This window comes from Dyadobacter tibetensis Y620-1, assembly GCF_000566685.1.
Taxonomy (GTDB): Bacteria; Bacteroidota; Bacteroidia; order Cytophagales; family Spirosomataceae; genus Dyadobacter; species Dyadobacter tibetensis.
The window spans coordinates 634386-692056 of sequence record NZ_AZQN01000001.1; the positions used below are offsets into that span (position 1 = coordinate 634386).

50 protein-coding genes (2 of these 50 cut by a window edge) are annotated in these 57671 nt (G+C 42.4%); 27 read left to right on the plus strand and 23 right to left on the minus strand.

What is annotated here, in order from left to right; genetic code table 11:
- On the minus strand, nt 1–668 hold the 5' portion of the coding sequence (locus X939_RS0102680; protein WP_044198225.1) for a sugar MFS transporter. 580 nt of this gene lie to the left of the window's left edge; the window shows 668 of its 1248 coding nt (coding positions 1–668); its start codon is at nt 666–668; the stop codon falls past the left edge of the window.
- Nucleotides 669–960: 292 nt separating this feature from the next.
- Here X939_RS0102680 and X939_RS23560 point away from each other — a divergent pair, with 292 nt between their 5' ends.
- A complete protein-coding gene (locus tag X939_RS23560; RefSeq protein WP_131694672.1) occupies nt 961–1125 on the plus strand; it encodes a lmo0937 family membrane protein in 165 nt (54 codons plus the stop codon).
- A 176-nt stretch (nt 1126–1301) separates the two neighbouring features.
- Nucleotides 1302–1574 carry a hypothetical protein gene (locus X939_RS0102690; protein ID WP_025761738.1) on the plus strand — a complete coding sequence of 91 codons (273 nt, stop codon included), beginning with the start codon at nt 1302–1304 and terminating at the stop codon, nt 1572–1574.
- 50 nt (nt 1575–1624) lie between these two features.
- Here X939_RS0102690 and X939_RS0102695 read toward each other — a convergent pair whose 3' ends face one another.
- The gene (locus tag X939_RS0102695; protein WP_044198376.1) at nt 1625–2320 is read right to left on the minus strand and encodes an arylesterase; all 696 of its coding nucleotides are present in this window, start codon (nt 2318–2320) and stop codon (nt 1625–1627) included.
- Between the two features lie 158 nt (nt 2321–2478).
- On the opposite strand from X939_RS0102695, the gene X939_RS0102700 reads away from it, so the two are divergent.
- The 4 genes from X939_RS0102700 to X939_RS0102715 all read left to right on the plus strand — a co-directional run bounded on the left by X939_RS0102700 (nt 2479) and on the right by X939_RS0102715 (nt 10966).
- Complete coding sequence (locus X939_RS0102700; RefSeq protein ID WP_025761740.1) at nt 2479–3159, plus strand: ABC transporter ATP-binding protein; 681 nt, start codon at nt 2479–2481, stop codon at nt 3157–3159.
- A 67-nt stretch (nt 3160–3226) separates the two neighbouring features.
- Nucleotides 3227–5776, plus strand: a complete 2550-nt coding sequence (locus X939_RS0102705; protein WP_025761741.1) for an ABC transporter permease — start codon at nt 3227–3229, stop codon at nt 5774–5776.
- Between the two features lie 412 nt (nt 5777–6188).
- Nucleotides 6189–9260, plus strand: coding sequence for a SusC/RagA family TonB-linked outer membrane protein (locus X939_RS0102710; RefSeq protein ID WP_025761742.1), 3072 nt, complete (start codon nt 6189–6191; stop codon nt 9258–9260).
- Between the two features lie 14 nt (nt 9261–9274).
- Nucleotides 9275–10966 (plus strand): RagB/SusD family nutrient uptake outer membrane protein, encoded by a 1692-nt coding sequence (locus tag X939_RS0102715; protein ID WP_025761743.1) that lies wholly within the window; start codon nt 9275–9277, stop codon nt 10964–10966.
- Nucleotides 10967–11055: 89 nt separating this feature from the next.
- Here the strand turns inward: X939_RS0102715 and X939_RS0102720 are convergent, their stop codons facing one another.
- Nucleotides 11056–11829, minus strand: a complete 774-nt coding sequence (locus X939_RS0102720) for an AMP nucleosidase (protein WP_025761744.1) — start codon at nt 11827–11829, stop codon at nt 11056–11058.
- A gap of 48 nt (nt 11830–11877) precedes the next feature.
- Here X939_RS0102720 and X939_RS0102725 point away from each other — a divergent pair, with 48 nt between their 5' ends.
- Nucleotides 11878–12339 carry a type I restriction enzyme HsdR N-terminal domain-containing protein gene (locus tag X939_RS0102725; RefSeq protein WP_025761745.1) on the plus strand — a complete coding sequence of 154 codons (462 nt, stop codon included), beginning with the start codon at nt 11878–11880 and terminating at the stop codon, nt 12337–12339.
- Nucleotides 12340–12391: 52 nt separating this feature from the next.
- On the opposite strand, the gene X939_RS0102730 is transcribed toward X939_RS0102725, so the two are convergent.
- Nucleotides 12392–13000 (minus strand): YceI family protein, encoded by a 609-nt coding sequence (locus X939_RS0102730; protein ID WP_025761746.1) that lies wholly within the window; start codon nt 12998–13000, stop codon nt 12392–12394.
- 57 nt (nt 13001–13057) lie between these two features.
- Entirely contained in the window at nt 13058–13519 is a 462-nt protein-coding gene (locus X939_RS0102735) for a MarR family winged helix-turn-helix transcriptional regulator (RefSeq protein ID WP_025761747.1), read from the minus strand.
- A gap of 220 nt (nt 13520–13739) precedes the next feature.
- Here X939_RS0102735 and X939_RS21985 point away from each other — a divergent pair, with 220 nt between their 5' ends.
- The 3 genes from X939_RS21985 (at nt 13740) to X939_RS0102750 (ending at nt 16930) form a co-directional block, all read left to right on the plus strand.
- Complete coding sequence (locus tag X939_RS21985; RefSeq protein WP_229235956.1) at nt 13740–14321, plus strand: Maf family protein; 582 nt, start codon at nt 13740–13742, stop codon at nt 14319–14321.
- Nucleotides 14322–14327: 6 nt separating this feature from the next.
- Nucleotides 14328–15821 carry an alpha-amylase family glycosyl hydrolase gene (locus X939_RS21990; protein ID WP_044198232.1) on the plus strand — a complete coding sequence of 498 codons (1494 nt, stop codon included), beginning with the start codon at nt 14328–14330 and terminating at the stop codon, nt 15819–15821.
- Between the two features lie 101 nt (nt 15822–15922).
- Nucleotides 15923–16930 (plus strand): SMP-30/gluconolactonase/LRE family protein, encoded by a 1008-nt coding sequence (locus tag X939_RS0102750; RefSeq protein WP_025761748.1) that lies wholly within the window; start codon nt 15923–15925, stop codon nt 16928–16930.
- A gap of 84 nt (nt 16931–17014) precedes the next feature.
- Here X939_RS0102750 and X939_RS21995 read toward each other — a convergent pair whose 3' ends face one another.
- Nucleotides 17015–17665 carry a hypothetical protein gene (locus tag X939_RS21995; protein ID WP_025761749.1) on the minus strand — a complete coding sequence of 217 codons (651 nt, stop codon included), beginning with the start codon at nt 17663–17665 and terminating at the stop codon, nt 17015–17017.
- An 11-nt stretch (nt 17666–17676) separates the two neighbouring features.
- The gene (locus X939_RS0102760) at nt 17677–18195 is read right to left on the minus strand and encodes a hypothetical protein (RefSeq protein WP_025761750.1); all 519 of its coding nucleotides are present in this window, start codon (nt 18193–18195) and stop codon (nt 17677–17679) included.
- Nucleotides 18196–18731: 536 nt separating this feature from the next.
- On the opposite strand from X939_RS0102760, the gene X939_RS0102765 reads away from it, so the two are divergent.
- On the plus strand, nt 18732–19151 hold the full coding sequence (locus X939_RS0102765; RefSeq protein ID WP_229235979.1) for a GtrA family protein: 420 nt from the start codon (nt 18732–18734) through the stop codon (nt 19149–19151).
- 44 nt (nt 19152–19195) lie between these two features.
- Here X939_RS0102765 and X939_RS0102770 read toward each other — a convergent pair whose 3' ends face one another.
- The 3 genes from X939_RS0102770 to X939_RS0102780 all read right to left on the minus strand — a co-directional run bounded on the left by X939_RS0102770 (nt 19196) and on the right by X939_RS0102780 (nt 22395).
- Nucleotides 19196–20386 (minus strand): thiolase family protein, encoded by a 1191-nt coding sequence (locus tag X939_RS0102770; RefSeq protein WP_025761752.1) that lies wholly within the window; start codon nt 20384–20386, stop codon nt 19196–19198.
- Nucleotides 20387–20574: 188 nt separating this feature from the next.
- Entirely contained in the window at nt 20575–20808 is a 234-nt protein-coding gene (locus X939_RS22000) for a DUF6814 family protein (protein WP_044198381.1), read from the minus strand.
- 51 nt (nt 20809–20859) lie between these two features.
- Entirely contained in the window at nt 20860–22395 is a 1536-nt protein-coding gene (locus X939_RS0102780) for an MFS transporter (RefSeq protein ID WP_025761753.1), read from the minus strand.
- A 290-nt stretch (nt 22396–22685) separates the two neighbouring features.
- Between X939_RS0102780 and X939_RS0102785 the strand changes: the two genes are divergently transcribed.
- Nucleotides 22686–23441 (plus strand): carbohydrate-binding family 9-like protein, encoded by a 756-nt coding sequence (locus X939_RS0102785; protein WP_229235958.1) that lies wholly within the window; start codon nt 22686–22688, stop codon nt 23439–23441.
- A 94-nt stretch (nt 23442–23535) separates the two neighbouring features.
- On the plus strand, nt 23536–24570 hold the full coding sequence (locus X939_RS0102790; protein WP_044198236.1) for a lactonase family protein: 1035 nt from the start codon (nt 23536–23538) through the stop codon (nt 24568–24570).
- Between the two features lie 54 nt (nt 24571–24624).
- Here X939_RS0102790 and X939_RS0102795 read toward each other — a convergent pair whose 3' ends face one another.
- A complete protein-coding gene (locus tag X939_RS0102795; RefSeq protein WP_025761756.1) occupies nt 24625–25056 on the minus strand; it encodes a hypothetical protein in 432 nt (143 codons plus the stop codon).
- A 225-nt stretch (nt 25057–25281) separates the two neighbouring features.
- Between X939_RS0102795 and X939_RS0102800 the strand changes: the two genes are divergently transcribed.
- Nucleotides 25282–26538 (plus strand): Hsp70 family protein, encoded by a 1257-nt coding sequence (locus tag X939_RS0102800; protein ID WP_025761757.1) that lies wholly within the window; start codon nt 25282–25284, stop codon nt 26536–26538.
- A 44-nt stretch (nt 26539–26582) separates the two neighbouring features.
- On the opposite strand, the gene X939_RS0102805 is transcribed toward X939_RS0102800, so the two are convergent.
- From X939_RS0102805 to X939_RS0102830, 5 genes are all read right to left on the minus strand, one after another.
- A complete protein-coding gene (locus X939_RS0102805; RefSeq protein ID WP_131694671.1) occupies nt 26583–26885 on the minus strand; it encodes a hypothetical protein in 303 nt (100 codons plus the stop codon).
- 97 nt (nt 26886–26982) lie between these two features.
- Complete coding sequence (locus tag X939_RS0102810) at nt 26983–29163, minus strand: xanthine dehydrogenase family protein molybdopterin-binding subunit (protein ID WP_374754293.1); 2181 nt, start codon at nt 29161–29163, stop codon at nt 26983–26985.
- 362 nt (nt 29164–29525) lie between these two features.
- On the minus strand, nt 29526–29759 hold the full coding sequence (locus tag X939_RS0102815; protein WP_198034352.1) for a hypothetical protein: 234 nt from the start codon (nt 29757–29759) through the stop codon (nt 29526–29528).
- A gap of 92 nt (nt 29760–29851) precedes the next feature.
- Nucleotides 29852–30331, minus strand: a complete 480-nt coding sequence (locus X939_RS0102820; RefSeq protein ID WP_044198239.1) for a (2Fe-2S)-binding protein — start codon at nt 30329–30331, stop codon at nt 29852–29854.
- A 559-nt stretch (nt 30332–30890) separates the two neighbouring features.
- Nucleotides 30891–31376, minus strand: a complete 486-nt coding sequence (locus tag X939_RS0102830) for a nuclear transport factor 2 family protein (RefSeq protein WP_131694670.1) — start codon at nt 31374–31376, stop codon at nt 30891–30893.
- A 159-nt stretch (nt 31377–31535) separates the two neighbouring features.
- Here X939_RS0102830 and X939_RS0102835 point away from each other — a divergent pair, with 159 nt between their 5' ends.
- Both X939_RS0102835 and X939_RS0102840 read left to right on the plus strand, forming a co-directional pair.
- The gene (locus X939_RS0102835; RefSeq protein WP_025761763.1) at nt 31536–32441 is read left to right on the plus strand and encodes a helix-turn-helix domain-containing protein; all 906 of its coding nucleotides are present in this window, start codon (nt 31536–31538) and stop codon (nt 32439–32441) included.
- A 19-nt stretch (nt 32442–32460) separates the two neighbouring features.
- Nucleotides 32461–32967 (plus strand): cupin domain-containing protein, encoded by a 507-nt coding sequence (locus tag X939_RS0102840; protein WP_025761764.1) that lies wholly within the window; start codon nt 32461–32463, stop codon nt 32965–32967.
- Between the two features lie 279 nt (nt 32968–33246).
- Here X939_RS0102840 and X939_RS0102845 read toward each other — a convergent pair whose 3' ends face one another.
- Together X939_RS0102845 and X939_RS22005 are read right to left on the minus strand one after the other, a co-directional pair.
- Nucleotides 33247–35079 carry a hypothetical protein gene (locus X939_RS0102845; RefSeq protein WP_025761765.1) on the minus strand — a complete coding sequence of 611 codons (1833 nt, stop codon included), beginning with the start codon at nt 35077–35079 and terminating at the stop codon, nt 33247–33249.
- A gap of 163 nt (nt 35080–35242) precedes the next feature.
- Nucleotides 35243–35512: a GNAT family N-acetyltransferase gene (locus X939_RS22005; RefSeq protein ID WP_052353394.1), complete on the minus strand. Its 270-nt coding sequence runs from the start codon at nt 35510–35512 to the stop codon at nt 35243–35245.
- A 132-nt stretch (nt 35513–35644) separates the two neighbouring features.
- Here X939_RS22005 and X939_RS0102855 point away from each other — a divergent pair, with 132 nt between their 5' ends.
- From X939_RS0102855 to X939_RS0102870, 3 genes are all read left to right on the plus strand, one after another.
- Nucleotides 35645–36460: an AraC family transcriptional regulator gene (locus tag X939_RS0102855; protein ID WP_025761766.1), complete on the plus strand. Its 816-nt coding sequence runs from the start codon at nt 35645–35647 to the stop codon at nt 36458–36460.
- Between the two features lie 121 nt (nt 36461–36581).
- Entirely contained in the window at nt 36582–39056 is a 2475-nt protein-coding gene (locus tag X939_RS0102860) for a TonB-dependent receptor (RefSeq protein ID WP_025761767.1), read from the plus strand.
- Between the two features lie 601 nt (nt 39057–39657).
- The gene (locus tag X939_RS0102870) at nt 39658–41256 is read left to right on the plus strand and encodes a L,D-transpeptidase family protein (RefSeq protein ID WP_025761769.1); all 1599 of its coding nucleotides are present in this window, start codon (nt 39658–39660) and stop codon (nt 41254–41256) included.
- 19 nt (nt 41257–41275) lie between these two features.
- On the opposite strand, the gene X939_RS0102875 is transcribed toward X939_RS0102870, so the two are convergent.
- Entirely contained in the window at nt 41276–41857 is a 582-nt protein-coding gene (locus X939_RS0102875; RefSeq protein WP_025761770.1) for a DUF4202 domain-containing protein, read from the minus strand.
- Between the two features lie 227 nt (nt 41858–42084).
- Here X939_RS0102875 and X939_RS0102880 point away from each other — a divergent pair, with 227 nt between their 5' ends.
- A complete protein-coding gene (locus X939_RS0102880) occupies nt 42085–44190 on the plus strand; it encodes a type IA DNA topoisomerase (protein ID WP_025761771.1) in 2106 nt (701 codons plus the stop codon).
- A 57-nt stretch (nt 44191–44247) separates the two neighbouring features.
- On the opposite strand, the gene X939_RS0102885 is transcribed toward X939_RS0102880, so the two are convergent.
- The 3 genes from X939_RS0102885 to X939_RS0102895 form a co-directional block, all read right to left on the minus strand.
- Nucleotides 44248–45405, minus strand: a complete 1158-nt coding sequence (locus tag X939_RS0102885) for a Gfo/Idh/MocA family protein (RefSeq protein ID WP_025761772.1) — start codon at nt 45403–45405, stop codon at nt 44248–44250.
- Between the two features lie 244 nt (nt 45406–45649).
- Nucleotides 45650–46141, minus strand: a complete 492-nt coding sequence (locus X939_RS0102890; protein WP_025761773.1) for a hypothetical protein — start codon at nt 46139–46141, stop codon at nt 45650–45652.
- Between the two features lie 56 nt (nt 46142–46197).
- Complete coding sequence (locus X939_RS0102895; RefSeq protein ID WP_025761774.1) at nt 46198–46974, minus strand: TspO-related membrane protein; 777 nt, start codon at nt 46972–46974, stop codon at nt 46198–46200.
- A gap of 214 nt (nt 46975–47188) precedes the next feature.
- Here X939_RS0102895 and X939_RS0102900 point away from each other — a divergent pair, with 214 nt between their 5' ends.
- The 7 genes from X939_RS0102900 (at nt 47189) to X939_RS0102930 (ending at nt 57095) form a co-directional block, all read left to right on the plus strand.
- Nucleotides 47189–50530 carry a DEAD/DEAH box helicase gene (locus X939_RS0102900; protein WP_025761775.1) on the plus strand — a complete coding sequence of 1114 codons (3342 nt, stop codon included), beginning with the start codon at nt 47189–47191 and terminating at the stop codon, nt 50528–50530.
- 159 nt (nt 50531–50689) lie between these two features.
- Nucleotides 50690–50971, plus strand: a complete 282-nt coding sequence (locus X939_RS0102905) for a DUF427 domain-containing protein (RefSeq protein WP_025761776.1) — start codon at nt 50690–50692, stop codon at nt 50969–50971.
- 1 nt (nt 50972) lies between these two features.
- Nucleotides 50973–52364 carry a mercuric reductase gene (locus tag X939_RS0102910; RefSeq protein ID WP_229235960.1) on the plus strand — a complete coding sequence of 464 codons (1392 nt, stop codon included), beginning with the start codon at nt 50973–50975 and terminating at the stop codon, nt 52362–52364.
- 7 nt (nt 52365–52371) lie between these two features.
- A complete protein-coding gene (locus tag X939_RS0102915; RefSeq protein ID WP_025761778.1) occupies nt 52372–53337 on the plus strand; it encodes an ATP-binding cassette domain-containing protein in 966 nt (321 codons plus the stop codon).
- Complete coding sequence (locus tag X939_RS0102920; protein ID WP_025761779.1) at nt 53324–54895, plus strand: ABC transporter permease/substrate-binding protein; 1572 nt, start codon at nt 53324–53326, stop codon at nt 54893–54895. Before X939_RS0102915 ends, X939_RS0102920 begins: the two co-directional genes overlap by 14 nt.
- Complete coding sequence (gene egtB / locus X939_RS0102925; RefSeq protein ID WP_025761780.1) at nt 54879–56063, plus strand: ergothioneine biosynthesis protein EgtB; 1185 nt, start codon at nt 54879–54881, stop codon at nt 56061–56063. The genes X939_RS0102920 and egtB overlap by 17 nt, the downstream gene beginning before the upstream one ends.
- Nucleotides 56064–56099: 36 nt before the next feature.
- Nucleotides 56100–57095 carry an L-histidine N(alpha)-methyltransferase gene (locus X939_RS0102930; protein WP_025761781.1) on the plus strand — a complete coding sequence of 332 codons (996 nt, stop codon included), beginning with the start codon at nt 56100–56102 and terminating at the stop codon, nt 57093–57095.
- Nucleotides 57096–57145: 50 nt separating this feature from the next.
- Here X939_RS0102930 and X939_RS0102935 read toward each other — a convergent pair whose 3' ends face one another.
- Nucleotides 57146–57671: the 3' portion of a ThuA domain-containing protein gene (locus X939_RS0102935; RefSeq protein WP_229235962.1), read on the minus strand. It continues 575 nt past the right edge of the window; only the last 526 of its 1101 coding nucleotides appear in the window; the start codon falls outside the window, past its right edge; its stop codon occupies nt 57146–57148.

Sequence of the window (57671 nt, forward strand, 5' to 3'; positions counted from 1 at the left end):
GCTTCTGAGGCCTCTTCCTGGTGAGGGTCGGTAAGTTCGGGAACCTTGACAAAAGCAAAACAAAAGGCAATAAATGCAATTACGCTACCTATAGCGATATATAAAACCTTCACCGAAGTAAGGTCTGTACTCCCTGGAACGTTGGTTCTCAAAAGAAAATATGATCCGATGGCTGGTCCCAGAATAGCCCCTAACGCATTAAAAGCCTGAGCAAAATTGATTCGTTGGTCACTGGTACGCTGATCGCCTAAAGCCGCAACGAAAGGATGTGCCACCGTTTCCAATGTAGACAGTCCGCAGCCCAATATGAATAAAGCTACCCCAAAATAAGGAAAAGATGCCGTGGCCGCCGCAGGAACGAATAGAAAAGACCCGGTAGCAAACAGGGACAAACCTAAAAGAACCCCGTTTTTATAACCAAATCGCTTCATAAATAAGCCTGCAGGGATACCCATCACAAAATAAGCGCCAAATATGGCGAATTGTACAAAGGCAGATTGGGTCTTCGATAAACTCAAAACCAATTGGAAATGCTTATTTAAGACATCACCCATGGTGATAGCAATGCCCCAAAACATAAAAAGAGAGGTGACGAATATTAAAGTCACAAGGTACTTCCGATCCGTAAATCGAGCCGGAGCAACAATAGGTTTTGAAGTTTCTAACATGGAAATGGTTTGTAATTGCGGTTAAAAAAATGGTGAAATTTGATTTAATACCCGGTTTCGGGTCAATTATGCTACAGTTGTGGTTTTAAAATTCCCAATACCGTTATTCAAGATAAGTGTCAACAAAAAACGTTTTAGCAAAGCAATAAACTATTATTTAGAGGTCATTCAGGGTTAATCTTAATGTAAAAAAGATAGAAAATAGGTTGTTTAGAAAGCACGAAATGGATCTGGCACCCATTTTGTAAAAGGCAAAAATATCACATTTTACTTATACTAAACATAATATATCATGGGAAATCTTCTTTATACTGTCGCCGTTATTTTGGTGATACTATGGCTAATTGGTTATTTCGGATTTGCCAGCTTTGGAATGGGCAACATCATTCATATCCTATTGGTAATTGCCGTAGTTGCGGTAATTCTAAGATTAATTAGAGGGGATCGGGTTGTTTAGATAACCTATTTCAATATTATTTGAAGAGCCGATTGCCTTGACCTCTAAAAATACTACAGCGCCACGGATAAAAGTAAAGCGAACCTCAATTATTTGATTTCGACTTTAGCTTTTGTCCGTGGCCTGATATATTAAAGAATCGGCATTTAATCTAGAATCATGTTCTTCTAGCTATTATGACGCATGAAAAAATACTGAAACGTAAAGATAATACCAGCGTAAAAATATCGGTATGGCTTTACGTGTATCAGAATGAATCGCGATGGGGCTATCTTGTTTTCATTAAGGAACCTGGAACAGATATCTGGCTGGATCCATTTGCCTATCAGCGTTACAAAGCGTTGAGTGAAGGAAAACCTATGGATGATCTAGCCGTACATCAGTTTGCTTCCGAAGAGGAGATTTACCGGACAAAAATGGAGCTGTGGAGAAAGATTCAACCCGTTTAGGTTTTATTTTCAAAGATTCCATTAATTAAAAGGGCGTGCCTTTCCTGAGTTTATAGTATAGGCTGTAAAGTTTTCCAGACATTTTCGGCTACAATCCGATGGCCATCAGCATTCGGATGTATACCATCTGGCAAATTTAATGATGCCTCACCACCTACTCCTTCCAGAAGAAAAGGAATGAGGGGGATATCGTTTTCAGTGGCTAAATCAGGATAGATCCTTTTAAATTCGGATGTATAGTCCTGCCCCATATTTGGGGGTATTTGCATACCTGCTAAAACCCGGTCGGCCTGCGGATATTTTGCATGGACTTTTTCTAATATAGCCTGAAGATTTCTTCTTGTTTCCGATACCGGAATGCCTCGAAGCCCATCATTACCCCCTAATTCTAATACAAAAATATCTAATGGCTGTTTCAGAAGCCAATCTATGCGGCTCTTACCCCCTGCAGTAGTCTCACCACTAACTCCGGCATTTACCACCTTATACTCAAGCCCCAGGGAATCTATTCTTTTTTGAATTAAGGCTGTAAATGCTTGTGAAGGATCATCCAGTCCATATCCAGCAGTAAGACTGTTCCCAAAAAATACAATAATTTTTTTGCCCTTCTGACCGATGGTATCAAGATTTTCTTTATCTGAATGTTTTTCACTTTCATCCGTCTTAGCTGACGGATTACAAGAAGCCAATATGAGACTGGCAATGATTATAGACAAAAAGAGATAAAGCGATTTCAGATTCTTCATGGGCATTCAAGTAATCAATAACTTAAGTGTATAGCATTGATGGAGGCTAGTAAAGGCTTCGAGTAAAAGGTCTTAGATCCCAAGCGGCCGAACCAAAATGCGTAAAATGGAGTTGCAATTTAAATTCATACAAATATACCAACAAAACTTAAAACGGAATGAGTGCTATTTTGAATCTAAAAAATGTCGGCAAATCTTATAAAAGTGGTAATTCAACTTTATCCGTGCTGCAAGACATAAATTTCGAAGTGCACCCCGGTTCTACCTTAAGTATTGTGGGGCCATCGGGCAGTGGCAAAACCACTTTGTTAGGCTTATGTGCCGGACTGGACCGGGCTAGTACCGGACAAGTTACCTTGCATGGAACCCAGCTCAATGGATTGAGCGAGGATGCACTCGCCGCTCTACGAAATCAATATATTGGCTTTATATTTCAAAATTTTCAGTTATTGCCAACCCTAACTGCTCTGGAAAACGTAATGGTTCCAATGGAACTACGAGGAGAAAAAAATATAAAGGCACGTTCCATCGAATTACTTGATAAAGTTGGCCTTGCTGACCGTAGTCACCACTACCCTACCCAGCTCAGTGGAGGTGAACAGCAAAGGGTATCCTTGGCCCGTGCATTTTCAAACCGACCAAGTATCCTCTTCGCCGACGAACCCACAGGAAATTTAGATGCAGAAACCAGTGAAAAAGTTGTAAAACTTCTTTTTGAGCTTAACCGGGAGGCCGGCACAACGTTGGTGCTCGTTACTCACGACCCTGAGCTCGCAGCCAAAACGCAGCGAATAATAAGCATAAAAGGTGGAAAACTTGTTTCCGATGTCCTACAATAATTAATGACAGTCGACACTATATTCATAAGCCGGGTTCCCCAGCTTTTATTTACAGCATTAATATTTCATGAAAAAATCTGGTAAGTTAAAATGGCTTTTTCGAATGGCCTGGCGCGATAGCCGAAGAAATAGATCCCGACTGCTTTTATTTATTTCATCTATTATTTTAGGAATAGCCGCCCTGGTAGCCATATATTCTTTAGGCGACAATTTGAATAGTAATATTGATCAGCAAGCAGCAACCCTACTGGGGGCCGATTTGGCATTAACAGGCAACCAGGAGTCGAAAGGAGACACGAGAACTTTGCTGGATTCTATCAGTGCTTTGGCCCTGCAAAGTAGCGAAGAAAGGAGTTTTGCCTCGATGGTCTATTTCGTTAATTCTGACGACAGCCGCCTGGCGCAAGTCAAGGCCTTGTCGGGGACCTACCCTTATTATGGCAGTCTGGAAACAATGCCGGTGGCTGCGGGTCAAACCTTCCGAAATCATCAACAGGCATTGGTCGACCATACTTTGATGCTGCAATATGGAGCAGAGGTTGGCGACTCCATTAAGATAGGAGATGTTACCTTCGTCATCGCGGGAGCACTTGAAAAAGCACCGGGGCAAAATGGGCTTACAAGCACAGTAGCACCTGCTGTGTATATTCCCATGCAATATCTGCAGCAAACGGGGCTCATGCAGAAAGGAAGCAGAATTGCATACCGCTATTATTTTCAGATGCCTGAAAAGATAAACAGTGACCTGATGGTTGCATCCCTTGAAAAGCGTTTGGAACTGGCCGACCTGGACTATAAGACCATTCAGACCCAAAAGGAGGATACCGGTCGATCCTTTAGAGATTTAACACGATTCCTAGGGTTGATAGGATTCGTAGCCTTATTACTTGGATGCATTGGTGTAGCCAGTGCAATACATATATATATCAAAGAAAAACTGCGGAGCATAGCCATTCTGAGATGCTTAGGAGTAAAACCTAGGGAAGCTTTTTTAATTTATCTGATACAGATACTCCTCATAGGAATATTGGGTTCCATGGCTGGGGCGCTCCTGGGAACCATCATTCAACAGTTTCTTCCTTTGATCATTATTGATATCTTACCTTTTGAGTTAGAAACCTCTTTGTCTTGGTTGTCTATTTCACAGGGAATCATCGTTGGTAGCATCATTAGCCTCTTATTTGCCCTACCACCGCTTTTATCAATACGATCTATTTCCCCATTAAACGTACTTCGACAGGTCGATAAGGCCGACTCCGGCTTCCGCGACCCTCTATTATGGATCGTATATTTGCTTATTCTAATATTCGTATACGGTTTTTCCTTTTATCAGATGAAAAACTGGATTACAGCCTTAACTTTTACAGTAAGTGTTGCCGGATCCTTCCTCTTCCTTTATGGAATAGCCATATCTTTGATGTGGGCTGTTCGTCGATATTTTCCATCTTCCTGGGGGTATTTGCCACGCCAGGGTTTGGCCAACCTCTTCAGACCCAATAATCAAACAGCTATCTTAATTGTATCAATTGGACTAGCGACAAGCCTGATGGCGACCCTTTTCTTAGTTCAAAATATATTGATGGCCCGAGTTCAGCTTTCCACCAGACCGGACCAACCCAATATTGTTCTTTTCGATATACAGACAGAACAGAAAGAGGGTATTTTATCCTTAGCGGCAAAGAATAACATCCCAGTCAATCAAAGTGTACCCATCGTGAATATGCGACTTGAAGAAATCAACGGTAAAGATGCTTCGCATTATCAGGCAGATACGATCCATAGAAGAGTTGGCCGACTATTTGGTAGAGAATACAGGGTTACATTCCGGGACTCCCTCACAAGCTCCGAAAGCATTCTGGACGGAGAATGGAAGGGGAAATACGATCCAACCTCCGATCTGGTACCGATTTCGGTTGAAAAAGGATTTGCAGACCGGGGCAAAATGGCTCTGGGCGACACCCTGACGTTCAATGTTCAGGGTACTCTCATGCAAACGCGTATTACAAGCTTAAGAGACGTCAACTGGGCGGAAGTTCAAACCAACTTTTTAGTTCTATTTCCCACGGGCGTTCTGGAAGATGCCCCTCAGTTCCATGTAGTACTCACTCATGTGCCGAATGCAGAAATGTCAGCCCGGTTTCAGCAGGAAATCGTGGAAGCCTACCCAAATGTCTCCGTGATTGACCTAGCATTGATTATAAAGGTTCTGGATGAAATTTTCACTAAAATTGGATTTGTTATTCGATTTATGGCCGGCTTTAGTATCCTCACCGGAATTATTGTCCTCATTGCCTCTGTGCTGATTAGCAAATACCAAAGATTACAGGAAAGTGTTTTGCTCCGTACTTTGGGTGCCAGCAGGAAACAGATTTTAACCATTACCGCACTTGAATATGTATTTCTGGGAGGATTGGCCTCTCTAACCGGCATAGTAATTTCTACTCTAGCCAGTTGGGCTTTAGCGCGGTTTAGTTTCGACGCTCCATTTACTCTGCCGATCTGGCCACTTTTGGGAATTGCACTATTGGTCACTGTACTGACGGTCGTGATAGGTCTGGCGAACAGCAGGGGTATATTAAGCCGCTCCCCACTAGAGGTTCTGCGCCGGGACGCTTAAGAAACGCTTACCAACTACTATTTCTCAATCTAACATAGGCTAACATTCATCGTTTTAACCTCTTATTATTTATACTAAAGGTCCGTCATATAGCGGAACTTTGGTATGAATAATAAAAAATAAAATTCACACTGGCTTCATCATAAGGTAATAACGGAAGCAGATCTTTGCGGCCCAGAAACGTATGTCTGGGCCGTTCTTGTTTTGTACTTTATCTATAATTAGTATTTAAGATTTGAAGATTTCGATAGTTAAATTTTTGCAAACGTTTGCATTTGAATTTCAAACGTTTGCATCAGAATCTATCTTAATTATATTTTTTATTTTAATAATACAATTATAAAATTGTCAAAATTTCTTCCGTTCCAGAACCTTGTTCAACCAACCATTTCACCAAAACATAACCAAAATGATGAACCTCTTCACTCCTATTAACAGGAATCGAGGCAGGAGCTATAGCCTGATGACTATCGGTGCTTTAGCGATCTGCAGTGTCCTATCTCTGGGGGCCAGCCACTCCTACGCGCATAATTTGAAAACAGTCCAGCATGCTTACACGCAAGATGGAGAAATCAGAGGGACGGTAACGAGCACTACAGGCGAGTCATTACCGGGTGTAACAGTGATGTTGACAGATGCCAATGGGACGACCCCAGAAGGCACAACGACAGATGTGAAGGGAAATTTTAGCTTTACAGGCCTCTCACAGACGAAGACCTACAGGATAACCTTCAGCTTTGTGGGTTATGAAAAACAAGTAATTGAAAACTTCGTGGTTCAGAATTCTGGTGTACCTCTGAATATAGTATTGAAGGAATCATCTTCCGATCTGATGGAGGTTGTGGTAATCGGATATGGTAGTACCGCCAAAAAAGATATTACCGGGTCGGTCAAGTCACTAAAAAACACTGAATTTAATGCCGGTATCATTAACTCCCCGGAACAACTATTCCAGGGAAAGGTGGCCGGGGTAAATGTAACCTCTGCTACCGGAGAGCCGGGAGGTAATATTAACATTACGGTTCGTGGACCAGGAGGAGTTCGTACCGGCAGTACACCCTTATTCGTTGTAGATGGTCTGGCTCTGGACAACAGCGGAACTGGTGGAGCGAGTAATCCACTTAACTTTCTAAACCCTCAGGATATAGAGTCCATTGATATCTTGAAGGATGCATCAGCTACGGCTATTTATGGGTCCAGGGGGGCCAATGGCGTTATTCTGATTACAACGAAAAAAGGAAAGGCCGGGGCTGCCAGCGTTAATTATTCTGGTAGCTTAGGAATCTCTAAAATGGCGCGCCCTCTGAATCTTTTCTCAGCCGATGAATTCCGGCGCGAGGTACCAAACGTTGGCGGAGTTTTGATAGACGGTGGTGCCGATACCGATTGGCAAAAAGAAATTAGCCGGACAGCCCAAACCCATAATCATAATATTGCCATTAACGGAGGTACTGAGAATATGACTTATTACAGCTCCTTGGGACTACAAAAACAACAGGGCATATTAAAAGGTAATCAACTGGATCGGTATAATGGTCGCATTAATATCACCCAACGCCTACTAAATGACAAGGTTAATGTTGAAATCAATCTTAATGCTAATAACACTAAGAATCTTCGACCTTCAACAGCCGGACTAATAGGTTCTGCCATAGCAGCGAACCCAACTTTTCCGGCTTACGATGACCAAGGGAACCCATTCCAATATCCGGATGGGACCAATCCACTCATTACATTACAATTGGAAAAAGACGTAACGACCACCAATCGGGTGATTGGAAATATATCTCCATCCGTTACCTTGATGAAGGGACTGGTTTATAAATTGAATTTCGGAATAGATAATTCTACCTCCACGCGCGACATACAATCCTTACCCAATGAAGTACCTTTCCAGGAAGGGCGCCTAGAAACAATTGAACAAACCAATACCAATAAGCTTTTAGAAAATTTTATTACTTATAGTTTAACAAATGAGCTGCACAATTTTTCGGTACTTGCAGGACACTCCTACCAGAGAATCTTCCTACAGGGCAGAAGTCATAGCATCAATAAGTTTCCAATTTCGGACATCGAACCTATCTATAATCCTGGGTTAGGGCAAGACCTAAGCATGATCAACAACCGTCCGAGTGGATTTGCTACAGTAAACGAACTTCAGTCATTTTTCTCCCGCGTTAACTATTCCTTCCGGGACAAATACCTGATGACGGCGACCGTTCGTGTCGATGGCTCATCAAAATTTGGAGCCAATAACAAATATGGTACATTTCCCTCCTTTTCACTGGGATGGAGACTCTCCGAGGAAAATTTCCTTAAATCGACCGCCGTTAATGACTTAAAATTGCGGGCTGGATGGGGACAAACAGGAAATCAGGAAATTCCGCCTAAAATCACCCAGGCTCTATTTACTTCAATCGTGTCGGGCAGTACGAGTTATCCATTATTCGGCGACGATAACTATCCAGCAGGTACCACCTATTCCCGTTTGGCCAATCCAAATATTCAATGGGAAGTCTCCTCTCAGACCGACTTAGGACTGGATTTTGCTCTTTGGAACGGGGCACTTAGTGGTGCTGTTGACTATTTCAGCAAAACTTCGGAAAAAATCCTTTTGGAAGTTATTCCTGCCGATCCTGTGCAGCCCGCTGGTACTTTCTGGTCGAACGTCGATAATATGAAAATTATTAACCAGGGTCTAGAGTTTGAATTAAATTATCGTCAAGCCTTTAAAAACGGTCTCTATTATGGGTTAGGAGGTAATATGACTTTCATTAAAAATAACGTAAAAAACTCGCCCTATTCTGTTATACCATCTGGTGCCGCTCAGGGATCCGGACTCACTTCCGCCACAATCAATGGTTATATCAATGATCAACCAATTGGGACCTTCTATTTAAAGGAGTTCATAGGTTTCGACGAAAAGGGCATGAATTTATTTAAGGACATTGATGGAGACGGGATTGTCAACGACAAGGATCGTGTAGCAATGGGCACCGCACTACCCACCAAGATGTATAATATGAGTGCCAATATTGGCTATAAAGGACTTGAACTAACTGCCAATTTCAATGGGGTTTCGGGCAATAAGCTTTATGACAATACCGCGACCTCGGCACTTTACAAATTACGGTTATCCAAAGGACTGAATGTAACGCCTGAGGCCGTAGAAAATGAAGCCGAATCATCAAATAACTCAGCGCCTATATCTTCGCGCTATCTGAAAAGTGGAGCTTATTTCCGACTGAATAATTTGGCTCTTTCTTATGCTATCAACACCAACAATCTTGGAATAAGTGACTGGATTAAATCCGCCAGAATTTCAGTTACAGGACAAAATCTTTTTGTGATTACCAAATACAATGGTTACGACCCCGAGGTTAATAACGATCGGTCTATCAATGGTATCACCTCATATGGGATAGACTATATGAGCTATCCCAAGGCAAAAACCATTACCATTGGACTTAATATTGGATTTTAAAATATTAACTTACTATGAAAAAGAAATTATCTATCCTTATAACCTGTGCAGGAATGCTGATATTTAGCAATGCCTGCACCGATTTGAATGAGCAAGTACTCGACGAAACCTTAAGTGCTTCCCTAAACGAGGGACAAATAGCATCGGGAGCCCTGGCCCCAGTATATGCCGTACTCCCTTCTTTATTCCTACATACCACCTATTTTGCCTTGCAAGAGATCAGTACCGATGAGGCGATACTACCCTATCGGGGAGGAACCGACTGGGGCGATAATGGTATCTACCTGGCTATGCATGCCCATAATTACACGAGCACCGATCCGAATATACGCAACACCTGGAATGCACTGGTGCAGGGTATAAGCCGCGCCATTACGGCCATGGCTACCCTGAAGGACTCCAAAGATGCCAGTGCGGCAGGGTTCTATGCAGAGGCTCGGGCCATGCGTGCCTATTATTCAATGGTTACCCTAGATTTATTTGGACTCGTATTTGTTAAGGAAGATGCTGGAAATACTTCTAAAATAATTAGAGGAGCTGAAGCGGTTTCCTATCTGGAAAATGAATTTCTGGCTGTTGAGCCTTCCCTGCCCACCAAATCAAGTGTAGGCTCGGGACGTATTACAAAGGAAGGGTTGCAAGGCTTGTTGGCCAGATTATACCTGAATGCAGCCGTATATCGTAATATTTATGCCAACTCTTTTTCCTTTCCTGATTCGGATATGGACAAGGTGATTGCTTTAAGCGATAAAATCATTAATTCGGGACAGTCTCAATTATCACCTGACTATTTCGCCATTTTTGGCAATAACAACCACGCCAATAGCGAGCTTCTTTTCGCTGTAGACCAACGTCCCGACCTGAACGGACATAATCGCTTTGCTTATTTCTCACTTTCCGGCGATCAGTTCCCTCTGGCAGCTTTTCCTAGTGCCAATGGTACCGATGGCCCCGGAATCACATCAGATTTCTACCGAAGCTGGGTATCGGCCTATCCCGGAGAAGATCCCACTCGTGACCCCCGGTTTTATCAGGAAAATATGTCCGTATATTCAAACAAGGCGGATACCTGTATTTTAGACAGCGAATATAAGATCAATCGAGGAATTATGCGCGGACAGCAGTATGGAGCCATACGCGTTAACGGAGTATTTCTACGTTGTCCCGACGGAAAACTGAAAGTAGGTAAACTGACCAACCTGAGTAGGAACAGAGGCGATTTGCCCGTTAACTTTACAGAGAAAATCGATTTTACAACGGAAGGAAGCGGCTATAGCTCTGGATATAGGGTGGAAAAATACGAGTTTAGCTCTGTGTCAAACACAGGAAGAAATAGAGGAGAAGCGGATATATCGATCATCAGATTAGCTGATATTTACTTAATGCGTGCTGAAGCCAAATTGCGCAAAGGCGATATGGCAGGGGCCCTAGCCGATGTAAATAAGGTGAGGAGCGCCCGTACTAAAACGACACCCGCTCCTGCGCTCACCACAATCTCACTTGACCTCCTTTATCGGGAACGGGGCTTTGAGTTTTACTGGGAAATGTTGCGCAGAACTGATATGATTCGTTTTGGAAAATATGAGGGTACGTGGACAGAGAAAACCAATTCCGATGTGCGAAAAAGAATATTTCCTATACCACAAACAGCTATTGATGGGGCTTCTAACCTCCCGGGCTATTTGCAACAGAATGAAGGATATTAAACCATATCTTTAATAAAAAAAATATCAGCTTGGAGTTCCTGGTAAGGTCCCCGAGCTGATATTGCTTTTATTACTACTTAATTATCAAATTAATTATCAAACCTTAGATGTTTGACAGATTCTCCCGAACGTGCCAGCTCTGCAAGCGCTTCGATGCCTATATCCAAATGTTTCTGGACATAATCCGAAGTAACCTTTCTATCACTCTCCTCTGTTTTTACGCCCTCCGGAACCATTGGATTGTCCGAAACCAATAATAAGGCTCCATGAGGAATGCTGTTAGCGAAGCCGACTATGAATATGGTTGCGGTTTCCATATCGATAGCCATAGCTCTGATTTCCCTGAGATATTCCTTAAAGCTATCGTCATGTTCCCAAATCCGACGGTTAGTGGTGTAAACCGTTCCGGTCCAATAATCCATGTTATGTTTAGCAATACTGGCTGAAACGGTACTTTGTAAACGGAATGAAGGCAATGCAGGGATTTCCGATGGCATATAGTCATCGCTGGTCCCCTCTCCTCTTATGGCCGCAATCGGAAGAATCAAATCACCTACCTGCGTTTTTTTCAGCCCCCCGCATTTGCCCAAAAACAAAACAGCCTTTGGCCGAATCGCAGAAAGCAAATCCATTACGGTGGCTGCCAATGGACTTCCCATACCAAAATTAATAATGGTAATATCATTGGCTGTCGCCGTCTGCATGGCCTTACCCATTCCCTTAACCTCTACGTCAAACTTGTCGGCAAACATCTGTACGTAGTTTAAGAAATTGGTAAGCAGAATATAATTCCCAAATTCATTTACAGGAGTTCCTGTATACCGAGGTAACCAGTTTTCTACAATTTGTTCTTTTGTCGTCATAAAAAATTAGTTTATTGAAATTAATTCCTCGATCTGTATCTTCGCTGGATGGACCAACTAAATCTCCCCAGCTTTGATTACAAAGTTAAGCAGGTTAACGGAAAACCTTTTATTTTTGATATCATTCGAAAAAAATACGTATCCCTGTCCCCTGAGGAATGGGTTAGGCAGCATTTTATTCATTTGCTAATAACTTATTATAAATATCCTAAATCTTTGTTTGCGGTCGAAACGGGCATGCGTTATAATAAGATGGCCCGAAGAACCGACATCATGATTTTAGGTAGAGATGGCCTTCCCTTTCTGTTAGTAGAATGCAAGGCTCCTACCATTCGAATATCAGATGCCACCTTCGCTCAAATATCCAGGTATCACTTCACTATTCAGCCCAAATTCCTTGCCGTCACCAATGGTCTTCAGCATTTCTGTTTCCAGGCTTTAAAAGGACAGATCGCTTACCTCGACGATTTTCCTATCTATCAGCCTCAATCTGATCAGGAAGTAAAGTAAAAAAGCCCGCGAAGATCATTCGCAGGCTCTGTTTTAGATGAAGTGTAAGTTTTTATTTCCCGGCTACCAATTTAACATCGATCGTGAAATCATCGTAAATCATCTTATCTCCAAGATTCTCGAAAAATGATTTTGAATTATATTTGATATCATATTTGGAACGATCTACAACCATAGTACCGCTGGCTGAAACTCCGTTGGAAGTCGGTGTCACCGTCACGGGAAAGGTTATAGGCTTGGTAATTCCCTTAATGGTAAGGTCACCCGTTACGTTATAGGTATTCGTTTTTGTAGGTACCGCTTTGGTAACTACAAAGGTTGCTGTCGGGTGTTTCTCCACAGAAAAGAAGTCGTCCGATTTAAGATGCCCTATCAATTTGGCATTGTAATCTTTATCCGTAAGATCCGTATTGGTCATACTTCCCAAGTCGGCTACGAAATTTCCTCCTATTAGTTTATTATCCTCAAGAGTGATAACACCCTCTTTCATTTTGATTTTACCCGTATGCTCACCCGTCACTTTCTTACCGTTCCAGGTAAGCTCGCTCTTAGCAACATTGACCTTTAACGATACTTTTTTCACTACTTTATCTGCCATCACCTGTGAGGATACTACAAATGCTAAAGCTACTGCTGCTACTGAATTAATAATTGACTTCATTGGATTTTAAATTGGTAATAGTTGAATTGATTGATTTATACTTAGATATGAATATTATTACTCCTGAACCGATTCACGAAGCAAATCAAGCATATCGCTTAACATGAGTGCCTGCTCCTCGGTAATGACATTGAGTTTGTTTTCCCACTCCTCTACCCTGGGATCGATTTGCTCTAGAACTTCCATTCCTTGCTTGGTGATAATTACGTCCACGGCTCTCCGGTCATTAGCACAGAGACTTCTTTCAGCATAATTCTTCAGCAAAAGCTTGTCGACCAGTCTGGAAGTGTTCGAACTCTTATCCAGCATCCGCTCCGAAATATCACTCACCCGAATGGGCCTACCCTGTTGTCCCCTTAAAATGCGGAGAACATTGTATTGCTGTAAGGTTAAATCATACTCCTTAAACAATTCGGATTGCCTGTACAATAGCCAGTTACTCGTATAGACGAGGTTAATGGCCATTTTTTGATACGGATTACGAAACGTTTTCTGTTTTATATCGTTTTCTATGGACATGGCGTTTAATTTTCAAATGTATCTACATTTATTGTAATAACATCTATTTGTTGCAAAATGGTTCCAGTAAGGAAGGAAAAATTATAGAAACAGGTCAGATCATCAAAATCAGAGCATCATCCGCTACAAAGACTCATCAGTTATTGGTTAAGACCATAGCAGTTAACTATATTAGCAATTCACTACTTGAATATATATGTTCTCAACGACAAAACCACTCGTGTTAGCATCGAACTCACCTCGCCGTAAAGAACTACTCAGCCAGTTGGGTTATAATTTTGAATCCTGCCCAACAGATACAGACGAGTCATATCCCTTCGATCTGGAACCTCAAAAGGTAGCGGCATTTATTTGCAGAAAAAAGGCCGAAGCCATCCGTGGTAAGTATCCCCAAAGTATAGCCATAACAGCAGACACTGTTGTGGTCCGGGGAGAGACAATATTAGGCAAACCGGTTAGTTTGGATGAGGCTAAGAATATTCTTAGGAGTCTGTCAGGACAGAAACACCAGGTAGTCACGGCATTCTGTCTGGTAGAAGATCAGAAAATAAATACATTTGAAGACATAGCCACCGTTTGGTTTAGGGAGATTGACGATTCCGAAATTGACTTCTACCTAACACATGGCTCGCCTATGGACAAGGCCGGTGCTTACGGCATTCAGGAATGGATAGGGCTGATAGCTATCGAGAAAATCGAAGGATCTTATTTCACAATTATGGGTCTCCCTACCCATCAACTTTTTCAGGCGTTACAACCTTTCAGCTTTCAAGAGACTCAATCGTTCAATAGTACTATATAATTTTGTATGGGTACTACCCCGAGGCTATGTTACGAGATTTTTGTTCGGTCCTTTTGCGATTCGAATGGAGATGGAATTGGTGATTTGCAAGGTATAATTTCCAAGCTCGACTATCTGCAAGAATTTGGGGTAGAGGCTATCTGGCTTACTCCGGTTCATCCCTCACCGAGCTATCACAAATATGATGTAACAGATTATTATTCCATTGACCCTGAGTTTGGTACTCTGGCCGATTTTCAGGAATTAATACAAGAGGCTCATAAGCGAAAGATTGCCGTCCTGCTCGATCTGATTATCAATCATACCAGTACAACGCACCCCTGGTTTCTTGAAGCAGCCAAAGGAAGCCATAACGAATATCGCAATTATTATTGGTGGAAGACACAGGAGGAGATCGATCAATTGGGTATTGCAAGTAGACAAGCATCTGAAGACTCTCAGGAAGTTTATCCCTGGCACGATATCCCCGGTGACCCTGAAATGTATTATGGACTCTTCTTTTCAGGCATGCCCGACCTGAACTTCCACTCTGCAGCTCTAAGAAATGAGTTTGTTCGTATCATGACATTCTGGTTAATTGAAATGGAGGTGGATGGGTTTCGTATCGATGCCGCCCGTCATATCTATCCCACCTGGGAACAGGAACACAATCATACCTTTTGGTCTTTCTTTAAGGAAGCTGTCCAAAAGATCAAACAAGGTGCCTTTACTGTAGGTGAAATATGGGCAGGTTCAGAGGAAGTTGCTCCTTATTATCAAGGGTTACATGCCACATTCAATTTCGATCTGAGTTTTAAGATTCAGGAATTACTTGTGTCGCAAAAAAATAATGGGTTGATAGAGATGCTTTTAAGGGCACATCGACTTTATGCTAGTCATAATAGGGGGTTTATCGACGCAATAATGCTTACCAATCACGATCAGGAAAGAATTGCGAGTGTTGTAAAACAGGATATAAAAAAAGTGAAACAAGCCGCATCTATATTGCTCACACTTCCGGGACAACCCTATCTCTACTACGGAGAAGAACTGGGTATGCTGGGCACCAAACCAGACCCTCATATTAGAGAACCATTTTTATGGAGCTCGGACCCATCAGATAAGGCACGTCCCAATTGGATAGAGCCAATATTTAGTACTATGGGGAACGTTACACCATTGGCAGAACAACAAAAAGATCCAGGATCGATCTGGAATCACTACAAAAAACTGATTGATCTCAGATTGGCTCACCCTGCATTAAATTCGGTAGAAGAACCCAACATCACTCCTTACCAAATAGACCACCCTCAAGTCTTAGCATTTACACGTCAATCGTCAGAAGAGCAGTTGTTGATAATACATTATTTAGGATCTCATCCTTGTAAAATTCCTTTTACTGTTCCCTTTCAGTTTACCGTCCTCTTCAGTTTCCGATCGGGGGTTGACTGGATTGGAAAACGTTTACTGCTGAAAAGCCATAGCCTATTGGTGCTACAATTAAGGAATATTGGTGAATGATTTTAACGGCAGTAGAAACTACCTGCAAACCACTTATTGGGAGAACAGATCACGGAAGTTTAAACTTCACTTTCGGGTCTTGTACTTAATCTGTGGTGAACATGAAAAAAATATCTGTTCTTATCTTTCTTTGTACTTTTTCCTTTTCCGTAGTGGCACAAAAGATATATCCGACCCGGGGCCGTATCCTCAGTATACACCCATCTTTTAATCAGATTCTAGACAGAGATGCCGTAATTGAAGTATTGGCATCAGGCTTTAAATGGGCCGAGGGGCCGGTATGGATAAAAGAAAATAATAGCTTGCTATTTTCTGATGTACCGGCTAACACCATTTATCAATGGAATGAAAAGTCGGGTTTAAGCGTATTCCTTACTCCTTCCGGATATACAGGAAGAGGTGAGTATAGCGACGAACCAGGCAGTAATGGACTAATAATGAATCAAAAAGGAGAATTGGTCGCCTGCGAGCATGGGGATAGGCGCCTGACTTCCATGCATCTTCTGAAAGGAGGAAAGCGCACCTTAGCAGACGGTTATGAAGGTAAGAGATTTAACAGTCCAAACGATGTAGTACAGCATAATAATGCATCTTATTATTTCACTGACCCACCCTACGGTTTGGCACTTAAACATAATGATCCAAGCAGAGAACTAGAACACTTTGGAGTTTACCGCTGTTCCCCAGAGGGGCAGGTGAGTTTGCAAATAAGTGATCTATCTCGTCCTAATGGCCTGGCCTTTTCTCCGGACCAGAAAACATTATACGTAGCTGTGTCTGATCCTGAGCATGCGGTATGGATGTCATACCCCGTTTTAGAAGATGGCAGTATCGGAAAAGGGGAAACATTTTATGACGCAACGGAAGCTTTAAAGAGAGGCAAGGCTGGACTGCCCGACGGGCTAAAGGTTGATTACAAAGGGAACCTCTGGGCTAGTGGTCCGGGAGGGATTTGGATTCTAAACCCCGAAGGTAAACTCCTGGGTAGAATAGAAATGGATGAGCTGACTTCTAATTGTGCCTGGGGAGACGATGGGGCTACCTTATATATGACCGTAAATGGCTATTTATGCAGAGTAAGAACGAAGGTAAAAGGGGCCAATTGGTAAAACTGCTACTGTTAACTACCTGATCCCATCATAACAGCAAAGCCTACAGAAATCTGCAGGCTTTGCTATCTGAACTGAGATAATTCACTTAAGTCCTCTTACAGATAAAAGGTTTTTTTCTACATCCTGTTTGACAGATTCCCAATCTGTTTTCCCCTGTTTATAAATTCGCGTATAAGTCTTGTAGAGAAGTAGTTTTTGGTCATCCAGCCTGCTCAGCTCACGAGACAATTGATCCCGTTCATTGGCACTAGCCCGCTTATACTGCTGGGCATACTGACTCCAAGTCTTATCAATTACATTAATCTCATATAATACCACTTCTGCCAATTGATCCATTTCTTTGTACTGATCTACCATTTTTTGGTTGTATGCAGCCAAAGAGCCGTCTATAGGCGAAACGCTTGATGAGGACTCTCCATCCATTGAAAGATCGTAATTCCGGGCATATGACTTCTGTGGGTGCCTAACGGAATCAGACGGAACGGATGTCCTGGCAGGAGATTTGGTCGAAGGAGCAAGATCCGTTATTACTTCTGAGCTATCGGGGCTAATCCAGGTGCTGTTCCTGCTATCCATACTAACTGGTTCGTTAGCTAACTGAGTGGTCGTACCGGAGATTTCTGATTTATCCTCGGACTTAACCAAGGTTCCCTTCATTTTCTCAAAACTCTTGCAGCCAAAAGTGGCTGCAGAAAGTGAGAACATTAAAATCATTTTAGAATAGGTGTGCATATGTAAATAAATTAAAAATTGTGACGTAAACCGACGCTGAGGTTGGGGTTAAAATAAGTTAATTTTGGAAGTATCTCAAGATACCCTCCCCCTTCGATAAAGAATGAAGTCGGCTGATTAGCAAAGAAAAACTCTACTCCCACGGTTCCTGACGGGCCTGTTGAAATGGTTTTTTCGTAGATTTTTTTGTTAGATGGCTCTGGGTAATAGCGACGGGAATTAAGTTGTGCCCCTACCCCACCGTAAGCAGTCATGCGTTGATTCATCATGGGCACATACCACAGATACGTGGCATTGAGCATTAGACCGATGCTAGCATACTCTCCCTTACGATAGTCCTTTCCCTTTTTTAATAATCCTGTATAGGTTCCCAGACTCACATCGAGGGCATTCTGATCACCATATTTGCGAAGACTGATTGCATTGGGTTCTCCAATTTCAAAACCAACGGCCCATTTCTGTGTTTGTGCCTGTGCCGCCAAAGAGGTAAGAATAATTGCCAGCAGTAATAATGCGGATTTTTTTTTCATAAAACAGAATTTAGTGTGTATACCGTGTTACTGATAACGGCTATACTTGATGAAGAATTACTAAGGTTATATCCAAAACTATGCCAATATACGTGAAAGCGGAAAAAGAACCACGAAAAGATAGATTATTTGAGACAAAATCATGTGAGATATTGACAAAATAGCTCGTAGAAGTAGAATTGAAATTTTGGCTTACCTGAAAGAGCCGTTTGAGCATTTATTCCTTCTGAAAATGAATGGGGACATAGTGGCACCCTCTATTAGACAAATATGAAAGGGGTACTCGCCAGAATACCCTTTCTCTGGAATAGGCCTATTTCCTACTTTTTCCCGAAATAGGATACTCGAGGACACACAGCTGGTGCTCTTTATTCAATTTTGATTTTTTACCTTGGTGGCTTTGCAAATTCTTCCTAATATTGAACCCTAAAACTATCACTATACCAAACTAAATACTAGTGGACCAACCTAAAAAAAGTAAGATATTTAACTCCAAAGACCTAATAGCGTATTTCCTTGTAGCCGGTACAGGAGCTGTGGTTCAGCTAGTTTGCAGTAGTTTAATTCAAGATTGGTTCCATCTTACCTTCCAAGAATCTATTTGGCCATCGTATATGCTTTCATTTGTAGTTGGCTTTACTCTTACTAAACTTTTTGCCTTCGACGCACGCCGCACCAATCAAACCAGGAGGGAAATGGTAAAATTTTTAATGGTAGCCGTATTCTCAGGTTTTGTGACTGATTTGGGTACCCGGGTAGCCTACTACTTCTCCAGTTCCTACCTCCAGGTATACACGTATGTCCTCCCCGGCTCTACAAAGGAGATTAATATCAACGAAATGGGTTGTTATATTTTTGGTATGGGCTGTAGTTTTATAAGCAATTATATTCTACATAAGACTTTTACCTTTAAGAGTACCGGATTCTATGACAGGTTGAAGGTATTAATAAGGTAATATTAAGGAGTTCTCCGTGCCTTATACGCGGAGAACTTCCCCACTTATTGCCCCATAAATTCCACAATTATCGCCGAAGCTCCTCCTCCGCCATTACAAATGGCTGCCAGTCCGTACCTGCCTTTTTTATGCTGTAAGACGGACAATAGAGTGGTTACAATTCTAGCTCCAGATGCGCCAAGTGGATGCCCCAGGGAAACTGCTCCTCCAAATACATTGACTCGTTCCTGATCAACTCCCAAAGCTTTCATATAGGCAAGGGGCACCACAGAAAATGCCTCGTTGACCTCAAAAAAATCGATTTCTTCCAGTTTCATGCCGGCCTTATCCAGAACTTTCCGCGTAGCCAAAATGGGAGTCGTTGTAAACCATTGAGGCTCCTGCTCCGCATCGGCATAGGCGATAATTCTGGCACGAGGCGAAAGTTTTTTGGATGCTACCACATTAGCCGAGGCCAGAATCAGCGCTGCAGCACCATCGTTGATGGTGGAGGCATTGGCTGCCGTAACGGTACCATCCTTAGAAAACACAGGTTTCAGATTCGGAATTTTTTCGAATTTAACTCGTTTATACTCTTCATCCTCAGAAATTACGATGGTCTGCCCTTTTTGAGCAAGACTGATAGGCGTAATCTCATCACTAAAAAACCCGCTGGAGGTAGCGGCAGCGCTGCGCTGATAGGACTCAATAGCATAAGCATCCTGATCCTCTCTGCTGATTTGATGCTTTGTTGCAGTACGGTCACCACAAACACCCATCCCCATTTGGTCATACACGTCCGTTAGGCCGTCTTTTAACAACCCATCCACAATTTCTCCATTTCCATATCCGTAACCCATGCGGGCCTTGGGTAGGTAATACGGTATTTGTGACATAGATTCCATCCCACCGGCTACTACTACCGAACAATCGCCCAGGCGGATGGATTGTGCTCCTAACATGATCGCCTTCATTCCGGAGGCACAAACCTTATTGATTGTAGTACAATTGACTGAATCTGGGAGTCCGGCAAATCGGGCAGCCTGACGTGCCGGAGCCTGACCCAAATTGGCCGAAATAACATTTCCCATCATAACATCATCGACATCATCTGCCTTCAGTTGTGATTTTTCTAAAGCAGCTTTAATAGCCTCTGCACCTAAGTCAGGAGCACTAAGTGATGATAATACGCCATTGAAACTTCCTATAGGTGTTCGCGCTGCACTAAGTATGAACACGTCTTCTAAATGATTCATAAAAAAGTCCCGTTTGTTGAATAAGATAAAACCCGGTTTGCCATAATCCGCAAACCCTTAAGTTAATATTATTTAACATACAAAAGAATTATATGAATAATTCCAGTACTATTTTCAAATCAGGAGCCGTACCTTTTTCTCTATTTGAGATCTAAGGAAGCAAATCTGACACCTTATTCCTACGCGTCCTATGGTAGTTTTTCATATTCGCCTTGCCAGGCATACTTTCCAAAAATAACCAAACCAGCGCCAATAGGTATGAATATAAGAATGATGATGGCCCACTGCAACGTTGTATTGGTACGTTCTATCCCAACTGGAGAGAGACCTATTTTCTCTACGGCTTGCTGAATCAAAAAAATGATGATAGCAGGCCCTAATAGCATCCAAACCAGACCTAGCATTTTTTTTATATTGTTCATAATACTCATTTTAAAGATTAAAATCGCGAATCCAAAGTGGCTTTATAACCATCATTCCATTGCCTGTTTATGTACATCATTATTGATGTAAACTGCTCCAATCACACAGGATAGAGCAGCAATTCCTATGGGGTACCATAAACCCGAAAGCGGAGTAGACCCATTAAAAGAGGCTATTAGCGTTGCAATAAATGGCACCAGCCCTCCAAAAACTCCATTGCCTATATGATATGGCAGGGACATGGAGGTATACCGTATTTGTGTAGGGAAAAGCTCGACCAGGAATGCTGCAATGGGGCCATAGACCATTGTCACCAACAATACCTGGAAGAATACCAACAAAATAAAAATAATATACTCCTTCTGGGGTAATTTAACTTCTGAGATCAATGTTTGTACTTCTGGAACTGGTGCTAATACATCATCTGGCAATACGGTCACAGTGGCCTCTGTAAAAGTGATTCCATTGGCCAGTTCCTTATATTTCCGAACTGTAGTAATAGAATCGCGGGTACCAGACACATAGCCCCTCTCCGTATGGATCCGGGATGTCTCTACAGATACAGATTTTTGTAGCTCTGTTACGTTCGTGGTATCAAAAAAGTACTGGTAGATAGGCCGGTAACAAAACACACCCAATAGCATTCCGGTCAGCATAATCCATTTGCGTCCTACACGATCGCTCCAGGCGCCGAAAATCACAAAAAATGGAGTAGCAAACAGAATTGCCCATAACAGGATGTACCGTGACTCATTGAAATCAATCTTACATGTATTTTCCAGGAACGACTGGGCATAAAACTGACCAGTGTACCAAATTACCCCTTGGCCCATAGTGGCCCCAAACAGTGCCAAGAGTACCATTTTGAAATTAGCTTTCTTTTGAAAACTCTCCTTCAATGGGTTAGCCGAAACTTTTCCCTCAGCTTTCAACTTGGTAAAAACAGGAGACTCATGCATTTTCATTCGTATATAAATCGAAACGCCCACCAGTAAGATAGACAACAGAAATGGAACCCGCCATCCCCAGCTCGAAAAAGCATCATCACCAATGATTTGCTTGGTAAGTAGAATAACACCTAGTGATAAAAATAATCCTAAAGTGGCAGTGGTTTGGATCCAACTCGTAAAAAATCCACGGCGTCCGACAGGGGCATGCTCGGCCACATAGGTGGCCGCCCCTCCATATTCTCCTCCCAAAGCCAGGCCTTGAACGAGGCGTAAAATGAGTACTAAGATAGGGGCAGCATAACCAATACTTTCGTAGGAAGGAATAAGCCCGATCAGAAATGTCGATCCTCCCATTAATACCAATGTTAATAAAAAGGTATACTTCCGACCTATCAAATCACCCAATCGGCCGAATACAAGGGCTCCAAATGGTCGGACAATAAATCCTGCGGCAAAAATTGCTAAGGTATTAATAAGTGCCGAAGCTCCGGCATCAGAGGGGAATAATTGTTGACCAATGATAACGGCCAGGCTACCGAAAATATAAAAGTCATACCATTCGATGAGAGTACCCAAGGAAGAAGCAGCGATCACTTGTGTGATTCCCTGGGACGCATTTTTTTGATCAGTACGCATGAAAATGTTAGGGCTGATAGGTGATTTTTAAAATTAAAGAACCATTATTACCATATGGTATCCGGCTCTCCATAGGCAGAAAAGGACATTTTTAAGTCCCAATACTCATATAATATCTATTATAGCTTATATTTAATTTTCAGCGTTTGCTGGTCAAAAGACATCTAATTGCAAATTTCAGCCAACAAATGACTTAATTTCAAATACTTAAGTCGTAATCCCTGTAATCAAGGATGACAGAATTAGGCTATCATTTATTTTTTAAATCAATTATTCAAATTTCCTCCCTCATGATTATGGCCAAGAGCCCCTCTAGTAAATTTATATTAGTCATTTGTGTATTCAGCTTGTTGAGCCTGAGCCATGTGGTTCTGGCACAATTAAATGTAGAAGGTTTAAGAATCAAAAAAACGATCGATTTTACAGTTGACGGTAAAGGAACGGCGAACGCCTGGAAATCGATTCCCTGGAACTCCGTTCTGCCTCAGAAAGGACCGGGGCAACTTAGACCTGGTAAAAATTTTACTACGAAATTTAAGGTCTTATACTCCGAAAAAGGAATTTACTGTCTATTTCAAGCTTCGGACAGTCTTTTATCTGCTAGCATTACAGAAGACTTTGGACTACTCTACAAAGAAGATGTTGTAGAGGTATTCCTCTGGCCCGATGTAACACAGCCCTTATATTTCGAATATGAGCTTTCTCCATTGAACTATGAACTTGCAATTATCGTCCCTAATATCAATGGGAAGATACAAGGGTGGCGTCCTTGGATATATACCGATAAGAATCGTGTACAGCATGCCACCTCTGTTCAGGGCGGGTCTCAGAAAAGTGGAGAAGTCATTCAGGGGTGGGTGGCCGAAATCTTTATTCCTTATAGTTTGCTTCAACCGATGGTTCAGTCCGCTCCTAAAAAGGGAGACCTATGGAAAGGGAATTTTTACAGAATTGATTACGATAACGAACCAACATATTATTCCTGGAAAGCCACAGAAGGGAGTTTTCATGATATGAAGAATTTTGGAACACTTATTTTTGACTGACCTTATGCAATCCCATCTTAAACAACTAATATTCATCTGGTCGTTAGTGACGTTTCTATTTTGTGAAACGTTACAGGCCCAATCGTCAAATAATATGCAAATCTTATATGTCGGCAGTTATTCCAATAGAGGTGCCGGAATTTATGTTTATGCTTTTGAAGGAGAGCTGGATTCTCAAAAACAAATTCAAGTGATGCAGAATGAAAATAGCCCCTCATTCCTTGCCATTCATCCAAATAAAAAATATTTATATTCTGCTAACGAAGGGAATAACACGCTAACTACGTATTCCATCGATCCTTCAAACGGAAAGCTGGCTGCAGTTCAAGAGGTTTCTTCCCAAGGCCAGGGGCCTTGTCATGTTAGTACCGCTCCCGATGGCCAATTCCTATATGTATCCAATTATGGAGATGGAAGTCTTGCAGTTTACCAGCTTCAACATGACGGGCAGATAGGAAATCTTGCCGATCATATACAAAATCAGGGAAATGAGCATCAAAAACCACATATGCATTCAATAATTCCATCGGCAGATGGAAGATTCGTGTATGCGTCAGATCTGGGCCTCGATCAAATTGTTGTATTTCGTCAGGATAACAACACCGGGAAGCTCCAGTTAGGTGAAAAATCTGTAATTTCCCTCAGCAAAGGAGATGGTCCGCGACACCTATCCCTTCACCCCAATGGACGTTATGCCTATTCACTAGGCGAGCTAAATTCGGTCGTGAATGTATTTGAGATTGATAAAGATCAAGGGTACCTGTCTTCTATTCAACGAATCAGTATGCTACCTGATCATTATAAAGGGGAAAACTCGGCAGCCGATATCCATATTTCTGAAGATGGGCAGTATTTATATGCATCAAACCGAGGCCATGAAAGCATCGTTATTTATGAAATTAATCCTGACAACGGACTGCTCCAGCTATCAGGACATGTGCCCACGCAGGGCCGCCATCCCCGCAATTTTCTAATCGATTCGAAGGGGGGCTATGCCATAGTCGCTAACAGAGACGACGACAACATTGTACTTTTTGAAAGAAATCCCAAAAACGGAGAGCTGAAATATTCCGGCCAACAAATTCAAATCCCAGCTGCCGTTTTCGTTAAAATACTAGAGTTGAATTAACATAAAGGGTCTGGTGCTAAGCATACATTTTGAACCAGACCCTTTCGAATGAACCTACTGCTCAGAAATGGAAACCGAAACTTTATACTCCTCCAGAGTGGGAGTCTTGGAAGTTTCAGGATAAGGCAATACTTGGGTTACTAAAAGCTTATAAGATTTGCCGTTAAGCTTAAACCCTACCACATTCTTCGCAGATTCGACGCCACTGAATTCTAAGCTGACTTCCGTAGAAGCTGTACCGTCGGAAATCGCAAATTTCAACATGGCAGAACCGGCAATAATACAGTTGGCATTCATAGGACAACGACTATCATTTACTGATAATAACTCCACTTTTAGAGCGGTATTATGAGTAGAAACGACTGTCTTCCGAAGCGCTACAACGGCTTGCTTTTCAATCATTGTTTCAGGAATGGCTTCCTTTTCCTGCTTATCGCATGCGAAAAGCGTGATACACATAGATGCAATTAATATTATTTTTTTCATGACGTTAAGGTTTAATAGTTACCTTTCCATAAGATTCATCAACTATGAAAATGGTTGTAACTCATAACTGAAATTTTGACAGAAATTAGTCAAACCGGAAATATTTCAGGTACTTTTCGAATGGTTTATAGCAATCTTTGTGCATTATGGTAAGAGATGAAAATACTTCTTTTGAAAATCAGGCATAATTACTGAACTTAGATGCCCCATTTTTAAAAGTATACGATGAAGAGTATTTCCTGCGGCATTGATTTTGGTACTTCCAACTCCAGTATAGCCCTAGCCCTCCCCGACCAAGTGGCATTGGTTGAAACCGAAAACGGGCACATGACCATTCCCAGTGCTATGTTCTTTCTAAGGAAAGATAATACAGCCTTCTACGGAAGAGAGGCTATGGAACTGTTCCTCGATAAGCGCCCGGGCCGTTTGATGCGCAGCTTAAAACGCGTGCTGGGCACTCCTGTAATGCGGCAGGGCACGATGGTAAATGGAGAAGTGATGAAATTTGACCAAATCATTGCTGCTTTTCTCCAAAAATTAAAGGATCGGGCAGAACTTCAGGCTGGTCAAGCAATTACAGCCGTTACTATGGGACGTCCCGTACATTTTACGGACAATAACCCAGAGGCAGATAAAAGAGCTGAAGCTGAGCTCGCAGCCATTGCCCGCCAACTGGGTTTTGAACAGGTAAGTTTCCAGTTTGAGCCCATTGCCGCCGCATTTGCACATGAGCAGCACATTACAACGGAAAAATTAGCACTGGTTGTCGATCTTGGAGGGGGTACTTCTGACTTTACAGTCATAAGGCTTTCTAAAAATTACCAGAACAAAGCCGATCGTGCTCAGGATATTTTAGCGAATACAGGTGTACGCGTAGGAGGTAATGATCTGGATAAAGACCTCAGCTTGGCGGCCATCATGCCAATACTAGGCTACAGAAGCACTTATGGAGAAAAAAATCTTGAGGTGCCCTTATACCACTACCACGACCTATCGGAATGGAGTAAAGTTAACATGCTTTATACTACCCGTATTCTGTTTCAGGTAAAACAATTACTATTTGAAGCCCACGATAAGGTCAAATACAAACGACTATTGCAGGTTCTGGAGGAAGAAACGGGGCATTCTTTATTGGCCGCAACAGAAGAAACAAAGATCGCACTAACACATTCCGAAACTTATGATACCTCATTCAGGTTTTTGGAGGAAGGTTTGACATCTTCTGTGGCGCGGTCTCAATTCGAGGAAGCCATAAGTGGTAGGGTCAGCAAAATAAGCCAGACTGCACTTGCTTGTGTCGAAGCTGCCGGCATTACACCCGATGCTATTGAATTGGTAATTCTTACCGGCGGCACCACGGAGGTGCCTAAAGTTCAACAGGTATTTCACAGCCTTTTTCCTAAGGCAGAAGTTTCAGGAGAAAACAAACTTTCCAGCGTAGGTCTTGGATTGGCCTACGATAGCCGGAATAAATTCGCTTAAGATCGACCCTGGTCAAAAGTAAATATTGACCAGGGTCACTTATTTTAATGGATTGGTTGGCCTTCTTTGTCAAGTTGTAAAGTATTACGCTCTTCGTCTTTTTTGAGTTTAAGTTCATAAAACTTCGACTGGTCGTCCCGGGTTACCAAAAATGCCTCTTCTATTTCCCAACCTTCGGAAATAACCGAATTTAAAGCGTTTTTTACTGGCTCTGGAAGCTGATCCGTACGGATGGACACGCGGTCTCTCAGAATAACTGACATATTTGCAGAAGCGGCAGTCTCCACCTCTACATGCATAGCCAAGATAGTAAACATTAAGCCCGCACCTAAAATTATAGTTCTCATGAGTTTTCGTGGTATTTGGACTCCATATATACAAGAAAAAATTAGTAGTTCCAAGTTAAGTATGCCAGAGAATCCATCAGAACAGCTTTTGGTTAATCTAAATAGCCGATTCCAGTTCGTCCCTGAAGGGCTGATTATAAAAGCGTTTACCTTTCAACCTATACAGGGCGTTGGCCACTGCCCCAAAAACTGGTGGAAATGGAGGCTCACCTAATCCAGTTGGATCCAGATCGTTTTGGACAAAATGGACTTGAATACGTTTAGGAACCTCGTTCATTCGAATCATCCGGTAATTATGAAAATTACTCTGCTGAGCCGCCCCTTCTTTATGGGTTAACCGACCATAAAGTGCATTGCCGATCCCATCAACAACTGCGCCTTGTACCATGTTGGTAGCTGCGTCGGGATTGATTACTATACCACAATCCATTGCGCTGAAAACGCGCTCCACATATGGCTGACCGTCGCGCATAACCATATCCACAACATGCGCCGCATAGGAATTGTGACAGAAATAAGCGGCTACACCACGGTTATACTTTTCATTATCCGGCTTTTTCCAATCAGACTTATCACGGACTAGCTCCAGCACGCCGGCATAACGATCTGCATCATACTCGTTGTTTTGTCCAACGGGTTTTTCTTTGGCTCTTTTCAAGAGTTCTAACCTGAATGCGATCGGATCTTTGCCGGCGGCTTCGGCGACTTCATCCAAAAACGATTGCTCGGCAGCGGCATTGAAATTGGATCGAGGAGCACGGAAAGCGCCGATGGTTATATTAGAAGGTATTTGCCAACCTTCTGCCAGATAATTATCAACCGCCCCAGCGGGGAAGCGGTTAGCATGTACCGGATGCTCAGGGATACCTCCGCCTTTTACATGAAATGCTATTAGTTTCTTATTTGCGTCCAATGCAGCCCTGTAAGTCGCAGTATACATCGGGCGGTAAATACCGTAAGTCATATCGTCCTCCCTCGTATACATCAGCTTAACCGGCGCACTGACTTTCTTAGAAATCAGCGCAGCTTCATATAAATAATGGCCATATGCCCTACGCCCAAAGCCTCCACCCATACGCGTCATCTGTATCTCAATCTTATCGGCTGGCAGGTTCAATAGCTTTGCAAGTGTAGGTTCTGACCAACCTGGAGCTTGTAATGGACCTGCTACCAGTGCTTTTTCACTTGTCACATGAGCAAAAAAATTCATCGGTTCCATACAATTATGTGCAAGAAAAGGCGCATTAAATGTCCGCTCAATCACTTGGGCTGCATTCTTAAATGCTGCTTCGGGGTCTCCATCCCGTCTCAGTTCTTGGGCGGGTTTCCTTGCATATTCCTTCATTTGCTGCATCTGTGTAGACGTACTTTCTAAGGCTCCCGGAACGGTAACTTCCCTTTTTCCAGCCCTGCCTACCACAGTTTCTCTCACGTCACCAGCTGTTTCCCAATTGGCGACCAATTTCTTTCGTGCATTTATCACTTCCCAGGTGGAATTTCCAACGACAACCAGCAGATCGTTGAATGTGCGCGTATCAAAACCCCCTTGCTCAAAATCGTCACCATATAATTTCAGGGTAAAAACATCTTTAATACCAGGCATTTTTAAAGTTTCTGAGGAATCAAAAGATTTCAGCTTCATTCCAAAGGCAGGAGGATGCTGTATCATGGCGATCAGCATGCCATCAACACTGTAATCTAATCCAAAAATCGGCTTACCGGACGTGATCTTCTCTATTTCTACATTCTTTTTAGACTTACTAATTATTGAAAAGTCCTGCGGCGCTTTTAGTTTAAGATCTTTCGGTAGAGGCACACGGGCTGCACTGCTGGCCATGTCCCCATAACTGGCCGATTTACCACTCGCATGAGTTAGCATTCCTGCCTTGGTTCGTACTTCACTGACCGGTACATTCCAGCTTTCTGCAGCGGCTTCACGTAGCATTTGCCTGGCGGCCGCCCCGGCCTCGCGAAGTGGTCTCCAGTACATACGTACGGAATTGCTTCCACCCGTAAATTGAGCCCCCAGTTTGATTGGATCGTGCGGCCCCATTTCGACCGTAACATTTTTCCAGTCCACGTCCAACTCTTCTGCCAGCATCATGGGAAGAGAAGTCATAACATTTTGGCCAAATTCAGGATTAGGACAAATGAGCTTCACCTTGTTATCGGGCAGAATATGAATATAGCCATTCAGACTCGACCACTGATCGACCATACCCAAAATTTCGGTTTTATCAGCAGATCTAAAACTGGATAACCAGCTTACGGTAAGCATCATTCCTCCTCCAGATAAGATGGAAGCTTTTAGAAACGAGCGTCTGTTCAAGTATGTTCGATCTTTGTCCATGTTCGCGTATATTTAAATGGTTAACTAAGTAGGACGGGTTCCAGTGCTACTCCCGGCAGTACTTCCTTGTTAAATGGTCTATAGGCTTCAGCAGTGTGAAGAAGGGTAATATAACCTCAAATGCAGTCCTGGTAAGTTCATAGACCTCGTTTAGATCTAACGCCAGACCTTAGCCGAGGACCGTCTTCATACATCTAAAGCCAGGTGCTGACACTTCAATTCCACTTGACCATTATTACCTGTCTTCCTTTAGGCTATTTTTTTTCGTTGATGATGCCGAATAGAAAATTCTACTTCTTTGGGGCATAAGCACCGCTTTTCAACCAGGTAATCCAGGCTTTTTTAAATTCTTCATGCGTTACGGGAGGTAAGGTACGTCCTTCTCCAGGATTCCAGCCTGCGAGTTCCAGCCCGTCATCGGCATGCTCGATGAGCTTTTTGATATCCTTATTTCCGTTTTGCTTTTTGTCCACCAGTTGTTTGGCCAGTTCATGGGGGCTTTTCCCCTGAAAAACCATTTTCATGTCTGCAGGCGGTAGATGCCACTCGGGGTTTCCAGGTGGCATATGTAGACCAGCGATGTTAATTTTATAAGAAAGTTAAATGATGGATGTAATTAATCCTCAAGACCCGTTTTTTTCTGCAATGAGGCTGCCATGTGAATGGCTTCACGAATGCGCAAGTAAGTGCCGCAGCGGCAAATGTTGCCGGCCATCGCATTATCAATGTCTTGGTCGGTCGGATGGGGTTTTTCGCGCAAGAGCACCGCAGCAGACATGATTTGCCCCGAATGGCAGTATCCGCACTGGGGAACGTCAATTTCCTGCCAGGCTTTCTGAACCGGATGTGAATTTGTTGCGGACAAACCTTCTATCGTTACTACCTTTTTACCCAAGGCCCGGCTTACCTTAGTGACACATGAGCGCACTGCCTCACCATCCAAATGCAATACACAAGCGCCACATTGTGCAACGCCGCAACCATACTTGGTCCCTTTTAGACCGACCAGATCGCGAATTGCCCACAAAAGCGGCATTTGAGGATCCACTTCCAAAGGGTAATCCTTTTTATTGATATTTAAGGTGATTTTGGCCATAGTCGGTATTGTTTAAATTAATGGTGAGATAAGGCTTTTATCTTTTCAACAAACGAGCAGCTTTACCAGGAAACTACGTTAATCCTAATATAACAAAAAAACATTTCTTCTGGAAATCAGCGGGTCTCTCTCCAGCCTGACCTTCATGCTCTGCTACCAATAGGTCTGGACTGATGTATTGCATTCTATAATAAACAGCTTTCTGTTTTTAAATTTGATGCATTGCCGAGCGCTTTAGCAGTCAGTTACTATGCAGATGGGATGACTTGGTGTTCTAAAATATTAAAGACATCTTTTCCGATACTAGGTCATTATGGTCTTGGCTTTTCCATCATCAATATTGCTTGATATCTTGAGAGCAGCATCAGAGTCTACATTTTAGTCGGCCATCCATCGCCGTTTCGTTATGGAAAGTGCAATAATTTTCTACTCGGCACTAGATTCATACTGCGCAGAGGCTCCCTGAGAGGCAAATATCAGAACTGCACCAGTAATCAGACAGAGCAGGATTTTTGTTATGATTTTACTTACGATAAGTTTCACTTTACTGTAAATAGGATTAATGTTTGATGACATGCGTATCTCGTACACTACTGAATGTAAGTGCGAGTAGTTTCCAATCACCTCCCTGGATTGTATAGACCTCGGTGACCGTAAACTCGGTATTGACTTCATTCCCCCGTACCATTGCTGAGAGCGTAATCCGACTCCAAATTATGGCCGTATTACCCATAAACTCGACAGCAACATCATGAACGTCTGCCTTTTTGTACCAGATACTTCCAGTTTTGATAATTTCCAGCTCTTCGTCCTTTTTCCAGGTTCCGCTCATATGGACAAATTTTGCTTTGTCGTCAAAGAGCTTGCCCAGCTCATCAACATTCTTGTCGGCCATCCATTGCCATTTCTTTTTTGAAAGAGTAATGATTTGCTGCTCATTGCTGGCAGCATCCTGAGCAAGTGAGGATTGGAAAACTGTTAATACAAGACATAGACTCACAAAAGTCGTTGTCAGAATAGATTTGAAAAAAGTTTGAGATTGCATGAGAATGTATAAAAAGTTGATAATACAAAGTTCCGTCTTTGTATTGACATCTGAAGTAGATGAATTCCTGTTTTATCTACCAATATTCCTGTTTTATCATTACCGATTTTTCAGTAAGTAATGGAATAGGTAACTTTGAACATCTAACATTCTCAGACTATGGAAGAAATCATTCGTTTCGATACGGTAAATCAATACAATGTATTCAACCAGCAGGAAACATTGTATCCGCTTATAACGGTGATTGATTTGTCCACGGCAAGGCCAAGAAAGAAGACTAGCCAATACATGGGCTGCTATGGCATTTTTCTTAAGGAGGTCGATTGTGGTGACCTTCGTTACGGAAAGGAGTACTATGATTATCAAGAAGGCACCCTTGTATTTATGTCGCCCGGACAGGTATTCACAGTCGAAAATGACGGGGAGCTTTATCAACCTAAAGGACATGCACTCGTTTTTCATCCCGATCTGCTTCTTGGTACTTCGCTGAATGGGAAGATGAATGAATTTTCTTTTTTTGGATACCAGGTCAATGAGGCACTTCACCTATCCCAGCGCGAACGGCAAATTGTGATGGATTGTTTTGGTAAAATCAGGTTTGAGCTCCAACACGCGATTGATAAACACAGTAAAAAACTTATCGTCGCTAATCTTGGACTGTTTATGGACTATTGCACACGCTTTTATGACAGACAGTTTATCACCCGCGACACCATCCACAAAGGTGTCCTTGCTAAGTTTGAAAACCTTTTGAGAAGTTATTTCGGCTCGGACAAACCTCAAACCTTCGGGCTACCTTCTGTTTCTTATTGTGCTAATGAACTCAACTTATCAGCCAAGTATTTTGGGGATTTGGTCAAGAAAGAAACTGGCCAAACTGCCCAGGAATACATTCAGATGGAGATAATTGAGGCCGCTAAGGAAAGGATATTTAATAGCAACAAAACCGTTAACGAGATTGCTTTTGAGCTAGGCTTTAAATATCCTCAACATTTCAGCCGCCTGTTCAAACAACGGATCGGTCAGACTCCGAATGAATACAGGATCCTAAATAACCTTAATTAATGTAAGTAACCCCTCGAAAATGAAACGATATAAAGGACTGGTTCGTTTGCAGATATCTATTCTGCTGACGCTCACCCATATCTATGTCAATGCCCAGGCAAAAAATGTTGAGCCACAAGGTAGTACAGCAATTTTTCCTAAAGGAGAGTTAGTCCCAGCCAGCAACTTTACAGGAACTGCCTGGGTGCATCCATTGATCCCTGCCGATAGTATTTTCAACATCCCGGTATCTTCTGTTACCTTCGAACCAGGAGCCAGATCATTCTGGCATTCCCATGGAGGTGGTCAGGGCATTATCGCCATCGATGGCGTAGGCTTTTACCAGGAAAAAGGCAAACCCATTCAGATTCTTAGAAAGGGAGATGCAGTAAAATGTCCGCCCGACACACCTCATTGGCATGGTGCATCCCCGGATACCCACTTTGTTCAATTAGCGGTGACTCCAAATCATGCCAACGGAAGGGTGAAATGGCTACAGCCCGTAACCAGTGCCGAATATTCTAACCCAAAAGGATATGTTAGATGAAATGGTCGAGAACCAAAGCCCTGCCATAAGCTCGTTTACTCCTCACCAACCCTCCTACCTGCCTTCATATCAGCACTGTCCAGGCTGACAGAAGACCCGCCTTCATTAGATCCCTGACCATGTATCCTGCCTATTTGGCTATTGTTCAGATAAGATATGATTTCTTGTATCGGCAGACCAAGGGATAATTAATAAGACCTTGGCCAAATCTATGCCTGGTTGAGACCGTAAAAGTGTAATAGGAGCATTGGATTAAAAATAAATGGTATTATATAAACGTTAGCCCTGGAGAAATTCTTCCATTCTGGCACTCAATTTAGGTTGCTGAGGCTCAGGAAGCAACAATGGATGAACCTGACCTGCAAAATCTTCTAGCTGCTTTCTGATCTGAGTGGCTTGACCCATTCCGGCTCCCTCGAGTCGTGGTATCAGATCATAATAATATGAGATACCATTAAGTAATTGCTCCTTGAATTTCAACAGAGCTTTTTCCTTTTTGGCTTGTGGCAACCGCTCCAACTTACCTACCTCCTTGCGCAGGTATTCTACATAAAGTTTTAATTCGTTTAGAAATAAATTGGGTCGGTTTATTCCAGCCAGTACATCCCCACGACCGTAAATATGATCGACCATTTCTTCCAAACTATAGGACCTGTCAAACCAGGCCAGATTGGGTCCCGGGCAAATGGCAACAGAATCGTCTTCGTTTTGTGTTAAGAGTTCATTTTTGATCAAAGCTGCCGTACTAAGCCCTTCGCATAAACAAAGCTTCTCGGTAACTTTCTCAATATGGTATTTTAAGTCCTGCTCGGGCAAGTTGGCGCCTGTCAATTCTTTAATTTTCAAATGCTGATATTCTCTGGAAGCCGTACATATTGGTTTTGCCGTGAAATCTGAATTAGACACCAGATATTTCTTCTTGCAGGGACTTCCCGGCCTACCCCTGGCAATACGTTCCAAACGAAGCTTTTCAGCGCTACTACTTTTAAAGTTATTAAACAGGACCCCTAACGGCGACGAGTCGCTTACATAGTAATCTGTAGGCTGGGCTGATTCGAGTGCCTGTAGGGTTTTGCTATCGACATTGGTAGCTTCAGGAACCAATAAAAAAGGACTACCCCATCCCGTGCCATCCAGGGAGTAATAATCCATAAGAAATTTGGTTTCACATGCGGTGCCAATCCCCCCTTGTACTGTAATCTTCTGAACAGGATCGAGGGCTCTGTTTTGATAGGATTGGCCGAGAGCTGTCTTAAAAAGGCTTAATAATTCCTCCTTCAGGCTGATACGTTTTTCTTTAAATTCTTGCAATATAGGACCCAGTAAGCTCCCTTCTGTGGCGAAGGCATGCCCGCCACAATTGAGTCCAGACTCAATTCTGAATTCCGATATCCAAATTCCTCTTTTAGCCAGGTATTTCGCCTGGATAAGCGCCGAGCGGTAATCGCTAACTTTAAGTATCACCTTTTTTCTCAAAAGACCTTTCTCGTCTGGCAGAAAATCGGAAAAGGTTTCCAGAAATCCATACAAACGAGGGTTCATTCCGGCAGAAAGTATCAAGGAGGATTGTAATGAGCTTTGAGCAAACCCCTGTAGAGCTGCTGATGCGTCCGAGAACCGCTCATCTAAGATCTCTCCTTCAGCATTTACGTTAAGCTTGTCCACTTTTGACATGATATTCACGTCGATAGAACCCGGTAAAATTTTAGCTTTCAATTCCTGTTCTAATTGTAAACGTTGCGTGCTGGCCCCCATCTGCAACATAGCAGAATATTCTTGTTTCAGCAGACTCTCATCGGGTAACAGTCTAAAATATCTGGTAAGTTCTGTTCCGGGCATAAAGGATTGAGACTTTAAATTATTGACTTTTTGAGCAACGATTCGGCCTACCAGGTCTAGGTAAGCCGTTATGCGCTTACTCCGAAAGTGCGGGGCATTGTCCTTTATTTCGTGATAGGACTCCCCAAACCGAAGACAATGATATCTCCGCATTCGTTCGATCATGATGTCATCAACGATGGAGATAACAGAGGAAATACCTAAATGAGCTACTTTGATTGGCGTATCTACGGAGTATCCCAGACCTAGTACGGGAATATGAAATTGATGCATGAGAAGGCGATATATTTAGAAAATACTATTTTTGATTTTCAAAATTATCAGCCTTTAGCTTACCATTTATTGACAATGAACTATAGTAAGAAGTGATCTTTATCATGGTCGGAAATAAACATTACCGATATTTGTGCTGCCTTGCTTCCTGCTTTCAAGCAAATTACCCAGACCATACATCTGCATACTTCTCGGGATTCTTTTGGAAGACCCGGTGGACATATGGACAAAGCGGCTTAACTTTCAACCCTTTATCCCGTACATATTCCAGCATGGCATCTAGCAATTTACCAGCCAAGCCCTGTCCGGCATAGCCTTCATAAACTTCCGTGTGGTAGGCGGTAAGTGTTACCCTTTGAACGAGAACTTTCATTTCACCTATGCGCTCTGAACCATTTTTCAACCAAAATGTTCCCCGACCCTGATCTGTCAATTACAGTATTACCGACGTTTCTTCCATAATAGAAAATAAAATGAAGGCTACATGATTAAATAGAGCTCGTCCTTGTCCTTATAGAACTTTAAAAATTACTGACATTAATTAACGATTTTTTTACCATATATCATGCAGATTACCTTAAAAAATAAATTACAACCCACCGAGATATTTCGAATCAAACGAATGAAGGAGGTAATAAAAACCACCCAACCTCACGGGCATAAGGATTATCTGGAGATGATATACCTCACCGAAGGGGCAGGAAAGCATCATATTGATTTTCATACCTTCGAGGTAAAGCCCCATAGTTTATTTTTTGTATTACCCGGCCAGATTCATAGCTGGGAGCTACAGGAGATTCCAAAGGGATTTGTGATGATGTTTCAGAAAGACTTTTTGTTAGACACCAAACTTTATGATTGGTTATTTCAAAAGTTCCCTCAACCACTACAAAATGGCTATGACTTGAGTAATGCCTTCGCGGAATTCCAATATCTTTTATTACAGATCGAAGAAGAGAACAGATTACAAAATTCTCACTATCTGGACGTGATCCAGGCCTATGTTTTACTTTTGTTCAACAAATTGAAAAGGCTCGACCCTTCTCCGTCTGGCTTAGTTCCATCTGCGCTAATTCAATCCTTCTTTAGCCTGCTCAATGAGCAATACGCAAATTTCAGAGAAGTGCAAGCCTTTTCCGACCATTTGAATGTAACCGCAAAAACTCTCAACAATGCCTGTAGAAAATTTCTGGGTAAAACGACCAGTGACGTGATTTCCGAAAAAGTCGTAATGGAAGCTAAAAGACGCTTACTTTATTCGGATGATAATTTAGCCGAGATTGCCTATGAATTAGGTTTTACGGATCCCTCTCATTTTAACAAATTTTTCAGGAAGCAAACGGGAGTACTGCCCGGACTGTACCGGAAGGGAATTTCCTAAATATACCAGTTTAGAGGCCATATAGACCAGATTTGAATTTACGGGCTTCTTACTTTTGCATGGCTATCCCGGACTAATATTCACCCGGGGCGGTTGCATATTCTTAAAACCTTATAATACCATGAAAAACAAAATTTTATTCTATTGCCTTTCCCTTCTATATTTTACGATTGGTTCCAGTAAGCTTATAGCCCAAAGCAGAGCTACCCTGACCGGAACGGTAGTAGATAAAACTTCCCAGGCCCCTCTTTCTTTTGCTTCTGTCGCATTGTATAATGGTGCTGATTCCTCTTTGATAAATGGTATCTTAACCGATACCCTAGGGCGGTATATTATGGAGAAGGTAGGCAAGGGCTCCTACTATATTGAGGTGCAGTACGTGGGATATCAACTCTTCCGCTCCCTGCCTATCCATGTGGCAGGAGGTCAGCCTATAATTAAGCTTGCAAATTACGAAATCAGGCCAACCAGTATTGGACTGGATGCTGTAAATATTAAAGGAGAAAAACAGCTGATTACCAACAAAATAGATCGCCAGGTTTACCAGGCCGACCGATTCCAGGGTAGTCAGGGGGGGACAGCCCTTGATATAATCAAGAACACGCCTTCCGTGAGCGTAAATGCCGAAGGCGACCTCTCCTTGAGAGGGTCTACGGGTTTTTTGGTCCTCATTAATGGACGCCCCGTACAGTCGGATGCCTCTGGCATCTTAAGTCAGTTACCTGCAAACACGATCGAAAATATTGAAATCATCACCTCTCCTTCAGCGAGTAATGATCCGGATGGGAAGGCGGGTATCATTAATATTACCACTAAGCAAGCTACGGCGGACAATCTTTCCTTGTCAGCCAACTTACAAGGTGGATTTCCGTCTGTCAAGACCTTTGATAACTTAAATGCTCCCCAGCGCTATGGAGCCGATGTGACTATAAATTTTAGAAATAAAAAATGGGATGTAAATGCTAGTGCCAATTATCTAAGAAGTGACCTTACTGGTCGGCGAGATGGAGATGTAAACACCACTCTGAACGGGGTTTTTACCAGCTTTCCATCGATAGGTGAAAGAAGTTTTATTAAAAAATCATATACGGCCAGAGGCTTGGTTAGTTATACTCCCAATTCGAAAAATTCCATCTCGGCAGGTCTGTATCACGGCTTTAGATCTCAGGCCCGTCGCGCGGATATTGTTTATGACAACACCAAGACGGAGCTTGCTACTGGAGAAGTCATTGGAAAGATTCGCTATTTTAACTCGAACATAGCAGATAAATCTTCTCGAATCACCCTAGGCAACCTTGACTATCGCCACCAGTTCGATTCTCAGTCCAGTATAACCATCTCTGGTCTTTATGAATATGCTGATTTGGAGGGACTCACTAGCAATAAAAATTTAGCTGAACCAGAACGGAATGCATTATTGCAGTATACCCTCAATCCTAGTAACAATCCCCTATCAGCTTATCGCCTGAAAGCAGATTATCAAATTCAGATAGGCAGGGGGAAGTTTGAAACGGGTTATCAATACCGCAATCAGCTCCAAAAAGGAGACTTTCAATACCTACAACAGAACCTGTCCGATGGTAGCTTTGCGATCATTCCTGAATTCAGTAGCACCACAAGGGTAACCAACGATATCCATGCCGTTTATGGCCAATACAGTGCCAAAATAAATAAATTTGAATATATGGGAGGACTCCGTTATGAGTATGCCAAACGTGAATTTACGGCCCAGGGAATAGAAACCCGATACCTAAATCTGAGCAACCTATTCCCTTCCATAAGCTTGCAATACAGCCTTAATGAAAATCTGGCCCTTAAAGCTTCCTACAATAAACGCATACAACGATCGACCAATAATGAGCTTAATCCCTATCCGGAGCGAGAACATTCTGAAACTTTAGAACAAGGAGATCCTGACATCCGTCCGGAAATGATCGATTTAGTTGAATTCGGTACCGTAAGGAACTTTAAACAAGGAAATGTATTTGCCACCTTATATTATCAAGGTATCAATGAGGTTGTAAACAGAGTCAATCAGGTTTATAACGATACTATTTTGAATAGAATATATACCAATGCCGGCAAGGCCACCAAGTGGGGATTAGAACTCGGAAGTTCAACTAAATTATCTAAAAATTGGCAGATATATGCTGGTGGTAATTTGTATCACTACACTATTAAAGGTTCGTTATTCGACAATCAAGTGCTCGTGAATACCAGTAGCTGGGTGTACAGCATCAATGCCAATACCACTTTTCAACCGGCTGCATCCTGGAGTGTACAATGGGGAATAAATTACTTATCCAAGAGGATTACGGCTCAAGGAGAAGACTCGCGATTTATACTTCCCAACCTGTCCGTTCGAAAATCATTTCTGGCTGGCCGTTTGTCTGCCAATCTGCAATGGCAGAATATGGACCTAGGTTTACTGCGAACCAATCAACAGCGGATCAGCACCTGGGGCTCTAACTTTTATACTACTACCAATTATATTCAGGAAACCGATATCTTTTTGTTAAACCTCAGCTTTAACCTAAACAATCTAGGCAAAAAAGTCAACTTACCTAGTAGTGAGTTTGGCGAAAGAGAGTTTTAAGAATTCATATATATTCATCTTACGCTGAAATCTGGTATAAGGCCATAGAAATCTGTCCATTTACTAAGTCGATATAATAAATTGGTCTAATCCCTTGAAAACCCATCCGTAAAGTACCATCTTTACGGGTGGGTTCTGTAGTTAATTACCTGCCACCTATACGATAAAGACTAGGTTAATGACATATTTATATTACAAATATTAGCCTGTCACACAGCACTATCACGTTAAATGCCAGATCTATGCAAAATCTTTTTAAGTTCATTTATAATTTTAATCTCTTCATAGCTCTCTTTCTAATTTTGTCCAGTTTTCGCCAATTAGCCTATAGTGAGACTAGTGATACAATAATCTTTTTTACATTTTTCAAGGGGATTCTACTGATTACGTTTAGCCTGGCTGGTTCATTGATCAATCGCTATGTGGGCAAGCGCATGGTAGGGGCTGGCATCAATATACTGCCCTGGCTACTTTTACTGGGTAGCAGCTGGCTCTCACTTTAAATTTCCTGCCCTATTTCTTGTGCTTCACTTCAAATATTACCACTAATTGAATAAAAAATGTAAATTGGCAGCCATACCTCATCTGGATTCCCCTGTCTATGAAATACATTTTCGCCGCATTAGCTTTCAGTCTCCTCCTCTGGTCATGTTCGGACACCCAAGAAAAAGAGCCAGCAGTAGCCCTGCGGGATACTACCATTACCCTGGAAAACGCTATTTCTGAGCTATTTATCGATAGTGTAGCCCTGGCAAACTTCGTTCAGGGTCGGACAGAATCCGATAGTATAAAAATTCTTAGCTTTTACAACCAAAGAAACCTTCAGATGGCCTGGTTCTTCCCCGACGGACTGGCCGAATTTGTTCCTACCTTAATAGGTATGCAGAACGAGTACCTACATTACTCCGGTGACAGCAGCCTTTACGATCGGATTCTCATTGCGCGGGTCGATTCCCTGGCCGGACTTTCCTCTATTGATGCGTCACAACCCCAAATTTTACAGACTGAACTCGCATTAACCAATTTATTTTTCAAGTATGCCAATAAGGTCTATAATGGAAATACAGAACTGGATATTAATGAATTGAACTGGCATATACCTAGAAAAAAAATCAATACTGTTGCATTTTTGGACTCATTAATCCAAAACGAAGGCAAGAATCTGGAACGATATGAGCCTATCAACATTCAATACAACCTATTAAAGAATAAACTATTAGAATGCTATGCCTATGGAGAAAAACATTGGTCACCCTTGGAGAGCAACAAAATATTGAAAAAAACCGATCAATCGGACATCATACCAGAAATCAGAAAACGATTATATTTTTTTGGAGATTTAAAACAAGAAGATAGCAGCGCTGTTTTCGACTCAACCTTTTTGCAAGCAGTAATATCCTTTCAAAATAGAATGGGGCTTCGGCCCGATGGAGAAATTGGCCCGGCCTTCCTGAGGGAAATAAACGTCCCCATAGATTATAGAATTCGACAGATCCTTATCAACCTAGAGCGACTGCGCTGGCTGCCTCCTACTCCCTCCGGCGACTACCTACTAGTTAATATCCCGGAATATTCACTTCATGTTTATGAACAAGGCCAACATGCTTTTGAAATGGCGGTGGTAGTCGGATCCCAGGTGCATAATACCGTAATTTTCTCTGGAAAAATCAACCAAGTGGTATTTAGTCCCTACTGGAATATCCCCAATAGCATTCTAAAAAATGAAATATTGCCCGGTATTCGCCGCAATCGAAACTACCTGGCCAGGCACAATATGGAGTGGGTGGGTAATAGAGTCCGACAGAAACCCGGAGCTAGAAATTCCCTAGGGCTAGTTAAATTTCTCTTCCCGAATTCATACAATATTTATCTACACGACACCCCTTCCAAAAGCTTGTTTTCTGAATCTCAGCGTGCTTTTAGTCATGGATGCATCCGATTATCCCAACCTCAACGATTGGCTGAATTTATCCTAAGGAAAGATAGCACCTGGACTGAAGCCAGTATAGTTGAGGCAATGAATGCCGGACGCGAAAAATACGTCCGACTGAAACAGGATCAGGAAGTCCCCGTATTTATTGGATACTTTACCAGCTGGGTAGATCGCAATGGACGGCTCAACTTTCGGAAGGATATATACGGTCACGACCAAAAGATGGCCAAAAGGCTATTCGAGGACAATTTCGTTGCAATCAAATAAGGGCGACATAAAGATTCTGTTATGCCCTCAGGGCCTGATCTAATAAAGTGCGTCCCTTAGGGCTAAGAGAAAGCCTTACGGCAAAATCTCTCCCAGGCTCGCTCATTTTTGCCCAGGTCTTCCGTAAAATTGAAATCATTTTTTCATCTGAATGCTTAGCCAGTAAATCGTCGTACTGATATTGAAGAAAAACCAGGCAAAGTGCATTTTCTATGGTTTGTACTTCCTGATTCTGTTTTATTTTTTGTTTTAAGACGATTTGAGTTACTTCTTCTATCTCTTCAGGTTCATAACCAACTTTCTCCAATAATTCTGCTACGATAGTTGCATGATATTTACCAAGGTCGCTACGCCATTTCAGGTAACCCAAACGCCCATCCGGATAGCTCTTGCGGGCAATGGCCCACCGACCCAAATGCTGCCCATGTGCAGCTAATAATAAACTTTCGGATGCCTGAGGATCCAATTTGCTTATCCATTCCATCCGTTTTTGTGCGAAGAAATATTCCTGAGGCCATCGTTTCCCTTGATGAACTATCATATTGGGGTCACGTTGGTTATACTCATCGAATAAGGCAATTGCCTTTTCAAATCTGGTCATTATTATTCGGTTATTTGCTAGAGGCCAATATTAAGGAACTTATTCCGCTATGCGAAGGAATAGACTATAATTTATTAAAAAACACCCCTATGACAGTAGCCTGCAGCTCCACGATAAGTACCCCGCTATCTCAGGAAAATTGCTGATATTTGCAGTTCTTTTTTACTAGGGCTCTAGCGGCTAGTTCAATCGCTTGAGAATCAAATGGAATCAGCAAAAAATAAAATATGAAAGTTTGCATAGCCGAAAAACCGAGTGTAGCGAAAGACATTGCGAGCGTGATTGGTGCTAAGCAAAGAAAAGAAGGGTATTACGAGGGCAATGGGTATCAGGTAACTTGGACTTTCGGGCATTTTTGCACTTTAAAGGAACCTCATGACTACACCCCACAATGGAAATCATGGCGGCTTGAAGACCTTCCCATGATCCCTCCTAGTTTTGGTATTAAGCTGATTGACAACAGCGGTGTACTCAAACAGTTTGCCATCATCGAACGCCTCGTACAAGACGCCAAGGAAATCATAAACTGTGGTGATGCAGGACAAGAGGGAGAGCTCATACAGCGATGGGTATTATTAAAAGCCAAATGCACCGCTCCGGTCCGCAGGCTATGGATATCCTCGCTCACCGAATCGGCAATCAAAGAAGGCTTCGAAAAATTGCAGGAAAGCGAAAAATTCGACAATCTATATGCAGCCGGAAGTGCCCGGGCTATAGGCGACTGGCTGTTGGGAATGAATGCTACAAGGCTATTTACCAAAAAGTATGGTCAAGGTAAGGCGGTTTTATCAATAGGTAGGGTGCAGACCCCTACCCTGGCCATCATCGCTCAACGACAAAAAGAGATCAATGAATTTGTGGTAGAAGAGTATTGGGAGTTGAAGACGATCTACCGTGACACAGAATTCACAGCAACCATAGACCGACTTAAAACGTTTGAAAAAGCAGAGAAGGGACTAGCCTATCTATTAGAACATCCATTTGAAATTACCGACTTCGAAAAAAAAGAAGGCAAAGAGGGAAATCCAAAGTTGTTCGACCTCACCTCCCTTCAGGTTGAAGCTAATAAAAAACAAGGCTATTCCGCAGAAGACACATTACGTTTCATTCAGAGCTTGTATGAAAAAAAATTGGTCACCTACCCCAGGGTTGACACGACTTATTTATCAGAAGATCTGCATCCCAAAATGGCGGGAATTATGCAGCAGCTTACACCTTACAGCCAATTTACTGAATCAATTTTAGCCAATCCAATACCGATGCTAAAATCTGTATTTGACGATAAAAAAGTTACCGACCATCATGCCATAATACCGACTGGTGTAGTCCCGAATAACATAGGCACTGACGAAAGAAAAGTTTATGACATGATCGTTCGTCGCTTTCTGGTAGCCTTCTATCCTGAATGTCGTATTTCAACCAGCACAGTTTTGGGGAAAGTAGGACAGGTTGGTTTCAAGGCAACGGGTAAGCAAATCCTGGAATTGGGGTGGAGAGTGTTGTATGAGCATGAAGCCAGTGCGAAGAAGGATGCTGCCGAGAGTGAAAAGGTTATGCCCAATTTTGAGATCGGCGAATCTGGCCCACACGAACCGCGTATTCATCATGGGAAAACGACTCCTCCCAAAAATTATACAGAAGCGACCCTGCTACGGGCTATGGAAACAGCTGGGAAGCAGGTGGACGACGATGAGATGAGAGAACTTCTCAAGGAGAATGGTATAGGAAGACCTTCAACTCGTGCTAATATTATTGAGACATTATTTAGAAGGAAATATATTGAAAAACGTAAAAAAAATCTGGTGGCTACCCAAACCGGTATGGACCTGATCGCAACCATACAGGTAGAACTGCTAAAGAGCGCGGAGCTGACAGGTATCTGGGAAAAAAAGCTGCGTCTAATTGAAAAAGGAGAATATGCTTTAGAGGCTTTTAAAAAGGAATTGATAGAAATGGTGGTAGACCTTACCCAGGAGGTAAAGCGAACGCGCGGCCTTATGATTAGCGTTGCTCCTGAAGTAGAACCAACACCTGGTCCTTCAAAGCTTCCTAAACCCAAAACTGAGATAGATATTGAGCTACTTAAATGTCCAAAATGTAAGACCCAAGCATTGAAGCGAGGGAAAACAGCCTTTGGCTGTCTTAATTTTCAACAATGTGGATTTAAAATACCTTTCGAACTTCTTGGAAAGAAACTCACAGAAAAACAGGTCTACGAATTACTCAGCAAGGGAAAAACGGGGAAAATAAAAGGTTTAATGGTTCCTGGAAATGAGCAACCTCAGGATGGGAAACTCGTGATGGATGGAGATTTTAATATTAATCTGGAATAGTCCTTACCAATACAACCAGAACGGAAAGGCTGATTTCCGTTCTGGGGATTTCTAAAATTAGCTCTTTGTTAAGACGCTGGCTGAATTTTGAGCTTTTAGCGCTAGCTCAGTGGCTAAAAAGCAATGCGCTTGCGGCATGGCCGTCTCGGTCCTATTGATTACATCGTCTACCAGCTGGCGACCATAGCTCAGATCCGTATCCGAAGAATCTATATATTTTGTATCCTTATTATCCACTAAAAATAGATGATTCCCTCCTGTACGACCACTTATATCTACATTTTTGCGGATTTCAATATATCCATCCGTACCTAATATCGTTAATCGACCATCACCCCAGGATTTGAGTCCATCGGGTGTAAACCAATCGACCCGAATATAACCTGAGCCACCATTTCCTCTTACCATGGCATCTCCGAAATCTTGAAACTGTGGGTACTGAGGATGGTTTACATTGCCAACCTGTGAGGCGACAATAGCTCCACTGGTTGAATTGGTAAAAAAGAGAAACTGATCGAACTGATGCGAGGCAATATCGCAGATAATTCCACCAAACTTTTCCTTATCAAAAAACCACTCAGGTCGACTGTCTGGGTTCATTCGGTGAGGTCCCAAACCAATGGTTTGCACCACCTGACCTATGGCCCCGGCCTTAACCAATTCACCCGCTTTTACCGTGGCCCGATTTTCAAGCCTCTCGCTATACATGATGGAAAAGATTTGCTTGGTTTCCTTTTGTACTTTCCGAACCTCTTCCAATTGTTCCAGGGTCGTTATGGCAGGCTTGTCGGACATATAATCCTTCCCTGCTTTCATTACTCTGATACCTAATGGAGCACGCTCATTGGGAATACCAGCACTTAAAATGAGTTGAACCTGCTTGTCTTCCAGAATTTCCCTTTCATCTCGGGCCATTTTGGCGTTAGGGTATCGCTTGGAGAATGCCGCTGACAATTCCTTTTCCTTGGCATAAAATGAAACAAGTTCGCCCCCTCCTCTGATGACCGCCTCAACCTGACCATAGATATGACCATGATTCATGCCAATCACTGAAAACTTAATTCTAGACTTTGTATCCAGTTTGCTACGTGAGGAAATAATGGCGGGTGCAGCAACAACAGGCTGAAGCGGCAAAGTGGGAAGCAATAACAAACCGGCTGCAGTGCCCATTGAAGTTCTTAAAAAGGAGCGTCGGGTATCTTCAGATTCTTTCATAATTTTTTAAACAAAATTTACAGAATGCAATAAGGTTTAGATTTGGTTTTATAGCCAATTTATCGGGTAACACTCCCTGTGTAACACCTTCAGTGGGACACCTCCGGTGTGGCACTGAAGGTGTGGCACTCGTACCTGGACCTGTGGGTTAAAAACCTTCTTTCCTTACGACTTATTTTTCTGAATACTTCCCTGACAGCAATCTGAAAATTATGCAATCGATTTAAATAATATTCCGTAAACGCTACTCGGAAGCTGCCTGCCCGATTTCTAAGCCAATGATATGTTTTACCCAGCGTGATTTCCTTTTGTCATTAGGAACCACCAGATTGACCCATTTCATACCTTCCTTTTCGTTGAGGATCAACAGAATAGTCTGATCAGTAAAGACTGGATCTGTTTCCGGCAATGAAAACAATACTTCATAGCCATCAGCCGCACGAATAGTCAGATAGGACATTAACTTCTGACTATTCAAATCATTTCCTGAAGGAATTCCGGCCCTCACCAAAACATCGTGTAATGAAATACCCTGATAGGTTAGCACATTGCCTTCCGTGTCCGTGGATTGTTGCTGAATCTGATTAAAGGTTTCGAAATCAGAATGTGTAACAACCATGGTTTGAAGTTCGGGGCCGCCTACGGAGAACAATTTTTTTTGCTGCCCATAAGCAATCGTGCTGTTCCCGCTCAGAGTTGAAATTAGAATCAGAAGTGTAACAATACTTTTTAACATCGCCCAAAATTCATTTGAGGCGGCAAGATCTTCAAATTAACCTGATTATTAAAAAATTAATTTTTAGAAAAATGTCTTCCCTGATTCTGAAGTGCGTGGATAGAGACATTTAAAAAGAGAACTCCCGCTATGACCAGAGCAGTATAGGCTATAACTGGAGTCTGATCCCAATTCGCATGGGCTATGGCCGCCAGAGCCCATACGCCCACTATCGCTGACTCTCTAAGGTTTCGAAGCCATATAAGAGCCAAATAAACCAAACCTGAGGCACATAACATAATTACGGTCCATTTCAGATCTGACATTCCCAAGCCATCCCATTGGATCTTTGTCAAAAAGGCCGCTACATTAGCAATGGAAGCGGCGACTATCCATCCGGTATATATGGCAAAGGGCCACCATTCCAATACTACATGTTTCAAGGACAACATATCGAGCTCCATTCTGTTTTTTAGCACGATCGCCAACAATGAACCTAGTAATACAAACATAAGCAATACTGACAGGGCTGTTTGATCGTATAGCCAAGCAATTACCCAAGCACTATTGGCCAGGCAGCTCAGCACAAATAACCACCCGATCTTGCTGACCACCTTGGGCGGGTTTCCATTGCCAAATAAGCCCTGAGACTGATAAATTACAAAGGCAATAAGTAAAAGATATATAAATCCCCAGATAGAAAAAGCATAACCACTAGGCGTAAAATAATTTTGGTAAGATGCTGAAACCGTAGACATGGTCTGATCATTGAATATACCTGTATTGGATAGATAATTCATTACAATGGTCATGATCAGAGCAATTATATTGGATATTTGAAGGGTTTTAGTCATTTTTCAATATTAGAGAGTGTTTGATAAATAAATTCAATTATACTAAATTTTAATGCCAGACAAACCAATTACTTCCCCACCCAGCCGCATTGAGAGCAATTTAGAGTTCTCACCCGGAGGTTTGAATGCATTTACCGAATCTATTCCCCATATTAGCATTAGGAAATATTAACCGGCGAGCACATATACGCCATGACTATCTTTACCCAATTACATGCATGTACATCATATCCCCGACATATCCTTCGAAACCCTGTCACAAAATGATATTTTAAGGCAAAGTACAACTTTGCCCGATACCAAGGTCTTTGGATATCTGGGACTAAATCCTCAAGTAATAGTTTCGAATTATGCCGTTTTTCTGGTTCCAGAAGGAAATTCTTATTTCTATCAAACGGAGATAAGGCAGGATCAGTATGGTCTTAACCTAAGCTGCACGTGTAATTCCCCAAATGGAAAACTTTGCGATCATCAGGTCCGCAGCCTTTCTATTTTACTTCATAATAAAAATCTTAAAATATTTTTCGATAAAAAACTCAGACATCAACGCCTACGTCAGGAAGGTGAAGATTATGGACTAAGTGCAGACGATGATCCAGATTTATATTTCCAAATACTGTATCAGGATAATCAGCTGCATTTTGTTCCGCTGATCAAGGATTTGATACCTATAAACGAAAATACTATTGAGCAGTTAGAACTTCAATTATGGCAGAATGTAGCTAGAACCAATAATTTACCTTCCATCTTGCCGGATATGGTCTTAGTGTTTGGAAGAAATAAATATTACGACCATTTATATCTGGAATTATATCAGGTAGAACGCAGTAAAAATGGCAAAATAAAGGCCCCCTTACGGTTGTTAGACCCACTCGATTTGCTCGGAAAGTGTCAGCAAGTAGATCTTATTAAATTCTTCTCATCCCTACTTCGCTTCCGGAATAGTTTCCGGGAAAGTACACCCGAAACGGACGTAGAAGCATTGGTAGAGGTTGTTAAAAATCCCCTGCAGCTGGAATGTTACTTTCATCAGCCAGAACGATCAGATAACGTAACTGTTTCGAGCCTTAAATACATACAGCTGAACCAGCCTCATGCGGATATGGAGCTCTTGGTTACACAGAAAAAGCAATTTTTCGAAATCCAGGGTCATCTATTGTTGGACGGAAAAAAATATAACCTGAGTACGGTTACGCCAAAGTTTGATTATTTCGTGCTAACGGCCGATAAAATGAACCTCATTCAGAACCCCGATTATATGAATGTCATTTTCTTGTTCAACCGGCAGGACGAAAAATTGATTCTCCATGCTTCTAAGTATGAACTCTTTAAGGAACGGATCTTGGTTAAAATTGAGGCGCAGATCAAAGTCATTTATAGCTACCTAAGAAGAGTCCCACTTTCCGATCTGTCTCCGGTCAACGAGGCTACCCGGCTTGAAAGAATCATCTACCTATCAGAATCAGGACATTTTATACTGATTACCCCTGTCATGCGCTATGGGCCCACGGAAGTTCCAATATTTTCCACTAGACAAGTTCATGCTGTGGATCAACATGGAAATCCTTATATAGTACGACGGGATGAGGAAGAAGAGATACGCTTTGCCGCAGTAATAAAAAGGCAGCATCCCGATTTTATAATGCAAGAACCCCGAGAATCATACTATCTGAATAAGAACACTTTTCTCGATGAAGATTGGTTTCTTAATGCCTTTGATGAATGGCGGGACCTGTCTATAAGAATCTACGGATTCAACCAACTTAGCAATAATATACGCAACCCCAATAAAGCGAAAATTTCGGTCATTGTAGCGAGTGGTATTAACTGGTTCCTACCGGAAATTCAGGTTTTTTTTGGTAAACAAAAAGTATCACTTAAGAATCTTCAAAAAGCTGCAAGGAATAAAAAAAGATATGTTTTACTTGAAGATGGAACGGAAGGCATTATGCCGGAAGAGTGGATACTACTTTTGGAGAAGTATTTTCGGGCTGGAGAACTGGAGGGCTCCGAATTCAGAATTCCTAAATACAACTTCCAGGTGGTTTCTGAACTTTTTGATAAGAGTCAACTCGATGAAACTGTTCAGTTAGAGCTGGAGAAGATCCAGGATAGAATGAACAATTTCCAGAGAATAAAGTATCAAAAAACCCCTAAAGCCTTACGAACATCTCTCCGGAACTACCAAAAAGAAGGCTTGAACTGGCTAAGCTTTCTCGATGAATTTGGCTTTGGCGGTTGTTTGGCCGACGACATGGGTTTGGGGAAAACAGTGCAAATTATCGCTTTCATCCTATCATTAAAGGAAAAAAATGGGCGAAGATTGCATATGATCGTCGTACCAACCTCATTGCTATTTAACTGGAGGGTCGAAATAGAGCGCTTTGCTCCAGATTTAAGGATAGAAATACATCACGGAAGTGCACGGCCAGTATTCAGTAAGGTGCAGGAAGAAACCGACATACTGCTGACTACCTACGGCACGATGGTGAGCGATATCAGATTGTTCCAAAAAATAGAATTCGACTATATCTTCCTAGACGAATCGCAAGCGATAAAAAATCCCGATTCGCAGCGTTATAAAGCGGCAAGGACCCTCAAGTCCCGCAGCCGTATTGTGTTAACCGGGACCCCTTTTGAGAATAATACCATGGACATATACGGACAATTATCGTTTGCTTGCCCGGGATTATTGGGCAGTAAGATAGATTTTCGGAACCGCTATATTAACCCTATCGACCGGTTTCAAGTAGAAAATCCTACCCTTGCATTACAGAAACGTATTAAACCTTTTATCTTAAGGCGGACCAAAGTAGTTGTCGCACCTGAGCTTCCCGACAAAACCGAACAAATTTTATACTGCGAAATGGGAGTCGAGCAACAGAGACTGTATAGGGCCTATGAACAGGAATTTTACAATTATCTAAATTCGAAAGTGGAAGGTGATATACAACGTCATCGGTTACACATCCTTCAGGGTCTCACCAAGCTGAGACAAATTTGCAATGCCCCTTCATTATTAAATGATGAAGTATATTACGGCGGTGAGTCTGCCAAAATATCCATTTTGATGGAGCAACTTAAGGAGAAACATTCGGGTCATAAAGTTTTGGTTTTCTCCCAGTTTGTGGGAATGCTGGATCTCATTAGGAAGGAACTTGACAGGGAAGAAATTCCCCATAGTTACCTCACCGGTAAGTCTACTAATCGCGAACAAATTGTTACTAATTTCCAAAATAACCCCAGTCTCAAAGTTTTCCTTATTAGTTTAAAAGCCGGAGGCACCGGGCTGAATCTTACAGAAGCAGAATACGTTTATCTGATAGATCCATGGTGGAACCCCGCAGTAGAAAATCAGGCAATTGATCGTAGTCACCGGATCGGTCAGAAAAGAAAGGTAATGGCCATACGGCTAATTTCTCCGGATACTATAGAAGAGAAAATGATGAAATTGCAGCAGACCAAATTAGACAGGGCCAACGAGCTGATAGGTACCGATCGGCATATCCTTAAAAATCTCAGCAAACAGGATTTGCTAAATCTTTTAACACCCTAACTGGCCAATCTCCCTCATTTGAAAGAATTTGATTATATTAGGAACTTATAAAATCCTATTCGAAAGCTATATTGGACCCTATAGATTTATCCATTTCAAAATTTAGGCATATTAGCTAATGGCTTAATTATTGCCATGTAGTGTTTAAAACATAAACCTATGAAAGCAACTTGGAATGGCGAAGTAATCGCAGAAAGCAATAATACCGTAGTGGTCGAAAACAATCACTATTTCCCTATGGATTCCGTCAAGGAACTCCATCTGACACCATCAGAAACGCGAACCGTTTGTCCTTGGAAAGGTGAGGCCCATTATTACGATGTAGTCGTGAATGGAGAAATCAATTCAGATGCGGCATGGTTCTATCCCTTACCTTCCGAAAAGGCTATGAACATAAAAAATCATGTTGCATTTTGGAAAGGTGTCGAAATAAATTCTTAGTATGATGGAGCCTATCAGAACTTATGATGCTATTGTAATTGGTTCGGGACAGGCCGGAACACCTTTAAGTAAATTTCTGGCCATGGAAGGTCTTCGCACCCTTCTTATAGAGAAGAGATGGGTAGGCGGAACATGCGTAAACGATGGTTGCTCTCCTACAAAAGCGATGGTTGCCTCGGCACGAACGGCTTGGCTGGCCCATCAAAGCGAGTCGATGGGTGTAAATACCGGGTCGGTCTCCGTAGATATTAAAACGATTATTGATCGGCAGCAAAAAATAGTGCATCAGATGCGTTCTGGTAGCGAAACAGGCCTAAAAGAGACGGATCATCTTAAGTTATTATATGGAGAGGCCAGGTTTACGGCAGCTAAAGTACTTTCCGTTTCCACTCCTGAGGGAGAAACGATTCAGGTATCTGCAGAAAAAATATTTATCAATACGGGTTTGAAGCCTGTTATTCCGGATATTCCGGGGTTAGATCAGGTACCCTATCTAACTAATACGAGTCTACTGACTTACCGGGAGTTGCCCGGAAAATTACTTATTTTAGGCGCTGGATACATCGGTCTAGAATTTGCCCAAATGTATAGACGATTTGGAAGTCAGGTGGTTGTATTGGAAAGAAAGAGTAGAATTCTAGAGCGGGAAGATTCTGATATAGCTAAAGAATTGACTTCTATTCTACTGGAAGAGGGAATAGAAATCAAATGTAACAGTAGTTTAAAGTCGGTTCGTACTGAGGGGGAGGCCTATAAGGCTACGATCGTTCAGAATGGAGAAGATACTGAAATAGAGTTTACCCATCTGTTAATTGCGACCGGAAGAAAACCGGAACTTCACGCTTTACAGCTAAATGCAACTGGCGTGGAGGTGGATGACCAGGGATATGTTCAGGTCAATGACTATTTAGAAACCAATGTACAAGGTATTTTTGCATTAGGAGATATCAAAGGCGGGCCTGCTTTTACCCATGTTTCTTATGATGATTATAGGATCGTAACAGATGCACTATTTAAAGATAAGTATAGAAGCTATAAGAATAGAATCCTCCCCTACTGCATGTTTACTGACCCGCAGCTAGGGAGAGTCGGAATTACGGAACAGGAAGCTAAACGGAGGAAATTGAATTACCGGCAAACCACTCTTCCTAACTCTTATGTGGCACGGTCCATTGAAACAGGTGACACCAGGGGTATGATGAAGGCAATTGTGGATGCCGACACGGATCTGATTCTGGGTGCGTCAATATTAGGCACCGAGGGTGGCGAGGTAGTAAGCGTTATTCAGATGGCAATGTTAGGAGGACTTACTTGGAGGCAGCTGTCGACAGCTATGCTAGCCCATCCTACTTTCTCCGAATCATTAAACAATCTATTTTCTAAACTAGAATAAAACGATAATGATTCAGGTCAATCGCGTATCTAAACATTATGGTAGTATTAAGGCGGTCAACCGGATATCATTTGAGGCAAAACTAGGGAGTACTACGGTACTTGTCGGCACGAGTGGTTCAGGGAAAACAACCACATTAAAAACGATAAATCGCTTAATTGAGCCTTCTGAAGGGCAAATTCTTATAGATGGGAAGGACATCTCATTACAGAAGCCTCAACTGTTAAGAAGGCAGATTGGATACGTGAGTCAAAACAACGGATTGTTTCCCCATTATACCGTGCGGCAAAACGTGGCTATTGTGCCTTCCTTAATAGGATGGAGTGCGGAAAAGACCTTGCAACGTTCAGAGGAAATTCTGGAACAACTGCTCATTCCTATGGCGCAGTTCGGACATAAATTCCCAAAGGAGTTAAGTGGAGGTCAATATCAGCGTGTGGCCCTGGCCCGTGCCCTTGTTACTCGGCCCCCAGTCTTACTGATGGACGAACCTTTCGGCGCTCTCGATCCGGTGACAAGGCAGCAGATAAGGCAAGAATTAAAATCATTACCCGGGCACCCTGAGCGAAGTATCGTACTCGTGACGCACGATTTGGCCGAAGCAATAGAACTGGGCGATCAGATCGTGGTTATGGACCGGGGAAAATGTTTACAGCAAGGGCCAGCATCGGATCTGCTCTTCAAACCAAGGGATTCATTTATCAAGTCATTTTTCGATACGCAGCGCTTCCAACTGGAGCTCTCGGCAGTCACACTGGAGCAAGCAATCCATTACCTCCACAGCAACCAGCATAGTACGTCAACCAAAATAGAGACGAGAAACTTAACCCTCTGGGAAACAATCACTTTAATGGAGAAAGAAAATCTAACGTCGTTATATTACCAATCCAGTTCGGGCCAAATCTTCCAGCTTACCATTCCCATTCTCCTATCCTGTATTTCTCAAATAAAAGCTAAATATGGAATCACCTGAATCACTATGGGATTTTATAGGACAACAATACGGCAAGATTTGGGAACAAACGTTAACCCACTTGGGCCTGACGAGTATGTCGTTGATGCTAGCCATTTTGCTCGGGGTGCCATTAGGAATAAGTATTGTGAAAAGAACATCCTTAGCCAAACTGGTTTTGGGTGCCGCAGGATTATTGCAAACCATTCCGAGTATCGCACTATTAGGGATGATGATCCCTTTGCTCGGGATAGGTCCTATGCCCGCCGTTATTGCCCTCTTTCTGTACGCCCTTCTACCTATTATTCGTAACACCTATACGGGGATTAGTGGAATCGACTCTGCCGTTACGGAAGCGGCTGAGGCCATGGGCCTGACCAGCTGGCAAATACTTTGGAAGGTACACCTTCCTCTTGCCATGCCTGTGCTACTAGCTGGTGTTCGAACGGCGGCCGTCATCAATATAGGTGTAGCAACTTTGGCTGCATACATTGCGGCGGGAGGCTTAGGCGAATTTATTTTCGGAGGTATTGCCCTTAATAATAGCAATATGATACTTGCAGGTGCCATACCAGCTGCCTTGCTAGCCATCATTCTGGACACCTTGCTCGGACTACTCCAGAAATATCAAACTGCACGCCTTGGACCCTTATTAATTTCCATCGCTCTATTATTACTTCCCATAACCCTCTGGTACGGCAGGCAACAGATTACAATGAGCAATCTTGCTGGTTTCACTCCTGAGTTTATGGGAAGACAAGATGGATACCTGGGTTTGAAATCCGTCTACGATTTCGACATGTCTACCGTGGTTATTAGCGATGCGGTCATGTATAAGGCTATCTATCAAGAGAAATTGGATTTGATTAGTGGATACAGTACTGATGGTCGGTTGAAGGCATTCGACCTGGTAAGCCTGATCGACGACAAAGGCGTTTTTCCTCCTTACGAAGCTGCTATGGTGGTACGAGAAGATGTACTCCTTAGATATCCTGATCTGCAGGCCGTATTGGAAAGACTCTCTGGACAAATTAATGATTCTATCATGACTGAATTGAACTACCGAGTCGATTACCTGAAGCAACGACCAGGGAAGGTAGCGAAAGAATTCCTGCAAAAAAGAAGTTTATATAGAGATTCAGACGACTCGTCCGGCCCCACGTTACGAATAGGCTCCAAAATTTTTGGTGAACAATATATTCTTATCAACATGTATAAAATGCTAATTGAAGGATATACCAATTATCAGGTGGAGACACGGACGGGGCTTGGAGGAACCAAAATATGTTTTGACGCTTTAATACATAATGAAATTGATATGTATCCGGAGTACACCGGCACGGGACTTTTAGTGTTATTACAACCAAGCGCTAAGCAGCTCGAATCGTTGGATACCGCTACGGAACAAATGTATAATTATGTACAGGAACAATTCCAGTCCCAATATAAGTTAAAGTGGCTTAAACCCATTGGTTTTAATAATTCTTATGCACTAATGATGCGACGTAAACAGGCATCAGACCTTAAAATTAACAAGATTTCGGACCTTAAATACTCACTTTATGGAAATAAGCAGTAGCATTCCCTTCTCTAAGTCGGCAGAACTCTTACCTCGGTATGAAAAAATACGAAAACAATCAGAAGAAATCTGCGCTCCTCTGCAAGTTGAGGATTATGTTCCCCAACCAGTACCTTTTATTAGTCCAGCCAAATGGCATTTGGCACATACAACCTGGTTTTTTGAGACCTTTATTTTAAGTCAATTCTTGCCAGGCTATGTGATATATGAGGACGATTTTAGTTTCCTATTTAACAGTTATTATAATAATGTAGGGAACCGGCTATTCCGAGCGCACCGAGGAAATATAACCCGTCCGGGAATAGCCGAAGTTTATGCATACCGTAATTATGTAGACAACCATATGCGTGAGCTGCTACTCACGATGAGTTCGGATAAAGTTGAAGAGCTGCTGCTCCTCGGGCTAAACCATGAGCAACAGCACCAGGAATTAATGCTTACCGACCTTAAATATATTTTAGGGCACAACCCCACTTTTCCAGTCTACGACAAAACTCTTTCCATGCATCCTAATGAAGGTACTTTACAAAAGTTCCTCTCCATTCCAGAGGGTGTATATGAAATTGGTCATGCGGGAAATGGTTTTTGTTTTGACAATGAACTGGGCCGTCATAAAACCTATATTCACGACTTCGAAATAGCCGACCGGCTGGTGACTAATGGGGAGTATTTAGAATTTATGAAGGCCGGAGGATACTCTGACTTTAATTGCTGGCTTGACGAAGGATGGACATGGGTAGAAAGTGAAAAGGTGAATTCGCCTATGTACTGGCATGAAATTGACGGCATTTGGTATCATTATACGCTATCTGGACTTCAGATGGTGGATCCGGCAGCAATACTGACTCATGTAAATTTTTATGAAGCCTCGGCATATGCACAGTGGAAAGGTCTCAGGCTCCCGACCGAATTCGAGTGGGAGGTTGCCTCAGAGAAGCTTAACTGGGGACAGAGGTGGGAATGGACGAACAGTGCTTACCTCCCCTATCCTAAGTTTCAAAAGGCCGATGGAGCCGTTGGTGAATACAATGGCAAATTTATGGTTAATCAGATGGTCCTCAGAGGTGCCTCTGTAGCGACGTCAGAAGGACACAGCCGGCCTACCTATCGCAACTTTTTTCATCCGCAGTATCGGTGGCAATATACTGGTATACGTTTGGCCCGCTAAAAACAATATTTAACTTATTCAACAAAATATTTATTCATGTCTTTGATCAGCCCAGACCCAATAAAATCCCCAAACGAACAAGATCTTCTGGAGGCTTACCCACTTGCAATGGATATTGACAAAGGGCTCACTGCTCATGCCAAATATGTCTCGTCCAAATATTTTTACGATGATCAGGGAAGCCAGCTTTTTCAGCAAATCATGCAAATGCCTGAATATTATCCTACCGATTGCGAGTTTGAAATTCTTTCCCTTCAAAGCGAATCGATCATGGAAGCCTTATCTTTCGAGGGAGCATTTAATATTGTTGAACTTGGTGCTGGTGACGGTATTAAGAGTAGGCAACTATTGAAAACCCTGCTGGATAAAGGCGTAAGGTTCACTTATGTACCTATTGATATATCAGAACAAGCGATTGCAGATTTGAAAAAGAATATGCTCGATGCTCTGCCCGACCTGGATATCAAACCTTTAGTAGGCGACTACTTTGCCATGATGGATAGGATATCTGAAATGGGCCTGCCGAGTCTGATTATGTTTTTGGGAAGCAATATTGGAAATTATCCCGACCAAGCGGCTAACGAATTATTAAAGCATTTTCATAGTGCCATGAATCCTGGCGATCGTTTACTCATAGGCATGGACCTTCAGAAGAATCCTAGAATTATTCAGTTGGCCTACGACGATCCTCATGGCATTACCCGTTCATTTAATTTGAACCTTCTAAATCGGCTTAACCGAGAACTGGAGGCCAATTTCCACACCAGCCATTTCGACTTTTATTGCCATTACGATCCTGTTGCAGGCGAGGTCCGGAGTTACCTGGTGAGCTTGAAGGAGCAGGTTATTACAAGTAATCTATTATCCAAATCATATTATTTTAAAGCCAATGAGCTGATATGGACCGAGCTTTCCAAGAAATATACCCTTCCACAGATCGACCATATGGCAGATATTAACGGATTCAAGGTCTCTCAGTATTTCCTTGACTGTAAGCATTATTTCGTTGATAGCTTATGGACCAGGCTTTAGATCCTGGTCGATCGGCAGCTGCATTCACCTCCGATCGACCAGGTTACAGACTATTTCTTTTTTTCCTTTTTAACGATTTCTCCCGGCATAATTAGTGAATCCCAGCCTGCCAAATCAGCCGGTTTTACCTGTGCTTTATAGCCATTAAAGTTGAAGGTTGTTGGCTTATAAGGTCCTACCAAATCTACATTATTGGTCTCGCTTATTTCAGATTCCATGCCAATAGCCCATAACGAAGCATTTATCAACATGCGTCGGAATCCATCATTAAGCAAATCTTCTGATGCTCCATGAGTAGTGGTAAAAACCCTACCGCTCGCTCCATTATCTAGCTTGTAAGTTCTTGTCCATGCCACCGGCAAAAGCTCCTTGGTCTTATCAGCCGGAGCGTTCTGGGTCATTCCATTAAGCACTTCTCCTCTGGCAATCACTTCGCCCTTCGGCTCAGCTGTGTATCCTCCAGACTGAACCCACATTTCCTTCACACCCTTCAATATGGGATTTTTTTCCTGACCCTTTTCTATTACTAAGCGAGAGGATTGATGATGATTTTTTCCGTAGTGAGAAACCCAGGTT

Coding starts and splice junctions, on each gene's coding strand:
- X939_RS0102800 (WP_025761757.1), top strand. CDS start 25,282: ATGAAGAGTATTTCCTGCGGCATTGATTTTGGTACTTCCAACTCCAGT.
- X939_RS23560 (WP_131694672.1), top strand. CDS start 961: ATGGGAAATCTTCTTTATACTGTCGCCGTTATTTTGGTGATACTATGG.
- X939_RS0102735 (WP_025761747.1), bottom strand. CDS start 13,519: ATGTCCATAGAAAACGATATAAAACAGAAAACGTTTCGTAATCCGTAT.
- X939_RS0102790 (WP_044198236.1), top strand. CDS start 23,536: ATGCAAATCTTATATGTCGGCAGTTATTCCAATAGAGGTGCCGGAATT.
- X939_RS0102885 (WP_025761772.1), bottom strand. CDS start 45,405: ATGAAAGAATCTGAAGATACCCGACGCTCCTTTTTAAGAACTTCAATG.
- X939_RS0102840 (WP_025761764.1), top strand. CDS start 32,461: ATGAAACGATATAAAGGACTGGTTCGTTTGCAGATATCTATTCTGCTG.
- X939_RS22000 (WP_044198381.1), bottom strand. CDS start 20,808: ATGAACAATATAAAAAAAATGCTAGGTCTGGTTTGGATGCTATTAGGG.
- X939_RS0102705 (WP_025761741.1), top strand. CDS start 3,227: ATGAAAAAATCTGGTAAGTTAAAATGGCTTTTTCGAATGGCCTGGCGC.
- X939_RS0102780 (WP_025761753.1), bottom strand. CDS start 22,395: ATGCGTACTGATCAAAAAAATGCGTCCCAGGGAATCACACAAGTGATC.
- X939_RS0102875 (WP_025761770.1), bottom strand. CDS start 41,857: ATGACCAGATTTGAAAAGGCAATTGCCTTATTCGATGAGTATAACCAA.
- X939_RS0102725 (WP_025761745.1), top strand. CDS start 11,878: ATGGACCAACTAAATCTCCCCAGCTTTGATTACAAAGTTAAGCAGGTT.
- egtB (WP_025761780.1), top strand. CDS start 54,879: ATGGAAATAAGCAGTAGCATTCCCTTCTCTAAGTCGGCAGAACTCTTA.
- X939_RS0102815 (WP_198034352.1), bottom strand. CDS start 29,759: ATGAAAATGGTTTTTCAGGGGAAAAGCCCCCATGAACTGGCCAAACAA.
- X939_RS0102900 (WP_025761775.1), top strand. CDS start 47,189: ATGCATGTACATCATATCCCCGACATATCCTTCGAAACCCTGTCACAA.
- X939_RS0102770 (WP_025761752.1), bottom strand. CDS start 20,386: ATGAATCATTTAGAAGACGTGTTCATACTTAGTGCAGCGCGAACACCT.
- X939_RS21990 (WP_044198232.1), top strand. CDS start 14,328: ATGGGTACTACCCCGAGGCTATGTTACGAGATTTTTGTTCGGTCCTTT.
- X939_RS0102690 (WP_025761738.1), top strand. CDS start 1,302: ATGACGCATGAAAAAATACTGAAACGTAAAGATAATACCAGCGTAAAA.
- X939_RS0102895 (WP_025761774.1), bottom strand. CDS start 46,974: ATGACTAAAACCCTTCAAATATCCAATATAATTGCTCTGATCATGACC.
- X939_RS0102920 (WP_025761779.1), top strand. CDS start 53,324: ATGGAATCACCTGAATCACTATGGGATTTTATAGGACAACAATACGGC.
- X939_RS0102760 (WP_025761750.1), bottom strand. CDS start 18,195: ATGAAAAAAAAATCCGCATTATTACTGCTGGCAATTATTCTTACCTCT.
- X939_RS0102710 (WP_025761742.1), top strand. CDS start 6,189: ATGAACCTCTTCACTCCTATTAACAGGAATCGAGGCAGGAGCTATAGC.
- X939_RS0102880 (WP_025761771.1), top strand. CDS start 42,085: ATGAAAGTTTGCATAGCCGAAAAACCGAGTGTAGCGAAAGACATTGCG.
- X939_RS0102905 (WP_025761776.1), top strand. CDS start 50,690: ATGAAAGCAACTTGGAATGGCGAAGTAATCGCAGAAAGCAATAATACC.
- X939_RS21995 (WP_025761749.1), bottom strand. CDS start 17,665: ATGCACACCTATTCTAAAATGATTTTAATGTTCTCACTTTCTGCAGCC.
- X939_RS0102835 (WP_025761763.1), top strand. CDS start 31,536: ATGGAAGAAATCATTCGTTTCGATACGGTAAATCAATACAATGTATTC.
- X939_RS0102795 (WP_025761756.1), bottom strand. CDS start 25,056: ATGAAAAAAATAATATTAATTGCATCTATGTGTATCACGCTTTTCGCA.
- X939_RS0102750 (WP_025761748.1), top strand. CDS start 15,923: ATGAAAAAAATATCTGTTCTTATCTTTCTTTGTACTTTTTCCTTTTCC.
- X939_RS0102695 (WP_044198376.1), bottom strand. CDS start 2,320: ATGAAGAATCTGAAATCGCTTTATCTCTTTTTGTCTATAATCATTGCC.
- X939_RS0102860 (WP_025761767.1), top strand. CDS start 36,582: ATGAAAAACAAAATTTTATTCTATTGCCTTTCCCTTCTATATTTTACG.
- X939_RS0102845 (WP_025761765.1), bottom strand. CDS start 35,079: ATGCATCAATTTCATATTCCCGTACTAGGTCTGGGATACTCCGTAGAT.
- X939_RS0102830 (WP_131694670.1), bottom strand. CDS start 31,376: ATGCAATCTCAAACTTTTTTCAAATCTATTCTGACAACGACTTTTGTG.
- X939_RS0102870 (WP_025761769.1), top strand. CDS start 39,658: ATGAAATACATTTTCGCCGCATTAGCTTTCAGTCTCCTCCTCTGGTCA.
- X939_RS0102730 (WP_025761746.1), bottom strand. CDS start 13,000: ATGAAGTCAATTATTAATTCAGTAGCAGCAGTAGCTTTAGCATTTGTA.
- X939_RS0102810 (WP_374754293.1), bottom strand. CDS start 29,163: ATGCTTACCGTAAGCTGGTTATCCAGTTTTAGATCTGCTGATAAAACC.
- X939_RS0102785 (WP_229235958.1), top strand. CDS start 22,686: ATGATTATGGCCAAGAGCCCCTCTAGTAAATTTATATTAGTCATTTGT.
- X939_RS0102890 (WP_025761773.1), bottom strand. CDS start 46,141: ATGTTAAAAAGTATTGTTACACTTCTGATTCTAATTTCAACTCTGAGC.
- X939_RS0102715 (WP_025761743.1), top strand. CDS start 9,275: ATGAAAAAGAAATTATCTATCCTTATAACCTGTGCAGGAATGCTGATA.
- X939_RS0102915 (WP_025761778.1), top strand. CDS start 52,372: ATGATTCAGGTCAATCGCGTATCTAAACATTATGGTAGTATTAAGGCG.
- X939_RS0102820 (WP_044198239.1), bottom strand. CDS start 30,331: ATGGCCAAAATCACCTTAAATATCAATAAAAAGGATTACCCTTTGGAA.
- X939_RS0102805 (WP_131694671.1), bottom strand. CDS start 26,885: ATGAGAACTATAATTTTAGGTGCGGGCTTAATGTTTACTATCTTGGCT.
- X939_RS0102720 (WP_025761744.1), bottom strand. CDS start 11,829: ATGACGACAAAAGAACAAATTGTAGAAAACTGGTTACCTCGGTATACA.
- X939_RS0102700 (WP_025761740.1), top strand. CDS start 2,479: ATGAGTGCTATTTTGAATCTAAAAAATGTCGGCAAATCTTATAAAAGT.
- X939_RS0102910 (WP_229235960.1), top strand. CDS start 50,973: ATGATGGAGCCTATCAGAACTTATGATGCTATTGTAATTGGTTCGGGA.
- X939_RS0102855 (WP_025761766.1), top strand. CDS start 35,645: ATGCAGATTACCTTAAAAAATAAATTACAACCCACCGAGATATTTCGA.
- X939_RS0102930 (WP_025761781.1), top strand. CDS start 56,100: ATGTCTTTGATCAGCCCAGACCCAATAAAATCCCCAAACGAACAAGAT.